This is a genomic window from Marinomonas sp. S3726 (genome assembly GCF_000967665.1).
Classification (GTDB): Bacteria; Pseudomonadota; Gammaproteobacteria; order Pseudomonadales; family Marinomonadaceae; genus Marinomonas.
Genome location: NZ_JXYC01000031.1, coordinates 1 through 57,671, shown reverse-complemented (window position 1 = coordinate 57,671; position 57,671 = coordinate 1). Strand labels below are relative to the sequence as shown.

Annotated in this window: 57 protein-coding genes, 1 tRNA gene and 1 other RNA gene (1 of these 59 running past the window's edge); 19 read left to right on the top strand and 40 right to left on the bottom strand. The window is 40.8% G+C overall.

From position 1 onward, the window contains the following. The 30 genes from ftsZ to orn all read right to left on the bottom strand — a co-directional run. On the bottom strand, positions 1 to 155 hold the 5' portion of the coding sequence (ftsZ, locus tag TW85_RS20780) for a cell division protein FtsZ (protein WP_046019072.1). Its footprint begins 1,099 nt before the window's first position; only the first 155 of its 1,254 coding nucleotides appear in the window; the start codon lies at positions 153 to 155; its stop codon lies beyond the left edge, outside the window. A 41-nt stretch (positions 156 to 196) separates the two neighbouring features. Next, entirely contained in the window at positions 197 to 1,459 is a 1,263-nt protein-coding gene (gene ftsA / locus TW85_RS20775) for a cell division protein FtsA (RefSeq protein ID WP_046019071.1), read from the bottom strand. A gap of 71 nt (positions 1,460 to 1,530) precedes the next feature. Continuing rightward, positions 1,531 to 2,214: a cell division protein FtsQ/DivIB gene (locus TW85_RS20770; protein ID WP_046019070.1), complete on the bottom strand. Its 684-nt coding sequence runs from the start codon at positions 2,212 to 2,214 to the stop codon at positions 1,531 to 1,533. A gap of 3 nt (positions 2,215 to 2,217) precedes the next feature. After that, positions 2,218 to 3,180 carry a D-alanine--D-alanine ligase gene (locus TW85_RS20765; RefSeq protein ID WP_046019069.1) on the bottom strand — a complete coding sequence of 321 codons (963 nt, stop codon included), beginning with the start codon at positions 3,178 to 3,180 and terminating at the stop codon, positions 2,218 to 2,220. Further along, positions 3,177 to 4,613: a UDP-N-acetylmuramate--L-alanine ligase gene (murC, locus tag TW85_RS20760; protein ID WP_046019068.1), complete on the bottom strand. Its 1,437-nt coding sequence runs from the start codon at positions 4,611 to 4,613 to the stop codon at positions 3,177 to 3,179. Before murC ends, TW85_RS20765 begins: the two co-directional genes overlap by 4 nt. Continuing rightward, positions 4,606 to 5,679: an undecaprenyldiphospho-muramoylpentapeptide beta-N-acetylglucosaminyltransferase gene (murG, locus tag TW85_RS20755; protein WP_046019067.1), complete on the bottom strand. Its 1,074-nt coding sequence runs from the start codon at positions 5,677 to 5,679 to the stop codon at positions 4,606 to 4,608. Before murG ends, murC begins: the two co-directional genes overlap by 8 nt. Next, positions 5,669 to 6,886: a putative lipid II flippase FtsW gene (gene ftsW / locus TW85_RS20750; protein ID WP_046019066.1), complete on the bottom strand. Its 1,218-nt coding sequence runs from the start codon at positions 6,884 to 6,886 to the stop codon at positions 5,669 to 5,671. The genes murG and ftsW overlap by 11 nt, the downstream gene beginning before the upstream one ends. Continuing rightward, complete coding sequence (gene murD / locus TW85_RS20745; protein ID WP_046019065.1) at positions 6,883 to 8,226, bottom strand: UDP-N-acetylmuramoyl-L-alanine--D-glutamate ligase; 1,344 nt, start codon at positions 8,224 to 8,226, stop codon at positions 6,883 to 6,885. Before murD ends, ftsW begins: the two co-directional genes overlap by 4 nt. Positions 8,227 to 8,239: 13 nt before the next feature. Next, positions 8,240 to 9,322 (bottom strand): phospho-N-acetylmuramoyl-pentapeptide-transferase, encoded by a 1,083-nt coding sequence (gene mraY / locus TW85_RS20740; RefSeq protein WP_046019064.1) that lies wholly within the window; start codon positions 9,320 to 9,322, stop codon positions 8,240 to 8,242. 14 nt (positions 9,323 to 9,336) lie between these two features. Then, positions 9,337 to 10,686: a UDP-N-acetylmuramoyl-tripeptide--D-alanyl-D-alanine ligase gene (gene murF / locus TW85_RS20735; RefSeq protein WP_046019063.1), complete on the bottom strand. Its 1,350-nt coding sequence runs from the start codon at positions 10,684 to 10,686 to the stop codon at positions 9,337 to 9,339. Next, entirely contained in the window at positions 10,671 to 12,170 is a 1,500-nt protein-coding gene (locus TW85_RS20730) for a UDP-N-acetylmuramoyl-L-alanyl-D-glutamate--2,6-diaminopimelate ligase (protein ID WP_084616453.1), read from the bottom strand. The genes murF and TW85_RS20730 overlap by 16 nt, the downstream gene beginning before the upstream one ends. Further along, positions 12,170 to 13,924, bottom strand: coding sequence for a penicillin-binding protein 2 (locus TW85_RS20725; protein WP_046019062.1), 1,755 nt, complete (start codon positions 13,922 to 13,924; stop codon positions 12,170 to 12,172). Before TW85_RS20725 ends, TW85_RS20730 begins: the two co-directional genes overlap by 1 nt. After that, positions 13,921 to 14,196 carry a cell division protein FtsL gene (gene ftsL, locus TW85_RS20720; RefSeq protein WP_046019061.1) on the bottom strand — a complete coding sequence of 92 codons (276 nt, stop codon included), beginning with the start codon at positions 14,194 to 14,196 and terminating at the stop codon, positions 13,921 to 13,923. Before ftsL ends, TW85_RS20725 begins: the two co-directional genes overlap by 4 nt. Beyond that, positions 14,189 to 15,130 carry a 16S rRNA (cytosine(1402)-N(4))-methyltransferase RsmH gene (gene rsmH, locus TW85_RS20715; RefSeq protein WP_046019060.1) on the bottom strand — a complete coding sequence of 314 codons (942 nt, stop codon included), beginning with the start codon at positions 15,128 to 15,130 and terminating at the stop codon, positions 14,189 to 14,191. Before rsmH ends, ftsL begins: the two co-directional genes overlap by 8 nt. Continuing rightward, positions 15,127 to 15,582 carry a division/cell wall cluster transcriptional repressor MraZ gene (mraZ, locus tag TW85_RS20710; protein ID WP_046019059.1) on the bottom strand — a complete coding sequence of 152 codons (456 nt, stop codon included), beginning with the start codon at positions 15,580 to 15,582 and terminating at the stop codon, positions 15,127 to 15,129. The genes rsmH and mraZ overlap by 4 nt, the downstream gene beginning before the upstream one ends. A gap of 254 nt (positions 15,583 to 15,836) precedes the next feature. After that, an RNA gene (gene rnpB / locus TW85_RS25695) (RNase P RNA component class A) lies at positions 15,837 to 16,187 on the bottom strand. A gap of 117 nt (positions 16,188 to 16,304) precedes the next feature. Next, positions 16,305 to 17,597, bottom strand: a complete 1,293-nt coding sequence (locus TW85_RS20705; RefSeq protein WP_231870429.1) for an ATP-binding protein — start codon at positions 17,595 to 17,597, stop codon at positions 16,305 to 16,307. Between the two features lie 35 nt (positions 17,598 to 17,632). Beyond that, positions 17,633 to 18,331, bottom strand: coding sequence for a response regulator transcription factor (locus TW85_RS20700; protein ID WP_046019057.1), 699 nt, complete (start codon positions 18,329 to 18,331; stop codon positions 17,633 to 17,635). A gap of 186 nt (positions 18,332 to 18,517) precedes the next feature. Further along, a complete protein-coding gene (locus tag TW85_RS20695; protein ID WP_046019056.1) occupies positions 18,518 to 19,816 on the bottom strand; it encodes an adenylosuccinate synthase in 1,299 nt (432 codons plus the stop codon). A gap of 37 nt (positions 19,817 to 19,853) precedes the next feature. After that, positions 19,854 to 21,026 (bottom strand): ATP phosphoribosyltransferase regulatory subunit, encoded by a 1,173-nt coding sequence (locus TW85_RS20690; protein ID WP_046019083.1) that lies wholly within the window; start codon positions 21,024 to 21,026, stop codon positions 19,854 to 19,856. 14 nt (positions 21,027 to 21,040) lie between these two features. Beyond that, positions 21,041 to 21,238 (bottom strand): DUF2065 domain-containing protein, encoded by a 198-nt coding sequence (locus TW85_RS20685; protein WP_046019055.1) that lies wholly within the window; start codon positions 21,236 to 21,238, stop codon positions 21,041 to 21,043. Between the two features lie 120 nt (positions 21,239 to 21,358). Further along, the gene (gene hflC, locus TW85_RS20680) at positions 21,359 to 22,228 is read right to left on the bottom strand and encodes a protease modulator HflC (protein ID WP_046019054.1); all 870 of its coding nucleotides are present in this window, start codon (positions 22,226 to 22,228) and stop codon (positions 21,359 to 21,361) included. Then, on the bottom strand, positions 22,228 to 23,463 hold the full coding sequence (gene hflK / locus TW85_RS20675) for an FtsH protease activity modulator HflK (protein WP_046019053.1): 1,236 nt from the start codon (positions 23,461 to 23,463) through the stop codon (positions 22,228 to 22,230). The genes hflC and hflK overlap by 1 nt, the downstream gene beginning before the upstream one ends. A 21-nt stretch (positions 23,464 to 23,484) precedes the next feature. Then, positions 23,485 to 24,819, bottom strand: coding sequence for a ribosome rescue GTPase HflX (gene hflX / locus TW85_RS20670; RefSeq protein ID WP_046019052.1), 1,335 nt, complete (start codon positions 24,817 to 24,819; stop codon positions 23,485 to 23,487). Between the two features lie 36 nt (positions 24,820 to 24,855). Next, complete coding sequence (hfq, locus tag TW85_RS20665) at positions 24,856 to 25,101, bottom strand: RNA chaperone Hfq (RefSeq protein ID WP_036179762.1); 246 nt, start codon at positions 25,099 to 25,101, stop codon at positions 24,856 to 24,858. A 106-nt stretch (positions 25,102 to 25,207) separates the two neighbouring features. Further along, positions 25,208 to 26,131 carry a tRNA (adenosine(37)-N6)-dimethylallyltransferase MiaA gene (gene miaA / locus TW85_RS20660; RefSeq protein ID WP_272947177.1) on the bottom strand — a complete coding sequence of 308 codons (924 nt, stop codon included), beginning with the start codon at positions 26,129 to 26,131 and terminating at the stop codon, positions 25,208 to 25,210. A 2-nt stretch (positions 26,132 to 26,133) separates the two neighbouring features. Then, positions 26,134 to 28,047, bottom strand: coding sequence for a DNA mismatch repair endonuclease MutL (mutL, locus tag TW85_RS20655; RefSeq protein WP_046019051.1), 1,914 nt, complete (start codon positions 28,045 to 28,047; stop codon positions 26,134 to 26,136). A gap of 61 nt (positions 28,048 to 28,108) precedes the next feature. Beyond that, a complete protein-coding gene (locus TW85_RS20650) occupies positions 28,109 to 29,440 on the bottom strand; it encodes an N-acetylmuramoyl-L-alanine amidase (protein WP_046019050.1) in 1,332 nt (443 codons plus the stop codon). 80 nt (positions 29,441 to 29,520) lie between these two features. Further along, the gene (tsaE, locus tag TW85_RS20645) at positions 29,521 to 29,994 is read right to left on the bottom strand and encodes a tRNA (adenosine(37)-N6)-threonylcarbamoyltransferase complex ATPase subunit type 1 TsaE (RefSeq protein WP_046019049.1); all 474 of its coding nucleotides are present in this window, start codon (positions 29,992 to 29,994) and stop codon (positions 29,521 to 29,523) included. A 668-nt stretch (positions 29,995 to 30,662) separates the two neighbouring features. Beyond that, entirely contained in the window at positions 30,663 to 31,229 is a 567-nt protein-coding gene (orn, locus tag TW85_RS20640) for an oligoribonuclease (RefSeq protein WP_046019048.1), read from the bottom strand. A gap of 74 nt (positions 31,230 to 31,303) precedes the next feature. Here orn and rsgA point away from each other — a divergent pair, with 74 nt between their 5' ends. Further along, complete coding sequence (gene rsgA, locus TW85_RS20635; RefSeq protein WP_046019047.1) at positions 31,304 to 32,332, top strand: small ribosomal subunit biogenesis GTPase RsgA; 1,029 nt, start codon at positions 31,304 to 31,306, stop codon at positions 32,330 to 32,332. 72 nt (positions 32,333 to 32,404) lie between these two features. On the opposite strand, the gene TW85_RS20630 is transcribed toward rsgA, so the two are convergent. Both TW85_RS20630 and motA read right to left on the bottom strand, forming a co-directional pair. Beyond that, on the bottom strand, positions 32,405 to 33,316 hold the full coding sequence (locus TW85_RS20630) for a flagellar motor protein MotB (protein WP_046019046.1): 912 nt from the start codon (positions 33,314 to 33,316) through the stop codon (positions 32,405 to 32,407). Positions 33,317 to 33,363: 47 nt separating this feature from the next. After that, positions 33,364 to 34,218, bottom strand: a complete 855-nt coding sequence (gene motA, locus TW85_RS20625; RefSeq protein WP_046019045.1) for a flagellar motor stator protein MotA — start codon at positions 34,216 to 34,218, stop codon at positions 33,364 to 33,366. 123 nt (positions 34,219 to 34,341) lie between these two features. On the opposite strand from motA, the gene TW85_RS20620 reads away from it, so the two are divergent. From TW85_RS20620 to TW85_RS20610, 3 genes are all read left to right on the top strand, one after another. Continuing rightward, positions 34,342 to 35,814, top strand: a complete 1,473-nt coding sequence (locus TW85_RS20620; protein ID WP_046019044.1) for an HDOD domain-containing protein — start codon at positions 34,342 to 34,344, stop codon at positions 35,812 to 35,814. 43 nt (positions 35,815 to 35,857) lie between these two features. Then, the gene (gene asd, locus TW85_RS20615) at positions 35,858 to 36,715 is read left to right on the top strand and encodes an archaetidylserine decarboxylase (protein ID WP_046019043.1); all 858 of its coding nucleotides are present in this window, start codon (positions 35,858 to 35,860) and stop codon (positions 36,713 to 36,715) included. 198 nt (positions 36,716 to 36,913) lie between these two features. Further along, entirely contained in the window at positions 36,914 to 39,685 is a 2,772-nt protein-coding gene (locus TW85_RS20610) for a methyl-accepting chemotaxis protein (RefSeq protein ID WP_046019042.1), read from the top strand. Between the two features lie 94 nt (positions 39,686 to 39,779). Here TW85_RS20610 and secF read toward each other — a convergent pair whose 3' ends face one another. The 5 genes from secF to queA all read right to left on the bottom strand — a co-directional run bounded on the left by secF (position 39,780) and on the right by queA (position 45,265). Continuing rightward, complete coding sequence (gene secF, locus TW85_RS20605) at positions 39,780 to 40,691, bottom strand: protein translocase subunit SecF (RefSeq protein WP_046019041.1); 912 nt, start codon at positions 40,689 to 40,691, stop codon at positions 39,780 to 39,782. 11 nt (positions 40,692 to 40,702) lie between these two features. Then, positions 40,703 to 42,550: a protein translocase subunit SecD gene (gene secD / locus TW85_RS20600; RefSeq protein WP_046019040.1), complete on the bottom strand. Its 1,848-nt coding sequence runs from the start codon at positions 42,548 to 42,550 to the stop codon at positions 40,703 to 40,705. Between the two features lie 83 nt (positions 42,551 to 42,633). Then, entirely contained in the window at positions 42,634 to 42,963 is a 330-nt protein-coding gene (yajC, locus tag TW85_RS20595) for a preprotein translocase subunit YajC (protein ID WP_046019039.1), read from the bottom strand. Between the two features lie 71 nt (positions 42,964 to 43,034). Next, entirely contained in the window at positions 43,035 to 44,198 is a 1,164-nt protein-coding gene (tgt, locus tag TW85_RS20590; protein WP_071210298.1) for a tRNA guanosine(34) transglycosylase Tgt, read from the bottom strand. Continuing rightward, positions 44,198 to 45,265: a tRNA preQ1(34) S-adenosylmethionine ribosyltransferase-isomerase QueA gene (gene queA / locus TW85_RS20585; protein WP_046019038.1), complete on the bottom strand. Its 1,068-nt coding sequence runs from the start codon at positions 45,263 to 45,265 to the stop codon at positions 44,198 to 44,200. The genes tgt and queA overlap by 1 nt, the downstream gene beginning before the upstream one ends. A gap of 232 nt (positions 45,266 to 45,497) precedes the next feature. On the opposite strand from queA, the gene TW85_RS20580 reads away from it, so the two are divergent. Both TW85_RS20580 and TW85_RS20575 read left to right on the top strand, forming a co-directional pair. After that, a tRNA-Leu gene (locus tag TW85_RS20580) sits at positions 45,498 to 45,582 on the top strand. A 395-nt stretch (positions 45,583 to 45,977) separates the two neighbouring features. Then, a complete protein-coding gene (locus tag TW85_RS20575; RefSeq protein WP_046019037.1) occupies positions 45,978 to 46,178 on the top strand; it encodes a DUF2986 domain-containing protein in 201 nt (66 codons plus the stop codon). A gap of 164 nt (positions 46,179 to 46,342) precedes the next feature. Here TW85_RS20575 and TW85_RS20570 read toward each other — a convergent pair whose 3' ends face one another. Further along, positions 46,343 to 47,302 (bottom strand): EamA family transporter, encoded by a 960-nt coding sequence (locus tag TW85_RS20570; protein ID WP_046019036.1) that lies wholly within the window; start codon positions 47,300 to 47,302, stop codon positions 46,343 to 46,345. A 191-nt stretch (positions 47,303 to 47,493) separates the two neighbouring features. Between TW85_RS20570 and TW85_RS20565 the strand changes: the two genes are divergently transcribed. The 3 genes from TW85_RS20565 to TW85_RS20555 all read left to right on the top strand — a co-directional run bounded on the left by TW85_RS20565 (position 47,494) and on the right by TW85_RS20555 (position 51,011). Then, entirely contained in the window at positions 47,494 to 48,003 is a 510-nt protein-coding gene (locus tag TW85_RS20565) for a MarR family transcriptional regulator (protein ID WP_046019035.1), read from the top strand. A 164-nt stretch (positions 48,004 to 48,167) separates the two neighbouring features. Continuing rightward, on the top strand, positions 48,168 to 49,820 hold the full coding sequence (locus TW85_RS20560; RefSeq protein WP_046019034.1) for an NAD(P)/FAD-dependent oxidoreductase: 1,653 nt from the start codon (positions 48,168 to 48,170) through the stop codon (positions 49,818 to 49,820). A 147-nt stretch (positions 49,821 to 49,967) separates the two neighbouring features. Next, positions 49,968 to 51,011, top strand: a complete 1,044-nt coding sequence (locus tag TW85_RS20555; RefSeq protein WP_046019033.1) for a lipid A deacylase LpxR family protein — start codon at positions 49,968 to 49,970, stop codon at positions 51,009 to 51,011. Positions 51,012 to 51,046: 35 nt separating this feature from the next. On the opposite strand, the gene TW85_RS20550 is transcribed toward TW85_RS20555, so the two are convergent. After that, on the bottom strand, positions 51,047 to 51,262 hold the full coding sequence (locus tag TW85_RS20550) for a VF530 family protein (protein ID WP_046019032.1): 216 nt from the start codon (positions 51,260 to 51,262) through the stop codon (positions 51,047 to 51,049). A gap of 499 nt (positions 51,263 to 51,761) precedes the next feature. On the opposite strand from TW85_RS20550, the gene TW85_RS20545 reads away from it, so the two are divergent. From TW85_RS20545 to TW85_RS20500, 10 genes are all read left to right on the top strand, one after another. Next, positions 51,762 to 53,183: a sigma 54-interacting transcriptional regulator gene (locus TW85_RS20545; protein WP_046019031.1), complete on the top strand. Its 1,422-nt coding sequence runs from the start codon at positions 51,762 to 51,764 to the stop codon at positions 53,181 to 53,183. Between the two features lie 78 nt (positions 53,184 to 53,261). Beyond that, on the top strand, positions 53,262 to 53,513 hold the full coding sequence (locus TW85_RS20540; protein ID WP_046019030.1) for a RebB family R body protein: 252 nt from the start codon (positions 53,262 to 53,264) through the stop codon (positions 53,511 to 53,513). Positions 53,514 to 53,541: 28 nt separating this feature from the next. Continuing rightward, positions 53,542 to 53,808 carry a RebB family R body protein gene (locus tag TW85_RS20535; protein ID WP_046019029.1) on the top strand — a complete coding sequence of 89 codons (267 nt, stop codon included), beginning with the start codon at positions 53,542 to 53,544 and terminating at the stop codon, positions 53,806 to 53,808. A 54-nt stretch (positions 53,809 to 53,862) separates the two neighbouring features. Further along, positions 53,863 to 54,129 (top strand): RebB family R body protein, encoded by a 267-nt coding sequence (locus TW85_RS20530; protein ID WP_009833203.1) that lies wholly within the window; start codon positions 53,863 to 53,865, stop codon positions 54,127 to 54,129. A gap of 42 nt (positions 54,130 to 54,171) precedes the next feature. Beyond that, positions 54,172 to 54,438 (top strand): RebB family R body protein, encoded by a 267-nt coding sequence (locus TW85_RS20525; RefSeq protein ID WP_046019028.1) that lies wholly within the window; start codon positions 54,172 to 54,174, stop codon positions 54,436 to 54,438. A 29-nt stretch (positions 54,439 to 54,467) separates the two neighbouring features. After that, positions 54,468 to 54,734, top strand: coding sequence for a RebB family R body protein (locus TW85_RS20520; protein ID WP_046019027.1), 267 nt, complete (start codon positions 54,468 to 54,470; stop codon positions 54,732 to 54,734). Positions 54,735 to 54,802: 68 nt separating this feature from the next. Beyond that, positions 54,803 to 55,084, top strand: coding sequence for a RebB family R body protein (locus TW85_RS20515; protein ID WP_046019026.1), 282 nt, complete (start codon positions 54,803 to 54,805; stop codon positions 55,082 to 55,084). A 151-nt stretch (positions 55,085 to 55,235) separates the two neighbouring features. After that, positions 55,236 to 55,502: a hypothetical protein gene (locus TW85_RS20510; RefSeq protein ID WP_046019025.1), complete on the top strand. Its 267-nt coding sequence runs from the start codon at positions 55,236 to 55,238 to the stop codon at positions 55,500 to 55,502. A gap of 46 nt (positions 55,503 to 55,548) precedes the next feature. Beyond that, the gene (locus TW85_RS20505; RefSeq protein WP_046019024.1) at positions 55,549 to 56,088 is read left to right on the top strand and encodes a RebB family R body protein; all 540 of its coding nucleotides are present in this window, start codon (positions 55,549 to 55,551) and stop codon (positions 56,086 to 56,088) included. Between the two features lie 99 nt (positions 56,089 to 56,187). Next, positions 56,188 to 56,526 carry a hypothetical protein gene (locus TW85_RS20500; protein WP_046019023.1) on the top strand — a complete coding sequence of 113 codons (339 nt, stop codon included), beginning with the start codon at positions 56,188 to 56,190 and terminating at the stop codon, positions 56,524 to 56,526. A 74-nt stretch (positions 56,527 to 56,600) separates the two neighbouring features. On the opposite strand, the gene TW85_RS20495 is transcribed toward TW85_RS20500, so the two are convergent. Beyond that, positions 56,601 to 57,569, bottom strand: a complete 969-nt coding sequence (locus TW85_RS20495) for an acyltransferase (protein ID WP_272947178.1) — start codon at positions 57,567 to 57,569, stop codon at positions 56,601 to 56,603. Between the last annotated feature and the right edge of the window lie 102 nt (positions 57,570 to 57,671).

The following is a 57,671-nucleotide window of genomic DNA, read 5'->3' as shown; positions in this document are numbered from 1 at the left end:
GCTTTAGAGTCAGTATTAGCACAAATAAACTCAACACCTTCAAGTTGGTTTTCAAGCATGTAACGCACTGCATTACCGCCACCACCACCAACACCGACAACTTTAATCATTGCATTATCGGATAAATTTTCTTCTGCCAAATCAAAGACATTCATGGGCTTATCGCTCCTCAATTCTAATCGATGTCAACCCTTGACTAAAAATTACTTTTAACCCAACTTTTCATATTCCGCCACATCTTATTTGCGACATCAGCTGTTGATTCAGTTACAACACTCTGCCTAGACTCCTCAACTTTGAGAGAGCTAGCATGCTGCTGGGCCATCCCTAAATCTGATTCATCTATGCCATACATAATTAAACCAACACCTGTTGAAAAAATTGGATTATCTACAATATCAGACATCCCTTTCACACTTACTGGGACCGACATACGAACCGGCATATCAAATACACGCTCCGCTAACTCTGTCGCCCCTTCCATTAAAGAGGTACCACCTGTCACAACAATGCCAGCTGGAATACGCTCCGCATATCCACTTCGGCGCAATTCATCTAGCACCAAACTAAAAATTTCTTCATATCTTGCCTCAACAACCTCTGCCAATGCATGTCGAGATATCGACCTTGATTGCCTATCCCCAACACTTGGTACTTCTATATTTTGATCCGCACCAGCCAAGGAGGACAAAGCACACGCATATTGTATTTTAATGCTTTCAGCATGCTGAGTAGGCGTTCTCAACGCCATTGAAATATCATTCGTTACTTGATCACCTGCAACAGGAACAACCGAAGTATGATGAATAGATCCATCTATCCAAACTGCCATATCCGCTGTACCTGCTCCAATATCAACCAAGCAAACACCTAATTCTTTTTCGTCATCACTAAGAGATGAGTGACTTGATGCCAATTGAGACAAAATAACGCCATCAACCCCCAAACCACATCGCTTTATACATTTTTCGATATTCATCACGGCATTAGCCGCACCAGATATCAAATGTACATTCGCCTCAAGCCTGACTCCAGACATTCCAGAAGGATCTTTTATACCTTCTTGCGAATCAATACTATATTCTTGCGGCAGTATATGAAGCACCCTTTGATCGGAAGGGATAGGAACCGCTTGAGCAGCATCAATTACACGCTCTATATCTGCTTCCTGAACTTCACCATCCTTTACAGCAACAATACCATGAGAGTTAAGGCTACGAATGTGACTACCAGCAACACTGACATAAACAGAATGTATGTTACATCCAGCCATCAACTCAGCCTCTTCAACGGCACGTTGAATTGATTGCACTGTTGACTCAATATTTATAACGGCACCACGCTTCATACCTTTAGCGGCATGAGACCCAATACCAACAATTTCAAGACGTCCATCAGCCATCATTTCACCAACAAGGCAAACTACTTTTGATGTACCAACGTCAAGTCCAACTATCATTTATTCATCCAGTTAAAAAAAGGGAGCGCTTAACACGCTAATTTAGGCATAAAGCAATAATTAAGCCAAAACTATTCAGCTATTTTTTTCCATATAACAGCAATGCCATGAGGATACCTCGCATCAATGGCATGGATACGTGCCATTCTACCCGATAAATCAGATTTATACACGGCAATAAAACGCTGCAGCCTAGATAGAATCTCATCTCGCCCCAACTTTACGAGCAACCCATTACTAAAATAAACATTCCAAGCACCACGCTCTTCTAGCTCTAACTTATCAACTTTTAAATCAGAATTAGTTAGCACCTGACTCACCAAGCGAAATTGTTCTAGTACAGTCTGGCTAGTCCCCTTTGGACCTTGCAAAGAAGGAAGCGGCAATTCATGGAGAACAGACGGCGAAATAACCCCACCCTGCGCGGTAATAACCTGCCCTTCTCGCCAGTTTGCCACCGGCACCTCTTCACCCACTACAAATCTTAGTTTATTCGGCCAAATTTTTCGCACACTAACAGAATTCACCCAAGCCGGCTCACTTGCCTTTCTAGACAAGTCGGAAACCGAGGAAAAGAGCAGGCTTTGACCAAGAAAACCGTCATATATGAGATTAAGCTCATGCTCTGTTATATAGCTTAAGCTACCTTCCAACTCTATTTCTTTAATACTAAACCACCCACGTGATTCAGCCTCACCTTGCAAAAAAGCCAATAAAAAAAGCGAAAACGCACCAAATAACGCAGCAATTCTCACAGACTAACGCGCCTCACCAGCACTAAATTCAGACCATGCAATTGTCGCAATCCTTTCAACTAAAGCAGCATACGAAATATCAACATGAGCAGCAGACATTGGAACAAGACTATGAGAAGTCATACCAGGTGATGTATTTACTTCTAACACCCAAAACTCACCGACAGCGTCCTGCATAACATCAACACGCCCCCAGCCAGTACAACCTAATGATTGATAAGCATCCAGTGCAATTTTTTGCACATACAACTCATCATCTTCATCTAAACCAGATGGCAATAAATACTGGGTATCGTTTGCGATGTACTTCGCCTCATAATCATATAGCTCATGCTCATCTGATGCTTTGAGACCAATAACAGGATAAGCAACATCATCTATGATAGTGACAGTGAATTCAGGACCAGCAATATATTGCTCCACTAACACCTCTGAATCATAAACGCTTGCACTTGCAAGAGCTGACTCCAACTGCTCTCTATTCTCTGCCTTATTAATACCAATTGTGGAGCCTTCTCTTGAAGGTTTAACTATCACGGGATAAGGTAACTCAGACTCAATAACATCTAAGTCTGACAATTGCGGAGATGAAAACGCCAAATATGCAGGGGTTGGTATCCCTATACCTAACCAATATTTCTTGGATAACACTTTATCCATAGCAAAACCACACGCCAGAGGGGAGCTTCCTGTATAAGGCTTACCCATCAACTCCAATAGAGCCTGAATCCTTCCATCTTCACCTTCACCACCATGCAGAGCAATAAAAGCAAGGTCAAAATTTTCAGCTTGCAGCTGCTCCACAGGATTAAGAGACAAATCCGTCCCATATAAATCCAAACCAGTAGCCTGATAACCTCTTTCTTTTAAAGCAGCTAACACAAGAGAGCCACTTTGCAATGACACCTCCCTTTCAGCACAACGCCCACCATAAATAACGAGTATTTTTGCCGTTTTCAAACTCATTCTCGAGATCCCTTTAAACCATGCGTAGAAAGCGACTTAGAGATCAAACCTATATCACCCGCACCTTGAGTAATCATCAAGTCACCATCTCGTAGCACGTTTGATAAAATTGAAGATAAATCTTCATCTTTACCAACATGTATAGGGTCAACTGCGCCACGCTGCCTAATACTTGCACACAAAGCACGACTATCAGCACCATTTACAGGCGCCTCACCAGCCGCATATACGTCTAAAAGTAAAAGTACATCCACTTTAGAAAGCACTTTTACAAAGTCTTCGTAAAGGTCGCGAGTTCGTGAAAACCTATGTGGCTGATAAATCATAACCAAACGCTTATCTGGCCAACCATCACGTATAGCATCAATAGTTACTTCAACCTCTCTTGGGTGATGTCCATAGTCATCAATAAACATAGCCTGGCCAGACTTAGGCAAATCTAAAGGATGCTGCTCTTGGAAGCGCCTTCCAACCCCCTCAAACCCCATGAGACCTGCTTGTATAGCAACCGCCTCAACACCCAAATCTGTCGCCACAGCAATAGTTGCAAGAGCATTCAAAACATTATGCTTACCCGGCATAGGCAAACGAATTTTAATCGAATCTAAATTTGGTCTATGGGCTACAAACTCACAATAGCGGCCAGATTGAACAATATCAGTCGCATAGAAATCCGCTTCATGCTCAATACCATAAGTCAAAATTGGGCGACTCACTTGCGGTAAAATTTCTCTTACATTTTCATCATCAACACATAGCACCGCCATTCCATAAAAAGGCAGATTGTGTAGAAACTCAACAAAAGTGTGCTTCACTTTTTCAAAGTCACCACCATAGGTATCCATATGATCTTCATCGATATTGGTTACTATGGCTGAATGCGGCTGTAAATGTAGAAAAGAAGCATCACTTTCATCTGCCTCAGCTACGAGATACTGACTACTACCTAGCTGAGCATTTGTCCCAGCACTAGTTAGTCGCCCACCAATTACGAAAGTCGGTGCATCACCAGTAGCAGCCAAAACCGATGCCATCAAACTAGTGGTTGTAGTCTTACCATGAGTACCTGCAACAGCGATACCATGGCGATAACGCATTAATTCAGCTAACATTTCAGCACGGCGCACAATGGGAATACGGTTTTCTTTACCCCATTTAATTTCTGGATTTTCGATATTAATTGCAGTTGAAACAACAATAACATGAGCATCTTTTACATTTTCTTCAGCATGCCCATAAAAAACATTAATACCTAGATCACTAAGACGCTTGGTAGTGACAGACTCATTTAAATCTGACCCTGAAACAGTATATCCCTGGTTATGCAGCACTTCTGCAATGCCACACATACCTACTCCACCAATGCCAATAAAATGTATATTTTGAATGCGACGCATAGTTGGTAATACTTGCTGACCTTGATTTCTAATCATGTTTTATAAACCTTTTACACTCTGCCACAACATGTTCGGTGGCATTCGGATAAGCAACTTTTTTAGCAGCCGCCCCCATATTATTTAATAAATTATCATCACTGATATACTCACTTAACAGCGACGTCAAAGATTCTTCTGTAAATTCAGTTTGAGGCACTAAATGAGCAGCCCCAGCAAGAACTAGGCTTTCAGCATTTTTGGTTTGATGATCATCAATTGCATAGGGAAACGGCACTAAAATAGAAGGTAATCCAGCAATTGCCAATTCACTAATAGTCATCGCACCAGAGCGACACAAAACAATATCAGCCCAGTAATATGCATCATTCATATTCTCAATATAGGCATCCACTCTAGCTTCAACCCCAGCAGCTTGATACCAATCAGATACCTCTTCAATATTTCGCTTACCTGTTTGATGCCAAACATCTAATCGGACACTCTGATCCCAGTTTGATAATACTTTTGGCATTAACTTATTAATTGCTTGTGCACCTAGACTGCCACCGACCACCAATAGCTTCAGCGGCCTACCCGAACGATAGCCATCGGGTTTAGCTTTCAAATTAAGAATATCGGACCTTACCGGGTTCCCGACAGTCAATCCCTTAGGCAAAGCCCCTGTGAACGCCTGCAAAACCCTATCTGCAACTTTAGATAAAAGCTTGTTTGTTGTGCCAGCAATCGCATTTTGCTCATGCACAACCAAAGGAACAGAACACAACTTGGCAGCCACACCACCAGGACCAGCAACAAATCCCCCCATCCCTAAAACCACATTTGGTCGAAAGCGCCTTACTATTGCTAAAGCTTGACCTAAAGCGTATAAAATTCTAAATGGTGACAATAGTAGGCCTTTTATACCATTACCACGAACACCTTTAATAGAAATGGCGTCGATAGGAATATCATGCTGTGGGACTAAATCAAGCTCCATACCACCTTTAGAGCCTAACCATCTAACCTCATAGCCCTGTGACTCAAACTCTTTAGCACAAGCCAAAGCAGGATAGATATGCCCTCCTGTCCCTCCGGCCATAATTAATACACGTTTATTCTTCATTAAGTACCATATCCGTATCTTCGTGAGGCTTTTCTTTTTTGTTTTTACTGTTTGACGCAGTGGTATAATTAAGTCGCTGGTTTTCGATATTAACTCGCGCCACAACAAATAAACTACTTAAGGTAATAATCAAACTACTTCCCCCATAACTAATTAATGGAAGCGTCAAACCTTTAGTTGGCAAAAAGCCAGTATTAACCCCTACATTAATCACCACTTGGGCAACAATCAGAATAGAAAACCCATAACACATATAACCTGAAAATGGACGCCCTAAGGATAGCGCCTGATTACCAATTCGAAATATTCTACTCACTAAAACGGCAAATAATAAAATAAGTAGCAAACCACCCAACATACCCGTTTCTTCAACCCAGATAGAAAACACGAAGTCAGTGTGTGCCTCAGGTAAGTAAGATAACTTTTGAACACTATTCCCTAACCCCAATCCAAACCACTCGCCACGCCCATAGGCAATTAAGGCCTGACTTAACTGGTAACCCTCATTGAAAGGGTCTGCCCAAGGGTCGATAAAATTCATTAGACGCTTCATACGATAGCTTTCAGATACAGCTACAACCGCTAAAGCACAGCAGGCAATCACTAACACAAGTATGAATTGATAAACTCTGGCCCCGCCAAGAAATAACATAGCCATAACAGTACCAAGCAAAACGACAGAAGCACCAAAGTCAGGCTCAAGCAATAACAAAACAAGAAAACCGAACGTTAAGCCTAGCGGTATAATAAAGCCACTCCACTGCTCCCTTACCTGATCAGCACGACGCACCAAATAGCCAGACATATATACGACCATACAGACTTTAGCGACCTCAGATGCCTGCAGATTAAATACAAATAAATTAATCCAGCGCTGACTACCATTAACGCTTTTACCTATACCGGGCACTAGCACTAGCACTAGTAAAAATAGAGACAATAGCATCATAACTATCCCCCACTTATGCATAGTATCTGTTGAGATATTAATTAGGACGCCGCCAGCAATGAGCGCGAGCACCAAATAAAGAATTTGACGCTGCATAAAATGAAAGGGATGACCAAAAAGATCATCAGACACAGAAACAGAAGCACTAGTCACCATGACCAACCCCATTACTAGGATTGCAAACAAGGAGCACACAAAAACAAAATCAACTGACAAAAGCTCTTTAAAAGACACTCTATCTATTAGCTTCGAGGTCATAGAGCCTTAACCAAAGAGGTAAAATATTCCCCTCGAGCCACATAACTCTTAAACTGATCGAAGCTTGCACACGCAGGTGAGAATAGAACAATGTCACCTGGCTCTGCGGTTTCAGTTGCCGCCAGCAAAGCTTGGTCTAAAGTTGAGTAATTCGATAAGTTAGAATAAGTGGATAAAGCAGAAGCAATTTTCGCAGCATCTTCACCATAAAGATGAGCCTCTTTCACATACTTATTCAATCCAGTTAACAAAGGAGAAAAATCAGCATCTTTACCCTGCCCACCTAAAAGTAGGTGTATATTTTTATGATGTGACCCTAAACCTTCTAAGGCCGCAAGCGTTGCACCTACGTTTGTCCCTTTAGAGTCATTTATATACACCACACCTTGATGCTCTAAGACAAATTCACATCTATGAGGTAAACCTGGAAACTCTCCAAGGTAGTTTTCAATCGCCTCGTTCTCAAGTTCTAAATTCAATAGATTTAAAATAGCGAAAGAAGCTAATATGTTTGCGTAATTATGTTTACCCTTCAATTTAATTTGAGAAGAGTGGTAAAGCCTTTTTACCCCATGACATAACCAGAAACCTTCGTCTTCAATAAGCCCAAATTCTTTAAGGTCTGCCAGCCCAGTCGTAAAGGCATTAACAGGCGTTCCAACAGGCAATAAAGGTGCCGTTAAAATATCCTGCTTATTACACACAGCAGACTTACAGTTACGATAGACTTTTTGTTTTACTCTTTGATAGTCATAAAACGAATCATACCTATCCATATGATCTTCACTTACATTAAGAACGCAAGCGACTTCAGCATTAAGCGCTTCTGTTGTTTCTAACTGAAAGCTAGAAACCTCCAACACATAATAGTCAGGCGCTTCACAGAGTAAATCAAGAGCAGGTCGACCTAAGTTACCACCGACTGATACCTTTTTCCCCAGAGCAGACAACATGTCAGCCACCATGGTAGTCACAGTACTTTTTGCATTGGAGCCAGTTATGGCAATCAATGGAGCATCGACATATTCACAGAATAAATCAACATCTCCTCGCATTGTGACCCCTTGTTGCGCCAAACGGGCAAGGACAGGTTCAGACAATGCAACACCAGGACTCACAAAAAGCTCAGTAACAGGCAACTCAAGCAACTTTTCCAAACTACCAGTAAAGATTCGATCTTCCGGAAGAAGAGATTTAACATCATCCAAACCAGGTGGTGCTTCTCGTGAATCAACAACATAAAAGTCCTGACCTTTTGCCGCTAGAAACTGAGCACAAGACAATCCAGTTATACCTAGACCAACTACGGCACGCACTCTATCAGAGCCTATTAAAGACATTTACTCTTTCCTATTAACGAACTTTCAAGGTTGCAAAACCAACTAACACTAAACACACAGTAATAATCCAGAAACGAACAATTACTTTAGGCTCAGCCCAACCCTTAAGTTCAAAGTGGTGGTGTATTGGTGCCATTCTAAATATTCTGCGCTTTGTTAATTTATATGAGCCGACCTGCAAGATAACAGAGACAGTTTCCATAACGAAAACCCCACCCATAATAAATAACACTATTTCTTGACGAACAATAACAGCAATAACACCCAATGCAGCACCTAAGGCAAGCGAACCGACGTCCCCCATAAAGACTTGAGCTGGATATGTGTTAAACCACAGAAAACCTAAACCAGCACCAACCAGCGCAGCACAAAATACAATAATTTCACCAACACCACCCACATATGGAATCAACAAATATTCCGCAAAACGGATATTACCCGTCAAATAAGCAAATACACCAAGCGCTCCACCCACCAAAACAGTTGGCAGAATTGCCAAACCATCAAGACCATCAGTTAAGTTAACCGCATTACTCGTACCAACAATCACGAAATAAGTAAGGACTATGTAGAAGATTCCCAGAGGTATAACAACATCTTTAAAGATTGGCACAATTAAAGAGGTTTCAGCAGGTGTTGACGCATTAGCATACAAATACACTGCCGCAATTAAACCAAACACACTTTGCCAAAAATATTTCCATTTACCAGGCAAACCTCTCGGATTTTTTTCGACAACTTTACGATAATCGTCGACCCAACCGATAGCGCCAAACGCAAGCATGACTAATAAAACAACCCAAACATATTGATTTGTAAGGTCACCCCATAGCAAAGTACTCACCGCAATAGAAAATATAATCATGGCACCACCCATTGTCGGCGTGCCGGCCTTACTCAAATGAGATTGCGGCCCATCATCACGAACAGCTTGACCAATTTGCAAGCTCTGCAACATTCGAATAACAGGACCACCAATAATCAAAGCAATAATAAATGCAGTAAGAACACCTAAAATCGCTCTTAAAGAGAGGTAATTAAAGACAGTAAAAAACGTAAAATATTGACTAAGATAGTCAGTTAACAACAATAACATGGGTAGGTTTTATCCTAATTTTCTATTTCTTTTATAATTTGTTCCATCTGAGCCGAGCGAGACCCTTTAACTAAGATGGCATTCTCTTTTCCAAGCGGTTTAATAAACTCAGCAGTCTGCGTATTATCATCGCAATAAACTGCTCGCCCCCCTCTTTTTTCATATGCTTTAGCTGCGATGGCAGCAATCGGCCCAACGCTAACCAATCCGGTCACACCTGCTGAAAATGCATAATCACCAAGCTGTTCATGAATCTCAAATTCTAACTCACCTAACTCACCCAAAGCCCCAAGTACCAACCACTTTTGGTCTTGCTCTTGGCTCATTAAAACATCAATAGCGGCTTCAACAGATTTTGGGCTTGCATTATAACAGTCATTTAAAACAAGAGCTTGGCTATTTGAGTGTTGAAACTGCAATCGTTTATCAATAACTAATGGTTGTGATAAACGTTGGCAAGCATCTTCCACATCAACCCCTAACTCCAACATCACCAACAAAACAGCCATTGCATTCGCAATTTGATGCCTCCCAGGAACAGATAAGCGCAACTCATATTCAGCCCCTTTGTAACTTAATACTGATATTGATGATTGACTCGCCAAAGTCACCGACTTAGCAAATACATCTGCCCCCTGATTAAAGCCAAAACTCACAACACGCTTATCACCCACTAGTGAGGACCAATAGCCAAACCAAGGATCGTCAAAATTAAGCACAGCCAACCCTTTCGACTTAAGACCATCTAAAAGAGCGCCTTTTTCTTTCGCTATCCCTTCAATTGACCCGAAACCAGTAAAGTGACTACCACTAGCATTCGTAATAACGGCAATGTCTGGCGTAGTAATTTGAGCTAACTTAGGTATTTCACCTACAAAACTTGTGCCAGTTTCAATTACAGCAAAGTCATGAGATTGGTCCAATCCTAACAAAGTAAGAGGCACACCAATCTGATTATTATTATTCTTTTCTGTTTTCAATACCTTATGACTAGCCTCTAAACATTGAGCCAGCCACTCTTTAACACTGGTTTTTCCGTTACTACCCGTAATAGCAATGAGCTTTCCTAAAAACTCACATCTTAAGTGATGAGCAATATCGGCATAGGCTTGCCGGGTATCTTGCACTAATATCATAGGAGAAACATCTGAGCGAACTTCTGATAACACAGCTAATGCACCATTCGCCAAGGCCTGCTCTAAATAAGCATGCCCGTCGAAACTATCACCCTTAATAGCCACAAACAATGCGCCCTCTAATACATCACGTGTATCTGTTTTAACACCATTAAAAGGGAGATCTTGACCAAGCAGCTGTCCGCCACAAATTCTTGCTACATCACTAAGGGTTAATTCAACCAACATGTATTTAATCCTTCTAATGCAATTTCAGCATCATCAAAATGATGCTTAACACCCATGATTTCTTGATAGTCCTCATGACCTTTACCCGCAATCAGAATCACGTCATTCGCATCAGCATTTTCAATTACACTCAAAATAGCGCGCCTTCTATCTGGTTCAACTCTAAGTTTCCCCTCTGCAATTAGATCGTCTTTATCCGTTTGATCAGCCAAAGCATCTTGAATAATTTGTTGTACCGATTCAGTCCTAGGGTTATCCGAGGTCAAACAAGAAATATCCGCATTATTCAGGGAAGCAGCCGTCATAAGAGGCCTTTTACCTCTATCTCTATCGCCACCACAACCATAGATACAGGTAAGACGACCGCGGTTATGCAACCTTAAAGCTTGTAGTGCCACCTCAAGAGCGTCGGGAGTATGAGCATAATCCACCACAACCAAAGGCCCATTCGCAACCCTTATCATTTGCATCCGACCAGGAGCACCTAAAAGAGAGCCCAAAGCATGAAGTAAAGAAGACTTATCAGTGTATCGATCCCAATTGGCTGCTAAAGAGGCAACAGCATTCGCAGCATTAAACTCACCTAACAAAGGCAGGTTAATGGTGAAAATTTCACCCATAACATGAAGATCAAACTTAACACCCGATGCTAAGTAGGTAAGATTTTCACAATAAAAATCAGCATTTTTATGCTTGAGACTATAGGTATAAACTGGGCATACAGCTGATTGCAGCATTAATTCAGAATAATCATCATCAATACAAATCACAGCCCGCTGCAAAGAAGGAAATGCAAAAAGTTTTGCTTTCGCCTGTGCATAAGCCGACATACTGCCATGATAATCCAGATGATCTCGACTCAAGTTAGAATAGATTGCAGTATCAATTGGCAAACCTAAAATCCTACCTTGATCAAGCGCATGAGAAGACGCTTCAAAAGTCAGGTGCTTTACTTTTTCATTAGCAAAACCAATAGCTAAAGTGTGCATAGATAACAGGTCTGGTGTGGTTTGCTTAGACTCTTTTAAATTATCAAGCGTACCTAAACCAAAGGTCCCCACAATGACAGATTTTGATCCCAGAAAATTAGCTATCTGAGCGTTATAATAACTAATTGAGGATTTGCCATTTGTACCGGTAACCGCACAAATACTATCGGGATAGCTCCCTGCAAATTGACTAATAAACTGAATTAAACTTAACCTAGCATCCTCAACATAGACATAAGATAAATTGAGGCTTTCATCACACTTTACACCTTCAGGTAAAACAACTAATCGATGCCCTTGAGCGGCAACACCTTCAAGGTAATCCCAACCATTTGAGCTAACACCAGGTAAAGCAAAAAACACGTCACGCTCAGTAACATCGCGACTATCCGTTGTCACATTTTCAAACACATCGAAAGCAGATAGTTGCCCCGTCTTTAAACCAAAAAAAGCCTCAACTAGGTGAGACTTTATTGGCATGGGAAAAATAGACACTATTTTAACACCACTCTATAGGGTACCTTTTTACCTAGCCGGACTTCTCTCAGCCCCTCTGGTAAATCAGGTGAAACATTTAAAATTGCCATGGCACCATCCATCACACGAGAAAACACTGGAGCAGACACTTCGCCACCATAGTATTCTCGCCCCTTAGGATCGTTCACCATAACCACCATAGCTAACCTTGGATTGGTAGCAGGAGCCACACCTGCAAATAAAGAAATATACTGGTCATACTCATAACCTTTGGTACCCACTTTATGCACAGTACCTGTTTTACCTGCAACAACATAACCAGGCACTTTAGCCGCCTTTGCCGACTTATCGACAACTTGTCGCATCATTTTTAATACATCTTTAGCGACTCTATTAGAGATGACTTGCTCACCTTCTGGTAAAACATCTTGTTTAAACATAGTAACAGGGACTTTATAGCCTCTATTTGCCAAAGTGGCATAGGCATGAGCCAGCTGTAAAGTAGACACAGAAAGGCCATAACCATAGGATAAGGTTGCTATCTCAGCTGGGTGCCATTTTGGGTGCGTAGGCAAAGAGCCTGTAGATTCACCAGGAAAACCAATGCCAACTAGCGACCCTATACCTAACTGATAATAGAGGTTCCAGACAGCATCTTGTGGTAATGACAAAGCAATTTTAGAAGTCGCCACATTACTTGATTTAACCATGACCGTTTCCAAATCAATTTTGCCATAACTACCTAAATCACGAATAGTTTGCTTACCAAATCGAATATAACCAGGAGCAGTATCAATCTTAGACTCTGTCGTATACTGCCCACTTTCTAAAGCCGCACTGACAGTAAATGGCTTCATAGTTGAACCAGGTTCAAACAAATCGATCACGGCACGGTTTCGCATCTGATCATAATTCAACTTGGACCTATCATTCGGGTTATAAGAAGGCTGGTTCACCATAGCTAAAACCTCTCCAGTTTTAACATCTAGAATAACCGCAGAGGCAGATGTTGCTCTATGTTCGGTAACAGCAGCCTTTAACTCCCTATAAGCTAAGTACTGCAATCTAAGATCCAAACTCAGTTCAATATTTTGACCAGGTTGCGCATGCGTTTCCTGACCAATTTGACGAATAATATTACCCGTTAGATCTTTTACATATTGTCTTTTACCTGGCTTACCAACCAAAGCCTTTTCATAGGATAGCTCCATCCCTTCTTGGCCTTGATCATCTATTCCTGTAAACCCAACGACATGCGAAGCCACCTCACCAGCTGGGTAAAAGCGCTTATACTCTTTGGTACGACTCACACCAACCACTTTCGCTGCCATAATTTCATCAGCAATATGAGGTGGAATTTGACGCTTTAGGTACATAAATGAGCTATTACGCTTTTGCTCAAACCTCTTAGTTAAAGAGGCACGACCTTCACCTAACACTTTAGCTAGACGTGCAATTTCAGCTTCTGGCCCTGTGCCTTTTTCCTCATTTACAGGCATAGCCCATAATCGTTTAGGGTTTGCAACAAGCGTCCAAGTTGGCGTACTCACTGCTAAAGGCTCACCTCGACGATCTAAAATCATGCCACGTGTTGCAGGAATAACCTCAGTACGGACAGCCCTCTTTTCACCCTGATTCTGTAAAAAGTCTTTTTCAACAACGGTTAAATAAAATAAGCGACCAGCAACAACCGCAAAAAGTGTAATTGCGATGCCATATACAAAATAAAAACGCCATTGAGCAGGCTTTAAGAATTGATCCAATACGCTCATGGTTTAACAATAACCATTTCAGTAGAATCTGGGGCGTGCATATTTAGTTCCTTCACTGCGGCCTGTTCCAATCGACTAGGTTGAGTAAGTGCACTCTGCTCAAGTAGCAATTGCCCCCACACAACCTCAAAATTCACTTCATCACGCTTAAGTGACTGTAAGTAAGAAAACTCTTTTCTAAATTGATAAACCTGAATTACCAGCGCCATAGCAAGGCAGCCAACTAAAGCCAGCCAAAACATAAACAGCAAAGGTGACACAGGTTTAATCACTCACTCGCTCCAACACACGCATTACGGCACTACGAGAACGTACATTGTCATCAACTTCTTGCTTAGAAGGCTTGATAGCCTTGCCTATTGTCTTAAACTTAATGGAGAGTTCAGTATTTCTGATCGGCAAATGCCTAGGTAAATCAGGCCCTTTCGACATAGTCTTCATAAAACGCTTAACAATACGATCTTCAAGTGAGTGGAAGCTAATTACAACAAGTCTGCCACCCACTTTTAATGCTTTAGCAGCTACTTCTAAGCCAGTTTCTAAATCACCTAATTCATTATTGATAAAGATACGTATCCCCTGAAACGCTCGAGTCGCTGGGTTCTTACCTTTCTCCCATGCAGGATTTGCATCTTTTACAATGTTTGCCAACTGCAGAGTGGTTAAAATTTCGGTATGTGCACGATACTCACAAATAGCCTTAGCAATACGTCGAGAAAAACGCTCTTCACCATATTGATACATAACATCGGCTATTTCTTTTTCTTTCGCTTGGGCAATCCACTGAGCTGCACTTAAACCCACAGCAGGGTTCATTCGCATATCTAGTGGTCCATCATTCATAAAACTAAAGCCGCGCTCAGCATCATCCAATTGCGGAGATGAGACCCCTAAGTCCATTAACACACCATCTAAGCGCCCACTTTCATCAAGATGACTTGCGATATATTGATCCATAGTGGCAAATGAATCCTGAACTATTTGAAAGCGCTCATCTTCATTAGCTAAAGCTTCTCCATACTCAATTGCAACAGGGTCTTTATCAAAACCAAGTAATTTACCCTTACCTAATTGAGCTAATACAAGACGAGAGTGTCCGCCACGACCAAAAGTGCCATCAATGTAACAACCATCTGGGTCAGTAATTAAATCTTTCACCGACTCATTTAGCATTACACTAATATGTACGGGAGTTGACTCTGTCATAATGAAATATCCGTTAAATTCTCTAATGTCATGGGCTCTTGTAAATCAAGAGCTAAATATTCTTCTCTTTGGGCCTGCCATTGATCTTGGCTCCAAATTTCAATTTTTTTACCCTGCCCCAGTAACGCGACTTTTTTATCTAATCCAGCAAACTCTCTAAGGGGAGCTGGCAATAAAATGCGTCCAGCCTTATCTATCTCTAAGTCTGTGGCATGGCCGACTAATAATCGCTGCAAGCGTCGAGCTTGTGGCTGAAAACTAGGTAACTTATCAAGTTTTGCCTGTATTACTTCCCATTCAGGTAAAGGGTACATAAGTAAACATCGTGCCGATGGATCTATGGTCACCACTACACTTGGATCCTCAAATTGTAGCAATTCATCACGCAGACGTGCAGGCAGAGACATTCTCCCCTTAGCATCTACACTCACCTGATGAATCCCACGAAACATTCCCATACCCACTTATCGACACATTTACCCACAATTTAACACTTTTTCAAAAATAAATATGATTTATTGTTAATAAACACAAAAAAAGTGGCAAAAAAGCGCCTCAACCTAAGTTATTTTCGGCACAAAAGCGCCTAAACCAAATTTTCATGGGATAAAAACACACAATGAGAGTCAAACAAGGGAGAAGTTATATACAAGGCAACAAGGTGGTTTTCTAACTATGTGAATTATTTCAAACAACAAGGAAGGGATATGCAAGTTGGCCGATAAGCCGGGTTCTGTCGTGGACAGTCATTCCTCTCGAACATGCATCGCTACATGCCTCTAGCAACCTACCCGAATCCAGCACGGGTCACGCCAATGGATTCCTATTTGGTCTTGCTTCAGATGGGGTTTACCTTGCCGCAAACTGTTACCAGTTGCGCGGTGCGCTCTTACCGCACCATTTCAACCTTACCGGTAGAAAACTACTTAGGCGGTTTATTTTCTGCTGCACTTTCCGTAGGCTCACGCCCCCCAGGCGTTACCTGGCATCTTACCCTGCGAAGCCCGGACTTTCCTCCATAATGCAAAAACATTACAGCGACTGCCTGGCCAACTTGCGACGCGCATCATACTTATACATACAACAAATGACAAGAAAAACTCGTTTACAAGCAAAATTAATATTTATAAATTGAATAGATAAAAATTAAGCCAGAAGAGAAGACAAAAACAAACTAAGCAAGTGGCAAACTTAGACATACCTCCAAGCCACCTTGCTCATGATTTCTCGCCTTAATTTGCCCCTTATGAGCAGCAAGAATACGCTGTGCGATTGTTAATCCAACACCAAAACCGCCACTATTAGCTTCACGAGCATCAGAGGATCGATAAAAAGCATGGAAAATTTTATCCAATTGCACCTCATCAACTCCAGCACCACTATCCCTAACTAAAATAATCACCTCAGTTTCATTTTCGGTCAAACTTACAGAAACAAGGGAATCATTACCTGAATAAAAACACGCATTACGCAATACATTTTCCAACGCATGACGTAGTTGTACAGGGTCAATAAGCAGTTTTTTGGTTACCTGACCCGACTGTATGATATCAATATTTTTAAATTGAGACTCAAACAGCACATCATCAACAATAGAAGCAAGCCACAGATTAATATCAACCTCCTGCTTATCTAACGCCCCTTCCTCAAGCCGACTCAGCAAAAGCACATTACCTATCAAGGCATCTAACTCATGCAACTCATCGCGGATTCGATCTAAATACTTATGCTGAACATCTTGACCATGCTTATCTTCCGCCAATACAAGCGCAACCTCTATTCGAGCCAATGGCGTCCTTAACTCATGTGACACATCCCTCATCAGACGCTCTTTCGACAACAACACACCCTCGACTCTAGAAGCCATCTCATTAAACTCTAAAGCAAGCTTACCAATAGCATCCGATCTCTCTGCTAACTTATAATCTAGCCGTGCATCCATATTACCTTGACCAAATGCACGCGCCATCCTCTGCAAACTAACCAAAGGGCCTAACAACCAATAAGCCAACACAGCACTCGAAAATAACAAGCCAAATAAAGACATCACCATCAATACATTTGCATTAGGTGGACGCATATCAGCATTAGGACGGAAAATTAACATGTAACCACGATCTGAATCACTGCGGATTTGAGAAAACTGACTACGATGAAAGTCAGGTGCTGGATAAGAGGATAGCTCTCCAGTGTCATCCTCTAACAGTTCTTCCATGCCAAAATCTTTTGGCAAGGGCAACAACAAAGCACGCCCATTTTCTTCGTACAAAAACAAACGGCCATTTAGTTTCTTTTCTTGCTCTTCAGCCAAGCGCCTCAACACTCTCATGCCAGCACTTTCATATTGAGAAACAAGCAAATGACCAGTTTCATCCAACTCTTGACGAGAAAGGTCACCTCGTTTTTGCGTCAACTTAATTATGCCAGCCCCTATGGTGACAACTAATAAGTTAGACAACAAAATCACCAAAAATACTTTTAGGAAAGTACTTCTCATTCTAGTTACTTACGCATTTCTTGATCAACAAAAATATAACCGACCCCACGTACAGTCTTAATTCTCGGCTCACCACTCAAAAGCACACCAACTTTTTTCCGTAAATTACTAATATGCATATCTAGGCTGCGATCATACATAGTTAATTTTCGCCCAAGAGCCTTCTCAGACAACTCTTGCTTAGTTAATACTTGCCCAGGCAGACTTAACATACATTCAAGCAAGGTATATTCAGAAGTAGTCAGCTCTATTAACTCACCATCCAAATAAACACTTCTATCTTTTCTTTGCAGTAATAAATTTCCAGACACTAGATCAGCAGCTAAATCCTCTTCCTTATCATTAATTGCTCTTCTCAAGATTGCCTTAATTCTCGCCAAAAGCTCCCTAGGATTAAATGGCTTAGACAAGTAATCATCCGCCCCCATCTCTAACCCTAAGATACGATCAATATCATCACCCTTAGCCGTTAACATAATCACTGGCACTTTACTTTTTGCCCTAACCATTTTAAGTGTTTCAAAGCCATCGAGTTCAGGCATCATGACATCAAGAATAATCAAGTCAGGCGACTGCTTTGCTAAAATATCCAAAGCCTCAACACCGTTCCAAGCATGCAGCACCTCATACCCTTCTCCTGAAAAATACTCCTTAATTAAGTCAGAAAGACGAGCATCATCATCCGCCAAAAGAAGCTTAACCATTCACTACCCCTTAAATATCAATAATCAACCAGCATCACATATAAACAAGCAACGACATAAGTGACAAAATTTTACCCTACCCGTTGCATAATACCTGTGCCATTTTCGATTTATTTACAATACATCAAGGTAAATTTTAGACAATAAAAAAGCCGACAAGTCGGCTTTTCTATTACGAAGCTTAAATTAAGCTTTAAAAGGGTCACGTAAAACAATCGTTTCTTTACGATCAGGACCAGTTGAAATGATATCAATTGGCACCCCAACTTGTTCTTCAACAAATCGGATATAAGCTTGCGCATTTGCAGGCAAAGAGCCAAAGTCAGGTGCACCAACTGTTGACTCAGTCCAACCTGGTAGCTCTACGTAAACAGGCTTAGCTTTTTCATAACCTTCACTGTCTACTAAAGAGCCAGCAACAGCCTGACCATTTTCATCTGCATAAGAAACACAAACCTTAATAGTTTCTGAACCATCAAGCACATCAAGCTTAGTTAAACAAATACCAGAAACTGAGTTGATCTGAACCGCATGGCGTAAAGCAACAGCATCAAACCAACCACAACGACGCGCACGCCCTGTTGTCGCACCAAACTCATGGCCACGCTCAGCAAGCCTAGCGCCATCTTCACAGAAAAGTTCAGTTGGGAAAGGGCCAGAGCCAACACGAGTTGTATAAGCCTTAGTAATACCCAATACATAATCCAAGTACAGAGGACCAAAACCTGTTCCTGCTGGAGCACCACCTGCTGTTGTATTAGAAGAGGTTACATAAGGGTATGTACCGTGATCGATATCAAGCAAAGAACCTTGCGCACCTTCGAACATAATATTTGCACCAGAACGACGCAAGTCATGTAAAAGAGAAATCGTATCAGCAACCATTGGACGTAAGAATTCAGCCATTTTCAGACCTTCTTCATAAACCTCATCAAATGAGATCGCATCAGCCTTGTAGTAGTTAACTAAAACAAAGTTATAATAATCTAGAACTTCTTTTAACTTCTCAGCAAAACGCTCGCTGTCAAGCAAGTCAGCTACACGAATTGCACGACGAGCAACTTTATCTTCATAAGCTGGCCCAATACCACGACCTGTAGTACCAATTTTCTTAGCACCCTTAGCCACTTCACGTGCTTGGTCCATTGCAATATGGTAAGACAAGATAAGCGGGCAAGCTTCACTGATTTTCAAACGCTCAACCGCAGGAATTGATTGCTCTTCCAGCTCCTTTACTTCTTTCAGCAATGCAGCAGGCGATAAAACAACACCATTACCAATTACACACTGAACACCATCACGCAAAATGCCCGATGGAATCAAATGAAGCACGGTTTTCTTTCCGTCGATAACTAGGGTATGACCTGCGTTATGTCCACCTTGAAAGCGAACAACCGCTGCCACATCTTCAGTAAGTAGGTCAACGACCTTCCCTTTACCCTCATCACCCCATTGGGTGCCTAGAATTACTACGTTTTTACCCATAATTTCAGGTCTCATATAGATAGTTCAACAAAAAGTGTTATTTAGTTGCAGCCACAAGCTGCCATTCACCCTGGACTTGATCCAAGGTATAATCATAGTCAACTAGGCTATCCAGATCGGTTAACTGTTCAACTACTTGATAATTCTGTGCACGCAAATCTTGAATTGCCTGCCACAAAGACAAATCTTGTGCCACTGGCACCAATACTCTCTTCGCCTTTTCAACCTTAATATCTGCTAGCGATACCAAAGTTTTTAAATCTGTGCTAAAGCCAGTTGCAGGTCTTGAGCGCCCAAAAACCTCGCCTATATTGTTATAACGACCACCGCGAGCGATAGCATTACCAAACCCAGGCACATAAGCGGCAAAAACAAGCCCTGTGTGATAGCTGTAAGACACCAAGTCACTCAAATCAAAATGCAGGCCTACATTTGGAAAGCGTGCTTGAATCTGTGTTTTTATCGCCGCCAAACTTGTCAATGCATCAGCAACCTTTTCACCTGCATCAGCCAAAATAGCTTGCGCTTTATCTAACACCTCTACACCACCACATAAGCGCGGCAAGGCGACCAGCCAAACTTTCTGCTGCTGATTTAGATTCAATGAATTTACAAAGCTTTCTAATTCAGGCAAAGCCTTAGAACGGTAGAAATCAGCAAGCTTTTCTTTGTCATTGTCAGTTAGTGAAACAGCTTCAATTACGCCACGAACGATATCAACATGCCCCAAATCTAAAACTGGAGACTGAATACCTGCCACTTCAAGTGTTTCAAGCATTAAAGATAAAATCTCAATATCACTCTCAACACCACCATGACCATACAATTCTGCACCCATTTGAATCGGGCTACGACTGCCATCTAGACCTGCCGGAATTGTTCTCAACACACTGCCACAGTAACTCAAACGCTGGACACCCTGCTCTTTAATACCGCGCGCATCAATTCTTGCGACCTGCGATGTAAAATCAGCACGAATACCCATGAGTCGACCAGACAACTGATCAATTACTTTAAAGGTCTCAAGCTCTAAGTCAGAACCAGCACCAGTTAATAAAGAATCTAAATATTCAAGTAAAGGTGGGATTACTAAATCATACCCCCAACGACCATGAAGATTAAGCAACACTCTTCTAAGCTGTTCAATTTTTTCAGCCTGTTCAGGTAAAGCCTCATCAACTCCCTCAGGAAGCAACCAACGGTCTGTCATTAACATAATTCCTCTTAGCTACGGATAAAATAAAGCATCACTAGACCAAGAAACATACTAACAGCACCTAAAATTCGTAGATTCAAATCTGAACTTGCGATTGCTTTTGTCATTATATCTCGCCACATTTTTGGCGCTAGAAAAGGCAAAACACCCTCTGCGATTAACAACAAACTGGCTCCCACGAGTAGCGACTGCAACAATTCCTGCATAGATTCTCTTTATTACAACCATTAAAAAACCGGGTTAGCCCCGGTTTTTGTAATCATACCATGTTTCCCATTTGAACAAACAGACCTTCAAACAGGAAACTCAGCAATAAGCGCTTTCTTTTATTGCGCCGCCTGATTTAGGTATTTAAAGAATTCGCTATCTGGTTTCAAGACAAAAATGTCACCTTGACTACCTAAGCTTTCACGGTAAGCCTGTAAGCTACGATAGAACTCGTAAAATTCAGGATCCTGTGTATAAACATTAGAATAGATACCAGCAGCAGTCGCATCACCATCACCACGAATCATCTCTGAATCACGGAAGGCTTCAGCTTCTAATACCACTTTCTGTCTATCTGCATCAGCACGAATACCTTCTGCAAGCTCCAAACCTTTCGATCTGTGTTCGCGGGCTTCACGCTCACGTTCTGTTCTCATACGCTGATATACAGACTCAGACACATCTGGCGGTAAATCAATTCGCTTAACACGAATATCAATCACAGCAATACCTAACTGCGCTTTAGCAACTTCATTTAGGTTATCACGCAACTCTGTCATCAAGCTGTCACGTTGACCAGAAACAACCTCATGCATAGTACGCTCACCAAACTGGTTACGCAGACCAGTATCAACCAAAGAGGTTAATACGCGGTTAGCATTAATTTCATCACCAGAAGTCGCTGTATAGAACTTATCAACTGACTCAATACGCCACTTAACATAAGAGTCTACGATTACAGCCTTCTTCTCCAGCGTTAAATAACGCTGAGGACGTGAGTCAAGTGTCAAAATACGCGCATCGAACTTTTTAATTTCGTTCATTACAGGTATTTTAAAGTGAATACCTGGCGGTACGTCATTGTCAACAATTTCACCAAACTTTAATACGACAGCACGCTCAGTTTCTTTAACAACATAAAGTGTTTGCGAGGCAACAAAGATACCTAGCACCACCACAAATAAAGCGATAAATGATATACCTTTCATTAGTTGCGGCCCTCTCTACGTGTCACACCTTGACGCTTTCTAATCTCATCCAACACTTGATCAGTCAGATCACTAATATTTGAGGTGTCATAACTAGCAACACCAGATGAAGTTACGTTTTTACGCTCAGAAATAATCTTATCAAGAGGTAGATACATCATGTTATTCCCCCCCTCAACATCAACAACAACTTTATTTGCGCTACCGTAAACATCTTCAACGGTTTCAATATACAAACGACGACGAGTTACTTCAGGCGCTTTGACATACTCTTGATACAAGCGATCGAAACGATCCGCTTGACCTTCCGCTCGACTAACAACTTCCGAACGGTATGCTTCAGCTTCTTCACGAATACGCTGAGCACGACCACGAGCTTCAGGAATTACACCATTAGCGTAAGCTTCAGCTTCATTTCGAACACGCTGCTCATCTTCTTTCGCCTTGATAACATCATCAAATGCTGCCTGAACCTGCTGAGGCGCCTGCACATTTTCCACGTTAACTTGGGAAATCAATAAACCCGTTCCATAGTCGTCAATATAACGTTGCAATCTCGCCTTCACATCCTGAGCCAATAGCTCACGACCTTCAGTCAAGATTTGATCCATTTCAGAACTACCTACAACATGACGAAGAGCACTCTCAGTTGCCTGAGATAAACTGCTTTCTGGATCACGTACGTTAAGCAAGAAATCTTTTGGGTTCTGAACTAAATATTGCACAGACAAGCCAACTTCAACAATCGCCTCATCCTCTGTCAACATTAAAGCCTTGTGGTCATGGGAACGTACTTTAGTAACATTCTCACTTTGAACACTATCAATTAGTGGCGGATTCCAATGTAGACCTGGCATCACAGTTTCATGATACTTACCCAAGCGAAGCACAACACCACGCTCTTGCTGATCCACCTGGTAAATGCCAGAAGCCCCCCAAAGCGCAGTAACAGCAACAACACCAACAGCAAGTAATCCGCCGCTCATCTTACCACCTAAACCGCCGCCACCGGAGCCGCCAGAACCACCACCTTTATTACCCTTCACGCCTATCATATCCATAAGCTTACGAAAGGCTTCATCTAAATCAGGTGGTCCTTGGTCATTTCGGCCCTTACGACCCCAAGGATCATTATCACCTTGACCATTATCATCAGGTCGACCATTTCCAGAGTTTTTGTTCTTATCTGGATTCCATGGGTCATTGTCGTTATTACCCGGTTCATTCCAGGCCATACTAAATCTCCACTACAAAAATTAATCTAAAAGCCAAGGGTCAAGCTCTTGCCTATCCTGCATAAAAGCAGAAAGACCACTTTCGGGCTTAACACCGGCGTTCGCCAAAATTGTTAAATAATCATCTTTAGGGATGCAGATTTTTAATACAGAGGACCCAGCATCATCATATGTCTCAGACAAAACCGCTCCTTGTTCAAATAGCATCGCCCTTAACCGCCCTGCACTAGCAGGTAATACCAAGGTTTCACGAATAACATCTATAGCCAACACTTCAGCTATAGCTTGACGCAACAAATCAATTCCAGTGCCATCTTTTGCTGATAACCAAACTCGATATGGGAGACCATCCTCATTTCGATCAATTCTAGGCTCAACATTTGACAAAGCATCAATCTTATTAAAGATCAATAACGTAGGAATTTCATCTGCATCTATCTCTTTTAGTACTGCATTAACATGACCAACATTTTCATCTCGGTTCACATCACTTGCATCCACAACATGCAAAAGCAGGTCAGCTTCCGAAGATTCTTTCAATGTTGCTTGGAATGCTTTAATCAATTTATGCGGTAACTGCCTGATAAAACCAACCGTATCAGCTAAAACAACAGCCCCAACTTGCGCAAGATCTAAGCGACGTAATGTTGGGTCAAGCGTAGCAAACAGCTGATCAGCAGCAAAAACTTCAGCACCAGTAATAAAGTTAAATAAAGTCGATTTACCCGCATTTGTATACCCAACCAGAGAAACAGTTGGTACAGCAGACCTATCACGCGCTCTACGATTCTGATCTCGTTGAGAGCTTACTTTATCTAGGCGCTTCTGGATTGACGTAATTCTTTCACGTAATTGACGTCTATCACTTTCTAATTGAGTTTCACCTGGACCACCACGGACACCGATACCACCCTTCTGCCTTTCAAGGTGAGTCCAACCTCTTACAAGGCGAGTAGCCATATGCTGTAACTGAGCTAACTCAACCTGCAACTTACCCTCATGAGTACGCGCACGTTGAGCAAAAATATCCAGTATTAAACCAGTACGATCTAATACTCGACACTGTAAAGATTCTTCCAAGTTTCTCTCTTGGGAAGGAGAAAGTGCATGATCAAAAAGAACAACTTGCGCTTCTTCTCTCTCAACAATTTCACGCACTTCATCAAGCTTACCTTTACCGATAAAATATTTCGGATCAGGTTTTTGACGAGTACCAGTAACCACTGCAACAGGAGCGATACCAGCCGAGGTTGCAAGCTCAACAAACTCTTCTGGGCCATATTGAGTTTCACCATTATGAAACTCAATATGAACTAAAACAGAAACATCGCCACTTTCAGGACGTTCAAAAAACAAATTTATTTACCTCAGTTTATCTTTTAACAAGACAAACTATTCAGCAGCATCTTCTGGCTGATCAGGAGATGGAATACGAATTGTACGAGAAGGAACAACAGTTGAAATCGCATGCTTGTAAACCATTTGACTCACTGTGTTCTTTAGCAAGATAACAAACTGGTCAAATGACTCAATTTGACCTTGCAACTTAATACCGTTTACTAAAAAGATAGAGACAGGCACTCTCTCTTTACGTAAAACATTCAGATAAGGGTCTTGTAGTGATTGCCCTTTTGACATTGTCATCTCCTTAAAAAAATTGACTTGAGATTCAAATTAAACCTCATTAAAACAATATTGTAGATACTACATTATTTCTTTCTTGTTTACCCTATATAATCCTGCTTCAAAGGTATTTCAAGGCCTTCGACAAAAGATCTTTATCAAAAGTATCAAAAACCTGAAGATTCTCCCAACTTCTCAACCAAGTAACCTGCCTTTTAGCTAATTGACGAGTTGCGACAACCCCCCGATAAACAGCCTCATCTAGATCACATTCACCCGCAAGGTGCGCCCACATTTGTCGATAACCAACACATCGAATAGATGGCATATCAACATTAAGATCACCTCGCTGAAACAATCGCTCCACTTCTGATAAAAAGCCTTGCTCCACCATCATCTGAAAACGCTGCTCAATTCTTTCATGCAGAACAGCACGCTCATTTGGCATCACAGCAATACTGACATAATTATAATCATTAGCATTTTCTGCCTGCTCTGCCCATAAAGACGTCATTGAACGCCCAGAAAGCCTACAAACCTCAATCGCCCTCTGCAACCTTTGAGGGTCATTTGGATGAATTCGCTTAGCAGATTCAGGATCTAGCCTTTGTAATTCTTCATGCAGATGCGGCCAACCACATTTAGCCGCCTCAGCTTCAATTTTCGCTCTCATTTCGGCATCAGCCTGAGGCATTTTAGCAAGCCCTTTCATCAAGGCGTTAAAATACATCATGGTGCCACCAACAAGCAGTGGCTTTTTTCCTTTTGCTAAAATATCAGCAATTTCTTTTTTTGCATCAAGCACAAAGTCAGCGGCAGAATATGCTTGATCAGGCTCTAAAATATCAATCAATCTATGAGGCGCTTTGGCTAACATTTGTGCATCAGGCTTTGCTGTACCTATATCCATTCCTCGATAAACCAACGCAGAATCAACACTGATAATTTCATACCCATGGGAATCCGCCATTTCAACAGCTAAACCTGTCTTACCTGCCGCTGTCGGCCCCATCAAACAAACAACTTGAGCCTTATCTTCAACCAAGACTAACGACCTCTTAAAAACAATTTATCTAATTCTGACATTGTCATTTGCGTCCAAGTAGGACGCCCATGATTGCACTGACCACTGCGCTCTGTAATCTCCATATCTCTAAGCAGACTATTCATCTCTGCAATAGTTAGCCTTCTATTTGCTCTAACTGAACCATGACACGCCATAGTTGCCATCAATTCGTTTGACCTAGCTTCTAAAATATCTGTGGCGCCATGCACAATAAGATCACTTACTACATCTCTCACCAAATTCTCTACATGACCCTGACTTAAAATTACGGGCACTTCTCGCACCATAATACTTTCTGGTCCAGATCGCTCAACTCGCAGCCCAAAGGAGTTAAAGACATCATCAGTTTCTTCAACCAAGTCTGCTTCACTTTGAGAAACAGCGATATTAATAGGCACTAACAATGGTTGAGATACAATCTGCTTAGCATAGAAAGCATTTTTCATTTTTTCATACAAAATACGCTCATGAGCTGCATGCATATCAACAACAATTAACCCTTGCTGATTCTCAGACAAAATATAAATGCCATGTAATTGCGCGATAGCAAAGCCTAATGGCGGCATACCACTTCTTTCGGCTTCCTCAACACCCTCTTTATAAAGTTCGGGGCGTGAAATAATTTCACCTGTCAGCGGATTAACATTCCCCGCTGGCGCACTTGAAGATACCTCATTGGCAAAATTAGACATTTGCGACATTACACCCAACTGACCGCTTATTTGACCAGATTGAGATTGGCTCCCAGGCGCAGCACTCATCCAAGCATTAGAATTAGCCCCAAACCCTCCTTCAGAAGGCGATGTTGGCCTGTTCGCAAGCGCTAAACTATTTTGATGAGTAATTTCTTCAACTTGAGCCGCTTCAACAGCTTCATCTGCAACCGCTTCAGGCCTAACGTCCGCAAGTACCTTATGAATTTTACTAAATAAAAAATCATGCACTAAGCGCCCATCACGAAACCTAACTTCATGCTTAGTCGGATGAACATTTACATCCACAGTCGCTGGATCCAACTCTAAATATAAAACAAACGTGGGATGACGGCCGTTATACAAAACATCTCTATATGCTTGACGAACAGCATGGGCCACAAGCTTATCTTTAACGACACGTCCATTAACAAAAAAGTACTGCAAGTCAGCTTGAGAACGAGAAAAGGTTGGCAAGCCTATCCATCCCCATAAACGCAACCCAGCCGCCTCAACATCTATAGCTAAAGCATTTTGTACAAAGCTTTTTCCAAGCAAAGATGCCAATCTATGCTCAGCATGCATTTGATCAGTAACTGCGCGTAAGTCATATATTTGTTTACCATCATGACTTAAACGAAATGCAACATCATATCGACTCAAAGCAAGGCGTTTCACCACCTCACTTAAATGATTAAATTCTGTTTTATCCGTGCGTAGAAACTTTCGTCTTGCTGGCGTATTAAAAAATAAATCCCTAACTTCAATACAAGTACCATCTGGGTGAGACGCGGGTCGCACATTAGCACCCATATCCTTACCTTCTGCCTCGACTCGCCAAGCATCCTGCTCACCTTTAGCTTTAGAAGTTAAAAGTAATCGAGAAACCGAGCTAATACTGGCTAAAGCCTCACCTCGAAAACCCAAAGACTGCACGGCTTCTAAATCATCAAGTGTATGAATCTTGCTAGTAGCATGACGACTTAGAGCCAAAGCCAAGTCGTCCTTTACTATGCCCGATCCATTATCTCGAATCTTTATTTGCCTTACACCGCCTTGCTCAACTTCCACATCAAGTTGAGTTGCACCTGCATCCAAACTATTCTCGAGCAACTCTTTAACAACAGAGGCTGGTCGCTCAACAACTTCACCTGCTGCTATTTGGTTAGCTAAGCGAGGGGATAACAAATTAATTCTTTGCATGATTTAATCAAAAACTCTTGATGAGGAATATTTATGGCGTTTGACAATTTTTAATGGTCGCTCAACCAGCAGGTATAACTAACTTTTGGCCAATCCAGATCACATCATTTTTTAATGTGTTCGCCTTTCTAAGTGCAGTAATTGAAACACGATTTTTTCGAGCTATTTCAGATAAAGTATCACCCTTAGAAACAACATAGGAAGATACTCTACCTTTATTTTGTTGCTGCCAAGACAAAAGCGAGCCTTCAGGAGGATTAGCGGTAAATGCCTGAACAATACCTTTAGACATAGCTGTCGCTAGCTTTTTTCGATAGCCAGCACTTCCTAAATTTTTTGCTTCTGTTGAATTAGAAACAAATCCAGTTTCAACTAAAATAGAAGGGATATCAGGCGACTTAAGTACAACAAAGCCAGCTTGCTGCACAGTATTCTTATGCATGTGCGCAACCTTATCCATTTGAGTTAGCACTTTAGAACCAATATCAAGACTAAACTGAATTTTAGAGTTCATAGACATGTCTAATAAAACCTCAGCCAACAACTGATCTTTGTCATCTAAAGAAATGCCACCCACTAGCTCTGCAGACTGCTCCTGTTGCGCCAACCAGCGCCCCATTTCACTCGTTTTACCACTCAAAGACAAGGCCCAAACAGAAGCCCCCCTCGCTTTAGGGTTTGTAAAGGCATCAGCATGAATTGAAACTAATAAATCAGCATTTGCCTCACGAGCAATTTTCGACCTTTCACGCAACTTAAGATAAATATCACTTGAACGCGTTAAGACGGCCTTAAAACCATCGACTCTATTAAGTTTTCGGGCTAACTCTTTAGCAATAGATAGCACAATATCTTTTTCTCGCACTTTATATTGCCCTAGCGCACCAGGATCTTTACCCCCATGCCCTGCATCTACAACGATAACAATGTCTCGCTTAACATTTGCTATATTCTTAGTCGTTTTTACAGGCACACTTAAATTAACTTTTTTGCCATAACTAAGCTCGACCATAACTCTTGGCCCATACTTAGCATTTGCTCCAAGCACGCTACTTTTCGCTTTAACCTTTTGATTTAAGTCTAAAACAAATCGAGTACCATCATCACGCTTACCCGCACGTAATTTGCGTAACACCCCAGAGGAGATACTAGCTAATTTGTTTTGCAACTTAGTAGCTAATTCAGCATCTTGAAGGTCTAATACCACACGATCTGGATTTGAAAGGGGAAACAACCTATGTGAAACAGGAGAGGACAAATCAAAAATAAGTCTTGTTAAGCCATTTTCTTGAGCAATACGCACATCTTTTACTGTTGCACCAACAGCACTAACAGTAAAAAAGAAACTGAAAATAAAGAATAAATTAAGCGTAAATTGGTAGATTTTTTTCATACATATCAGACAGCTGCAAGCGTTAAGAGCACACTATAACGCTTGCCTTTGACGATCTCAATGCAGGTCTTGATTTTATCTTAGCAGGCTAGAGCTTGATCAAATCCTAATAGTGCAGCAGCACCCTTCTCACTGACAGCCTCTAAACTCACTTTACGACCATTTCTAATGAGGTCAATATGAATATTCACATCAACTTCAGGCAAACAACCTTGCCCCATTTCAGGCCACTCAACCAAACACAAACTATCTTGTTCGAAATAATCTCTAATTCCCATAAACTCAAGCTCTTCGGGATCAGCAACACGATACAAATCAAAATGATAAATGTTTTTTTCTTCTAATTCATAAGGCTCGACTATGGTATATGTTGGACTCTTAACTGGCCCCACATAGCCTAACCCTTTCAACAACCCTCTCACTAGGGTTGTTTTTCCCATTCCCAAATTACCATTCAAATTTACTAAATTCACATTCACTAATATTTTTGCTAATTCTTCGCCAAACATTTCCATGGCATCTTCGCCAAACAGTTCGTAATCTAACTTTGTCATTTCGACCTCTTTCTGTGCAATTCTATATTTATATCTTCGACTATTACGTTTTTTGTAAAGCTATTATCAACTTTCTAACGCCGCTTTCTTGGGCTAAACCACTTTTATTTCATTCGGTATTCAAATTAACTTTAGGCAAAAAACACTTTATATACTTAAGCCTAATCAAAACCCCGCCAATATTTATCACTCTTAGCATTAGTTAAGAGTATAAAGCCTATGACGTTAAATTAAACATATGACAGAAATATGACAAAAGCATTTATTACAAGCAGGCAAATTGCCTTAAGGGGAAACTCGATCTACCAGAGAGGGAGAAAACCAATTATGTGAAATACCGATTTTCGATTCTATCTTGTCTCTAATAAATTTACTACTTAGCAAACAGATAAAACACACAACTTGACGCTGACCTCTAAATAGTAGTCAGCATCAAACTGGGAGCAAAGGAAACAGTGATTAAACTACCCTTTATCAGCCTTATCAGAAAAAGTATCACACAAGTCGTTACTTTTTCTGGAATGCCACCTAGGCATTATTCAAAGACCCGAAGGGCGTGGCCTAAAAGCTCTGCCTTGACGCTGAAAACCTATCAATAGAATAACTATTAAGTCGCGTTCCTCGCTACAAATCTAGAGACTTTGATCCACACACTGAGGCAGGAGAAGTTATTCGCAAGCATCCTGAGAATCAAAATTAAAAACATTCGCCTTATAATAAGCAAGTTCAGCAATAGACTCTTTTATATCATCCATTGCTAAATGAGAGCCCTTTTTACTAAAGCCTGTTAAAACATCAGGTTGCCAGCGCTTAGTTAATTCTTTAATTGTACTCACATCAATATAACGATAATGGAAAAAAGCCTCTAACTCTGGCATGTAGCGATAAAGAAAACGACGGTCTTGACCAACGCTATTACCGCATATGGGTGAAGCCCCTTTAGGTACATACTTTTCCAAAAACTGAATCGTCTCAAGCTCAGCTTGCGCCATTGTCATGCTTGTTTCTATAACACGTTGAGTTAAACCTGACTGTCCATGATGAGTTGTGCACCACTCATCCATAGCATCCATAATTTCACGGGACTGATGAATTGCAACATTAGGCCCTTCAGCAAGCACATTTAAATGCTTGTCTGTCACTATTGTTGCAATTTCAATAATAGTGTTTTTATCTGGGTCTAAGCCTGTCATCTCAAGGTCAATCCAGACCAAATTCTCTTTATCTAAACTCATGATGCATTCAAACCTTTATTCTCAATGCTAGGCATTATACTCTATGCGCCTTAATAAAGGACCCACTTGAGATAATGTCTAAAAGAAAACTCACGAAACAACAAACTTGGCGCATTGAAAAAATTCAAGCTGAGCGCAGTAAACGCGTTAGCAAGCGCAACACCAAAGCGGAAGAAGCACTTTTATCTTCAGACCTAGGCCCTGAAACTGAAGGCCTAATCCTTTCGCACTTTGGCACTCAAGTGGAAGTAGAAAGCATTAACGAAAGTGATGTAAAGGTTGCGACCCGTTGCAATTTAAGAGCAAACCTCGGTCAGTTGGTGACAGGCGATAAAGTTGTTTGGCGAGCTAATCAACAAGAAGGCGGCGTTGTTGTTGCACGGTTAGACAGAGACAATGATCTATGTCGTCCAGATATGCATGGCCGTTTAAAACCTATCGCAGCCAACATTAACCACATCATTGTTGTAGTCGCTGCTGAACCTCTTGCTCATGCAAACCTGATTGATCGCTATCTAGTTGCAGCAGAAACAGCAGGTATTCCACCTGTTATCCTTTTAAACAAAATTGACTTGATTGATGACAGTAATAGAGACAACTTAGATAGCTTACTCAAAACTTATGAAGACCTTGGTTATCAGGTGCTAAGAACATCCACTAAACAAAAAGACAGCATGGATGAGCTATATGACTTTTTAGGTGATAAGACTAGCGTTTTTGTAGGACAGTCTGGTGTCGGTAAATCATCTTTAGTCAATACACTTTTACCCGGTGTTGATTTATCGGTTGGCGAATTGTCCCAAAAACGTAAAAAAGGCACTCACACAACCACCACAGCGAGACTTTTTCACATGCCTAAAGGCGGTGACTTAATTGACTCCCCAGGAATTCGTGAATTTGGTCTATGGCATATCAGCATTGAAGAACTGTTAGAAGGCTTTATCGAATTTCGAGAACACATTGGCTATTGCCGATTCAGAGATTGTGCCCATGAAGAAGAACCAGGCTGTGCACTTCAACAGGCACGAGAAGAAAATAAAATCTCAGACATTCGCTATCAAAGCTTCCTGAGAATCAAAAACTCCATTCTAGAAAACCTTTAACATAAAAGGGCTTTTTGAACAGCTACACCTAACTCAAAAAGCCCTAGAATATAAAAGTCACATCAAAGCAGGCTAAAAAACAGCTTCAGGTGCGATCTCAATACCCTCTTCCCTTGCAGCACCATAAATTAAGCGATTACGTTCCTGCATTCTTTTATAGGCCGCACTGGTTAACAACAATATACTTACCCTTCTATTAATGCCCGCTTCTGGCTCATCCTCATTGTACGGAACTGTATCAGATAGCCCCATCACCTGAACAAAGCGCTCATCAACAGTGCCACCCTCCCTTAACAATCTACGAGCTTCATTCGCACGCATTGAAGATAGCTCCCAGTTACCAAGACCAGCAAAAGAGTATGCAGATGAGTCCGTATGGCCAGAAACCACCAATCTATTTTTCAAACCAGATAATACCTGGCCAATATTTAATAAAGCGATCTCGAAGTCTGGCGTAAGACGACCACTCCCTGCAGCAAACATGGGCTTATGGATTTTATCCAGCAAGGTGACTCGAATACCATCTGGCGTAATCTCGATTTGCAAATTCTCTTTTAGTGCCTCAAAAGCCTCATTACCAGATAACTTTTGCCCTAGCATTGCAGCAAGGTCAGCCTGCTCTTGCTCAGCAACAAGGTCATGGTGAGAGTTTGCCCTTTCTTCAACCGAATCAGGTTTTTGCACACTGCCAGGGTCAGGTAAATTTAGATCAATTTTTTTCTCAGTACTCTTAGCAGGACTACCCCCCAAATCAATAGGATGATTACTAAAGCCTGCCGTTGATGCACCTTGCGGGTCATTAAAGTACCCCTGAATTGCCGATAGCTCTTCAGGTGAAGCCACATTAATAATCCACATGACAAGAAAAAAAGCCATCATAGCTAAAGCAAAATCTGCCAAAGCAATTTTCCAGGCACCGCCATGATGCCCACCCTTTTTAACTTTTTTAACTCGACGTATTATCGGTCCTGATGTTTCAGCCATACACCCTCTCCAAGCAGCATAATTCCCTAAACAAACATAGCAATAAGTTAGCGGTAAGTTCGAACATATTCAGCTAACTCTGCAAATGAAGGTCGCTCTTCGGATGGTAATAACTTACGTCCAGTTTCTACTGCAGCGCCCGGCGAAAAACCAGAGACAGTGGAAACCAAGCAAGCCTTAACCGCGTTATAAGCTTTTAATTCATGCTCCCCTAATCCTTCAAGATGAGAGGCAAGCGGACCAACAAAACCATAGGCAAAAAACACACCTAAGAAAGTCCCCACCAAGGCAGCCGCAACGTGTGCGCCAATTAGCTCCATGGCACCACCAATCGACCCCATGGTAATAACAATACCCAATACCGCTGCAACAATACCAAACCCAGGTAGAGCTTCAGCCACTTTATTAACAGCGTGGCCAGGTGCAACTAAGTCTTCCGCGATTTTTTCAATTTCAGCATCAATAATCGCCTCAAATTCATGAGCAGGTAAGCCAGTTAAAATAAAAATCCGATAGTTATCTGTAATAAATTCAACCATTTCATGATCCCTTAATAGGTCAGGAAATGATTGAAAGAGCTCACTTTCATAAGGCGCTTCAATATGATCCTCAATCGCTAAAAAGCCTTCTTGCCGACTCCTAAAAAACAATGTGTACATCAACGCCATTAAACCAAGGTAATAACGTTCATTATGACGACTACCTAAAAATGCTTGAGGCATGAGTTTAAAAATACGTTTTTGAAGGTGCCAAGGGTTTGCAACCATGAAAGCGCCTAAAGCTGAGCCACAAATGATTAAGACTTCAAAGGGCTGCCATAACGCAATCATTTCTCCATGGGAAGCCATATAACCAGTCACAACACTGACAATGACGATAACCATCCCTACTATCACAAACATATTTTTCTTCCTACGATCTACGATGTATGCACATTGCACATTATAAAGTATGATAAATCACAATACTGATTTATCATTTTATCGAATAGAGCAACAACTTACAGAGCTTTAATGTAAACACCTATGAGCGACAAGTCCCCCTCAAGCCTAGAAGAATGGCTAATATACCTTAAGGATAAGAAGTTTCCTGTTGGCTCAGACAACCTAACTAAACTTCAAAACCAGCTTAAGTCGCCACAAGGCGCTATTGACGGGCTTCAACACAGTATTTTAGCCGAGCCTTTTATTGGCTTCATGTCAATATCTGTGGCCAATCAAATTGCAAAAAATAACAATAATCAAATTAAGACCCCAACTCATGCTGTGTCTATGGTCGGGATTGATGGCCTAGAAAAGATCACAAAACAGCTTTATCCATGCCAGTTTTCAAACAACAATCGCGCTCACTGTGAATTTCTTAGGCAAGTTCAGATTAGCTATGAAGCGGCATCTATTGCAAAGTTTTGGTCTATCGAAAAACGTCACGCAAATAATGAAGAGATTTTTTGGATAACTTTTTTTAGAGATGCTGTGAAATGGCTACTTTGGTTTTATTGTTATGAAACCATGCATAAATTAACCCAGAATTTAAAGCAAGGAATGAAACCCAAAGAAGCAGAAGAAGCTATTTTTGGATGCCGAATAGATCAACTCACAGTCAAGCTATTTCAATACTGGGAAATTCCTAGCATCATAATTGACTCCTTCAAAACAGAAAACACACCAACAGGCAGAGAGCTTAAAGCACTTGCTGACCTGACTCGTGATCCAGAAAACGTTCCTGTTGACCCGGATGACAGACGCTTAAACTTTCTTGCAAATCATTCTCTTCTTTTTGCCGTATGCGCAAGTAAAACAGCACATATTGCTAACCAATTAGGCTGGGACAGCAAAGGCTTAGAGAATTATTATAAAGTTATCTCAGCAGCACTGCATTGCAAGCAAGCTAAAAGCATTAGAGCAGCACATGCAGCCTGTGTAGAGTCTGCCAAACTCTTTCCTAGCCCATATAAAGTACCACTAGCCAAGTTTCTGCTTTCTCCAGATCTATATCAAAAAGCAAAAAAACCTGTAAAGTCGCAAAAAGAAACACCCCTTTCTGCATTACAAAAATTAGCTAAGTCAGATCAGGCAACAGATAAAGAATGCTTAATTATGAGCATTAAAGTTATTAAAAAATTAATAGCACCAGCGAGTCAAATCCTTATCCTTAATTTTGATAACGAGCAAAATAAACTCAAAGTCAGCCTACAGTATGGTTTTGATTTAGCCCGCTTAAAACAGACTAAATGGGACCATACAAATAAGGTTTTTGAGAAACTATTAAAAACACCAAGTGCTGTTTTATTTGACGAAAAGAAATTAAACCAAATCATTAGATATCTACCTAACACTTTAACGCCAGAATTAACGGAAAATCAAAATCTAATATTAACCTCTTTCAAAAGCGGACCGTCTAACTGGAAGATTATTTGGATAGGAAGCAACACATCTTTTTCTGAAAATGACTTTATAAATACTAAACGAATTTCAAGTATTCTAAGCAAACGCTTTTAACAACTTAAACTATTAAATACCCTGAAAGTAAAAGGATAAACCAGTGAACAGAGATCAACTCTTTGCCTTAGCACAACACCTAACCCCTCAAAAGACATTATCTCGCCTAGCTGGTCGTCTTGCTGAATGCGAAAACACTTGGGTTAAAGATACATTCATTCAAAATTTCATTAAAAAATATCAAGTAGATATGAATGAAGCAATTGAACCAAACCCTCAATCCTATAAAAACTTTAATGCATTTTTTACCCGTGCAATCAAACCAGAGCTAAGACCAATAGCATCAGACGACAAGGCTATTGCATGCCCTGCAGATGGAGCAATCAGCCAACTTGGAGATATTGAGTACGGCACCCTTCTACAAGCAAAAGGCCACACCTATAGCCTAACCAGCCTACTCGGCGGCGATGCAGAATTATCAAACCGCTTTATTGGAGGGAAATTTGCGACTGTTTACCTCTCCCCTAAAGATTATCACAGGGTTCATATGCCAATTGACGGTAAGCTAACCAAGATGATTCATATTCCTGGCAAGCTATTCTCAGTAAACAAGGTAACAGCTGAACAAATACCAAATGTTTTTGCTAGAAATGAGCGCACTGTCTGCATATTTGAAACGGCTGTCGGACCTATGGCTGTGATTTTAGTTGGCGCCATGATAGTCGCAAGCATTGAAACCATTTGGGCAGGACAAGTTACGCCTTTCAATAAAAATGTGGTCACTTGGGATTACGATAAGCTTAATCAAGTAGAGTTGAAAAAAGGCGAGGAAATGGGTCGCTTTAAACTTGGCTCAACTGCAATTGTATTATTTGGAGCAGACGCAAACAACTGGGAAGACCATTTAGAAGCAACTACCCCAACTCGCATGGGCATGCCATTTGGGTCTATCAATATTTAAAACACCCTGAGCGCCTATTACCTTAATACCCAAGCATAATAGGCGCCCATTCATCAAAAAAAACATCCCGCAACAATTTTATACTCGTTTTTTACACTGCCTATATGTACAAGCAAAGGTTTCGTTACTATTTATTAATCATTGATTTAAACTCTTTTTTGAGTGAAATAGTTTCCGAATTTTTTTTGCGAGGCTTGTATGCACCTACTTAAATCGCTTAATTTAAAAGCGAAATTTACTCTCATATTTGTTTTTATTGGCTTGTTGCCTATCATCATAATTAGCTTTATATCGACGCAAAACAGCACAAAAGACGTTCAAGATAAAGTCTACAACCAGTTAAGCTCAATTAACCAAATAAAAAAAGAAACCATTGAAACCTATTTCCATGAACGCGAAAGTGACATGGGAGTCCTGGTTAACATTGCTGACACCCTACGCAACCAAGCGTTTCAAAAACTTGATGCCGTTCAGGATTTAAAAAAATCTGAACTAACAAATTATTTGCATAACAATTATGCCCAATTAAATCTACTAGCCTCACAAGAGCATGTGAAACACGCACTTGAAGAAATGATAACTACCTTCAAGTTTAAGAGCATGTGGACCCCTTTACTTAACGCCCACGATACTGAATTTAAACAACTTCTCACTTACTTTGGTTGGTATGATTTCTTTTTAGTCAGCCTGAAGGGGGACATAGTATATTCCGTGACTCGAGAAGGAGATCTGAGAAAAAACCTCGAAAAAGATCTAAGTGATAGCTCTTTCTATAAAGCCTACAAAAAAGCTAAAGACTCAGCCGATAACGAGATTCATTTGGCTGACTTCTTGCCTTACGCACCCAGCAATGGAGACCCTGCCGCCTTTGCAATTCAAGCCGTCGAAAAAAATGGCGAGCGTATAGGCTATATCGCCTACCAACAACCTCTTGAACACATAAACGAAATACTTGGACACAGAACCGGAATGGGCGAAACCGGAGAGTCTTATCTTGTTGGCCAAGATAACCTAATGCGGTCGGACTCCTACCTCAATCCCAACCAATTTTCTGTAAAAGCCTCATTCAAAGATAACAACAAGGTAACAACGAGGGCTGCGCTAGAAGCTCTTGAAGGTAAGAAAAACACCGCAGTTATTATGGATTACAACAATAACCCCGTTATCAGTAGCTGGGATTTTATTGATGTTGGTGAGGGAATAAGATGGGCAATAATTTCAGAAGTTGATGTCACCGAAGCCTTTAACCCAAAAACATCTGATGGTGTCGATTTTTATAAGAGCTATATCGAAAAATATGGCTATTACGACCTATTCCTAATCAATCCAGATGGCTACATCTTTTACACAGTAACCAAAGAGGCCGACTATCATACCAACATAATTAATGGGAAATATTCAGATAGCGGCCTAGGGCAGCTGATTCGAAATGTAAGTCAAAGCAAACGCTATAGCATGGCAGACCTCTCCCCTTACGCACCAAGCAACGGAGACCCTGCCGCATTCATTGCACAACCACTACTGAATAATAGCAAAGAAGTATCACTTTATATCGCCCTACAACTTCCATTAGAAGGCATAGGTAATATTATGAAAACCCGTGTCGGCATGGGGGAAACAGGTGAAAGTTACCTTGTTGGTGAAGACTATAGAATGCGAAGTGACTCATACCTAGACCCAGAAGGACACAGTGTTAAGCAAAGTTTTGCAGGCACTGTAGAAGAAAATGGTGTAAACACCCTCGCGAGTAAAAGAGCCTTAGATGGCATACAGGGCACAGATATCATCATTGATTACAATGGACACCCTGTACTGTCGTCTTATGACCATATCGACTTTAAAGAATTTAAATGGGCAATTCTGTCAGAGATAGATGAAGCTGAAGCCTTTATGTCTATCAGGCAAAACTCCTTCTTCATGATCATCATGATGATAATTACCGCCATCATCATCGCAGGTATCGGGATAATAGTTGCTAAGCGAATCGCGCAGCCAATTTCAGATATTTCAAATGTGGCAAACTTAATTGCAAATGGTGATCTGAGATCAAAAATAGAAATCAGCACCTCTGACGAAGTCGGCAAACTGCAAAATTCGATGCAACAAATGATCAGTAATTTACGCACCATGGTTAACAACATATCTAATGTAGCCAAAGAAGAAACCACTACATCAGAACAATTGGAAGAAATAACCAAGGAAACTAACACCACAGTCCAAGAACAAAAAGATATCGCAGAGCAATTTACAAGTTCAATGAGCCAAATGGGTGCCACTGTAAACGAAGTAGCCGAGAATACATCCAATACCTCAAGCGCCCTAAATGAAATACAAACTAAAGTCCTTGAGGGCAGTTCAGCCTTAGATAAAACCTATCATTCAATCCTATCTATGACAGAGCAAATTCAGCTTTCTGAAAAAACTGTACAACAAGTAAGAAGCGACTTTGATCAAGTAAGCAGTGTTTTAGATGTGATCAAAGAAATTGCCGAACAAACCAACCTACTCGCTTTAAATGCTGCGATTGAAGCAGCACGAGCAGGTGAGCAAGGCAGAGGCTTTGCAGTTGTTGCCGACGAAGTAAGACAACTCGCTCAAAGAACCCAAGATTCAACAAAACAAATAGACGACATGATCAAAAACATCATCTCTGGCGCCAATTCCTCTGTTGAGGTCATGGCGAAAAGTGTTGCCAGAGCCAATGAAGTTCAAGATCATGCCAAAGAGGCAACAGAGATAAATGAGGTAATTACCGAGCAAATCAGCCAAATAAATACTCTCAGCCTACAAATTGCCACCTCAACAAAAGAGCAAACACAGATGATAGACGTGATCTTAAATAATGTCGAAAACCTAAATGATGGCGTTCATAAAACAGGTGATGCTACCAATGTAATTGCAGAGTCCAGTAGCGAACTCAATAAATTGGTCATAAAACTCGATAAGGAGACCAGCTTCTTTAAAATTTGAAGCTCATTACAATCAAACATCACCTGACCTTGCTACAAACAAAAAAGCCACATCAAATGATGTGGCTTTTTATTAAGAATGAATTCCTTATAAGCTAAGGCATTTCATCCTCAAACTCTTCTTTCGGTGTTGGAACCAAATCTTCTCTTTCAATTTTTTGTGCAAGCAATAGGTTAGCCGCAACAAAAACCGATGAGTAAGTACCAATAATCACACCAATCAACAATGCAAAAGCAAAGTTATGGATAGCCTCTCCACCAAAGAAGAAAAGCACTAACAACACAAAAATAGTTGTTAAAGAGGTAATTAAAGTACGGCCTAAGGTCTGATTAATAGACTCATTAATCAAATCCACTGGTTCAATCTCACGCATTATGCGGAAATTTTCTCGAATTCGGTCACATACTACAATCGTATCATTCAATGAATAACCAATCACAGCAAGTAATGCAGCTAGCACAGTTAAGTCAAACTCAAACCCTAGAACCGAAAAGATACCTAAGGTAATAATCACATCATGCGCAAGTGCGGCCACAGAGGCAACAGAGAACTTGAACTGGAAGCGAACAGCAACATAAAGCATAACAATAGCCAAAGCTAATAGCATACCTAAGCCACCCTGCTCTCTTAACTCTTCACCAACTTGAGCACCTACAAACTCAGACCTTAGCAACTCAACACTGGCTGTATCTGAGCGCAATACCGCAAGAACCTCATCTCCTAACGTTGGTGTATAGACATTTGCCATACGCACAACGATATCTGTATTGGCTCCAAAAGTTTGAACCACAACATCATCGTATTGATTTTCAGCCAACAAAGCTCTTATCTGATCAAGCTCAGGAGCAACTTGATAACCAACCTCAATCAAGGTTCCGCCAGTAAAGTCCAGACCAAATTCAAGACCCTTAACAGCTAACGAGATCAAAGAAATGACTACCAATACAATAGATAGCAAGGCAACTGGTTTTCGCATTCCCATAAAAGGGATATTAGATGTTTTCATTGTCTTGTTTCCTATATCGATAAACGGGCGTCTTTACGACCACCATAGACCAAGTTTGCCTGAGCTCGGGTCACAACAATCGCAGTAAACATGGAAGTGATTATCCCCAAAGAAAGCGTCACAGCGAAACCTTTCACCGAGCCAGTACCAACAGCAAACAAGATAACCGCCACTAACAAGGTAGTGATATTGGCATCAAGGATGGTTGTAAATGCACGGTTAAAGCCAGAGTAGATAGCTTGTTGCGTTGGCAGGCCAGATGCCAGCTCCTCTTTTATCCGCGAAAATATCAAGACATTCGCATCAACAGCCATACCCATGGTCAATACTATCCCTGCAATACCAGGCAAAGTAAGTGTCGCACCCAACAAAGACATACACGCCATAAGTAGAACAATGTTTATCGCTAGTGAAACATTCGCAAACAAGCCAAATACGCGGTAGTAAACCAACATAAACAGCATAACAACTAACAAACCGATTTGAGCAGAAACAACCCCTAGACGAATGTTTTCAGCACCAAGACTAGGCCCTACCGTTCTTTCTTCAACAAAGTAAATTGGAGCGGCAAGCGCACCAGCACGAAGTAATAGCGCTAACTCAGATGATTCACGGGAGCTATCCAAACCAGTAATACGAAAAGCATTACCCAGAGTAGTTTGAATCGTCGCTAAGGAAATGATCCCCTTTTCACTATATGACTGACGAATTTCTTGAGCTTTACCGTTTTCATCTTCTACGAAACGAGAGCGAGATTTGTGCTCAATAAAAACAACCGCCATGTTACGACCAACAGCTGTACGAGTAACTTTCGCCATCTGTTTTCCGCCCTTAGTATCAAGGCTGATATTTACTTGCGGCATGCCGTTTTCATCAAAAGACGAGTTAGCGTCAGAAACACTATCACCAGTAATAATCAAATCACGCTCTAAGCGAGCAGTACGACCACTACCATCTCTAAAGGTTAAAACTTCAACATCATCGGCATCAAGCGGTGCTTCCAAATGGAATTCAAGGTTAGCGGTTGCACCAATGATACGCTTAGCAGCTGCAGTATCTTGCACACCTGGCAATTCAACCACAATACGATTACTACCTTGACGCTGTACTAACGGCTCAGCAACACCTAGCTCGTTAACACGATTTCTTAGGGTCGTTAAGTTCTGCTGCAAGGCATAAGCTTCAATCTCAGCTTTAGCTGATTCTGAATAACTTGCTGTTAGATAAAACTCGCCATCTTGAGATTGAGTTGAATAAATATATTCAGGAAATTCATCACTTAATAAGGTCTCAGCACGCGTTAAAAAAGCTTCCTGTAAGAAACGAATTTTAAGTACACCAGCATCAACATTTACCTTGCGATATCTCACTTTTTGTTGACGAAGTAGCGTTTTCATTTCAGCAGAAGCCACTTCCATACGCTGAGCTAACGCGGCCGGCGTATCAACTTCTAGTAAGAAATGGACACCACCACGAAGGTCTAGACCTAATTTAGCAGGTCCAGCACCAAAGGCTGCAAGCCAATCAGGTGTTGTCGGAACTAGGTTTAACGCAGTGACATAATTATCGCCCAAAGCAGCAGCTACAACGGGTTTTGCAGCTAACTGATCAATACCACTATTGAAACGTAGAGTTACACCATTAGAGGTTAACTCTGACGCTTTAAATTCTATATTAGCTTTAGTTAAAGCTCGCTCTGCTTTTTTGATAACACTTTCATCAATGCTAACAGTCGCTTTTTGTGTTGAAAGCTGAAGAGCTGGATCATCAGGGTAAAGGTTTGGCAAGGCATACAGTAGCCCAAGCGCTAATACAAAAAGAATCAGCAAATACTTCCACAAGGGATACTTGTTAAGCATGAAACATCCTTTGGTTCATAGTGTTAATAAACACTTGTAGTTAACAGAAATAAGAAAAGCGCCTTTCGGCGCTTTTCAAGTTATTAAATTGACTTCAGTGTACCTTTAGGTAGCACAGCCGCAACAGAGGCTTTTTGGAAGTTCAATTCAACACCTTCAGCTACTTCAAGAACAACATAGTTGTCATTTACTTTAGTAACTTTACCTAGCATGCCGCCATTGGTTAACACTTCAGAGCCTTTCGCTAGGGATGACATCAAGTTTTTATGTTCTTTTTGACGTTTTGCCTGTGGACGCCACATTAAAAAGTAAAAAATTAGTACAAAACCAACTAGTAGTACTAGGTTTAAAATACCTGCATCCGCTGGTGCACCAGCACCTTCTGCATGGGCAGCTGAGATCAATGAGATCATTCTTTCTGTCTCCAATGGTTATAAAATTATTATTGCATTTCTTATCTGTACATTTTCTTTAACAGCGTCAATTAAGACTCAGCTGTTTTTTCCGCGACCAAAGGCGGCGTTTCTACACCACGCTTGGCATAAAACTCATCTACAAAGGCGTCAAATCTACCTTCTTCTAACGCTAGACGCAAACCAGCCATAAGTGTTTGATAATAACGAAGATTATGAATGGTATTAAGTTGAGCACCTACCATCTCTTGGCACTTATCTAAATGATGTAGATATGACCGAGAAAAGTTTTTACAAGTGTAACAGTCACATTCTTTATCTAAAGGTGACACATCATGCCTATGTTTTGCGTTACGAATCTTGACTACACCTTCAGATGTAAACAAATGGCCATTTCGAGCATTACGAGTTGGCATCACACAGTCAAACATATCAACACCGCGACGCACACCTTCAACTAAATCTTCTGGCTTACCCACACCCATAAGGTATCTTGGCTTATCATCAGGCATTTTCGGCGTAATATAATCCAGCACCTTGGTCATTTCATGCTTAGGTTCACCAACAGATAATCCTCCAATGGCATAACCATCAAAACCTATATCAACTAGTCCCTCTAGGGACTCATCACGTAGGCTTTCATACATAGAACCTTGGATAATACCAAACAAAGCAGATGGACTGTCACCATGCTCAGTTTTAGAACGCTTGGCCCAACGTAAGCTCATACGCATAGATTCTGCAGCACGTTCTGGGGTTGCTGGATAAGGCGTACATTCATCAAAAATCATGACGATGTCGGAACCAAGATCACGCTGAACCTGCATAGAGATTTCTGGGCTCATAAATACTTTTGAGCCATTTACAGGTGATTGAAAGCTCACGCCTTCCTCTGTAATTTTACGCATAGCGCCCAAAGAGAAGACTTGGAAACCACCTGAATCCGTCAGGATTGGTTTTTTCCATTGGGTGAAATCATGTAAGTCACCGTGTGCTTTAATCACTTCAGTACCAGGACGAAGCCAAAGGTGGAATGTATTACCTAAAATAATATCTGCGCCAATTTCTTCAATATCTTTTGTCAGCATGCCTTTTACTGTGCCGTAAGTACCTACAGGCATGAAGGCAGGTGTTTCCACTTTACCTCGTGGGAAGGTTAAGGTAGCACGACGTGCTTTCCCTGAAGTAGTGGCTACTTCAAAGTCCATAAAACACTCTGGACGTTTATCTGTCATTACACATTTTCCTCATTCGCTGGCCCAGTTGCATCTGGGTTGCGGCTTATAAACATGGCATCGCCATAACTGAAAAATCGGTATTCATTATCAATTGCGCACTGATAGGCATTCATTACATGCTCATATCCAGCAAAAGCGCTAATTAACATAATGAGAGTTGACTCAGGTAAATGAAAATTCGTCACCATGGCATCAACTGTTTTAAATTCGTATCCAGGGTAAATAAAGATGCTGGTATCACCCTTCATCATCTCCAATTCACCCGATTGGCTAGCTGACTCTAGGCTTCGCATGCTGGTACTACCAACCGCAATAACTCGTCCGCCATTTGCTTTAGTTTGAGCAACCTTATCAACCACACTTTGCTCAACTTCAACATATTCAGCATGCATTTCATGCTCTTCCAGCGTTTCTACTCTTACTGGCTGAAATGTTCCCGCCCCAACATGCAAGGTAACAAAAGCTGTCTCTACCCCTTTATCTCTTAACGCATCCAGTAAAGCTTCATCAAAGTGCAAACCGGCAGTTGGAGCGGCTACAGCACCTGGCTTTTCATTATAAACAGTTTGATAACGCTCTTTATCTGAACTTTCGTCTGGACGTTCAATGTAAGGTGGCAAGGGCATATGCCCAGCTTCTTCTAATACATCCAATACAAAGTCATCAAAGCGTAATTCAAACAAGGTATCATGACGTTTGACCATCTCAGCTTGGTAGGTTTTATCTTGATCTGTCCCTAAGATAATTTTGCTACCTGGCTTAGGTGATTTGCTGCACTTAACATGTGCTAATACCTTGTGTTCATCTAAAAGGCGCTCAACTAAGATCTCTAATTTACCGCCAGACTCCTTCTGACCAAACATACGAGCCTGTATAACTCGAGTGTTATTAAAGACCATCAGGTCGCCAGGATTAACTAAACCAAGCACATCACTAAAGTCCAAATGCGACAAAGCACCTGTTGGTCCATCAAGAGAAAGCAAACGGCTAGCAGTTCGCTCAGGCATAGGATAAGTAGCAATTAAAGAGTCAGGTAAATCAAAGTGGTAGTCAGAAACACGCATTCGCAACAAGCCTAGGGAAAGTCATTTATAGAGTAAGTCAAAAAGACTCGGCATTTTATCGAAATTTGCGTTAAAAAGGTATGTTCTTAAAAGGGATTATTCGATTTTTTATTTTTGAAGTGCACATAAAAAGCCATCAAAAACAGTCTAAAACAGATATTTATTAAAAAAGCAGGTAAAAAAGGTTGACGCCCTCTTAAAAATCAACATAATACGCAGCCACAGTTTCCATGCCAGTGTGGTGGAATTGGTAGACACGACGGATTCAAAATCCGTTGCCGAAAGGCGTGGCGGTTCGAGTCCGCCTACTGGTACCATTTTATTTTTAGTGTTACGGCATTAAAAATGCATGGTTTAAAAAAGCCCTGATAACCTATCAGGGCTTTTTTTTCGTCTTGTTTTTGCTAAGGAACCTGCGAATAAGTCACCTCTTCTCAGTCTTTACAGAAAAAGCATCACACAAGGTGTTACTTTGATATAATTTAGGTACCTTATGAGAAGTGACAACACAGGATGTTACTTTTTCTGAAAGACCCGAAGGGCATGGCCTAAAAGCCCTATCTTTATGTTGAAGAGCTTATCAATAGAATAACTATTAAGTTACGCTCCTCACCATAAATCTAACGGCTTTTAACCACACGCTGAGGCGGGAAGACATATTCACAGGTTCCCTAGTGTCAGCTTTGTCATACATTTAACTAAAGGCTTTATCATGAATCGTCGTAAAAAGATTAAAAGCATCTTAACGAAGAAAGAAAAAATGGCGAACCGCCATAACAATCTAAACAAAAAGCCTAAGTACATAAGCAAAGCAGATAGAGCAAAATTAGAAGCAGAAGAAAGTTTGGCAACATCTGAATCAAGTGAAGAGTCTGTATCACCAGTTCAAGAAACAACTCAATCTGATCGCTAGCGGCTCCGCTACTGATTAAGTTCAGCTAACAGCTAAAACCTGCTTTTCTTGAATTGCAGGTTTCAGACAAGATCTAAGCTCACCTCAAAACACAATCACACCCCAAACCTCATATAAAACAACACCTTACATAATAAAGAATAAGTATACACTTTCCCCTAATTCTAAATACTCGCTTTTTGGTGTGAGCTATTAGCGTGTGAAATACTAGAAATAGCTTCCTGAGTGGCGTTAGGCTTATTTTGTTTTTGTATTGCTGGATTCAACCAACGTTGCAGCATCAATACAGAACCTAATACGATAAGAATAGCGATACTCTCACGCATAGTTAGAGCTTGTTCTAGAACGGCCCATCCAACTAAGATAGCCGTTACTGGGCTAAGCAAACTTAAAGATGAAACAGAAACAGATGACAGTTTAGCTATCCCTCTAAACCAGAGACTATAAGCTAATAAGGCGCCAAAAATAGATAGGTAACCATAACCTAGGTAGTTATTCAGAGTTAAACTTGGTAATGCCCCTTCAAAAGCAAATGCTAAAGGAAGCAGAATCAAACCACCTAGACCAAGCTGCCATCCTGTAAAGCTCAACACAGACATACCATTATTCCAACGCCTTGCTAAGTAAGTCCCAAAACCAAGGCAGACAGTACCTGCAAACGCCGCCATCAAACCAATACTATCCCACTGTGTTTGAGGCGATACAAAAAGCAAGCTCATTCCAAGTACCGAAAATACTGCCATTAGAACCACTTTAAGCTGAGGTTTTTTATGCTCAAAAAACCAAACTATTAACATCATTAACAGCGGTTGTATTGCACCTACTACTGCTGCTATTCCACCCGGCAATCGATAAGCAGCGACAAATAGTAAGGCTTGAAAAATACCGATATTAAGTCCAGATAAAAGAGTAAGCTGCAGCCATTGTTTAATGCTCAACCTCACGCGTGGAAGAAAGAAGTAGCTCCACAGAATAAGAATGATGCCGGCCGGTAGAGCCCTAATTAACGCCGCACTAAAAGGCCTATCCTGGGGTAGAAACTCACTTGCCACTAAATAGGTTGTCCCCCACATAATAGGCGCTAGTGCGGTCAACGCGATATTACCAAAAGCCTGATCCTTCATTGTTTTAATCCTCATCTATTAAAGTTATTTAAGTGTCAAAAGTATCTTGAACTTAAGATATATTTAGATTGGCAGTATTTTATCTTGACTTCAAGGTAAATTTTAGAGAAATTAGACATCAATGAATATTGCTAAATTGGACGTCTTTTTAGCCAAAAAGCTCTTCACATCTATTAAGGATTGGCACAGAAATGAATGATAAAGATACAAATAAAGGCGATGCAGTAGATGCAATTAAACGTCAATGGCAAACAGAGCGACCTGACTTAAGCCTTGATGCAATGGGGATTTTTGGCCGTTTAAAACGTTGTTCAATGTTAATGACGGATAGACTAGATAACACCTTTGCCAAGTTTGATTTAAATTATTGGGAGTTTGATGTTTTAGCGACCCTAAGGCGTTCCGGTGCACCCTATACTCTTGCACCAACTGAGCTTTTCTCAATCATGATGATAACCTCAGGCACCATGACTCACAGGATGAAACGATTAGAAGCAAGAGGCTTAATTGAAAGATTGCCAAATCCGGACGATGCTCGTAGCCAGCTTGTAAAATTGAGTCAAACTGGCTTTGACATTATCAATAAAACGGCTACTGCCCATGTTGATAATATGGAGAATATGCTCTCAGGCATGAGTGATACTCAGAAAAAAGAACTAGACTCCAAGCTCACTGAGTTACTGGCTATTTTTGAGAAATAAGCAAAGCGTCTTAATTAAAGAAACTGCGATTAATTAAGCAAGCGTTTTTTAATATGAGTCAGCTTTCCCCCATGTTAAACTCGCCCACAATTTCCATTGATCCCTTGTTTGGTTAATTTTTAAGTTAATCAAACAAACTACTACATAAGATACTCTAATCCCCTATGTTACGAATTACAGAACTTAAGCTGCCCCTAAATCACACTCAAGAAGAGTTATCTAAAGCCATTGCCTCATTCTTATCCATTGAAGAATCACAATTGGATGACTTTAGTATTTTCAAACGAGGTTATGATGCCCGCAAAAAAAAGGACATTCAGCTCGTATACCAACTGGATGTGAGCCTTGATAACAAGCTTGAATCAAATGTACTGGCTCAATTCAGTGATTCTAACGCGGTAAAAGAAACACCTGATACAAATTACTATTTTGTTGGCCAAGCAGACAGTAGCTTCCCAAGTAAAACACAACAAAGACCTATCATTATTGGTTTTGGGCCTTGCGGTATGTTATCTGCTTTATTACTTGCTCAAATGGGCCTTAAGCCTATTGTTATTGAACGTGGGCAAGATGTTAGGCAAAGAACAAAAGATACTTGGGGCCTGTGGCGTAAAGAAAAACTTAATACTGAATCTAATGTTCAATTTGGCGAAGGCGGTGCTGGAACCTTCTCTGATGGTAAGCTTTATAGTCAAGTCAAAGACAAGCGATTCTTAAGTCGAAAAGTGCTGACTGAATTTGTCAAAGCCGGTGCACCAGAAGAAATAATGTATGTTAGTAAACCCCATATTGGTACTTTTAAGCTAGTTACCATGGTGGAAAAAATGCGTGCTGAAATTAGAGAGTTAGGCGGCGAAATTCGCTTCGGTGAAAAAGTAGAGTCATTAATTCGTGAAAATACTCAGGATGGGGAAAAAGGTAAAGTAACAGGTATTAAACTCGCTTCTGGAGAAACCCTTTATTCTAGCCATATTGTTTTAGCAATTGGCCACAGTGCGAGAGATACCTTTAGTATGCTAGAAAAAGAAGGCATCTATATGGAAGCCAAGCCTTTTTCTATAGGTTATCGCATCGAGCACCCTCAATCTGTGATTGATGACGCACGATTTGGTGATAATGCAGGGCACCCTATTCTTGGTGCGGCTGACTATAAACTGGTTCATCACTGTAAGAATGGCCGAAGTGTATATAGCTTTTGTATGTGCCCAGGTGGTACAGTAGTCGCCGCAACATCAGAAGAAAACCGCGTAGTCACAAACGGCATGTCTCAATATTCGCGTAATGAGCGCAATGCGAACTCAGCCATTGTAGTCGGCATAGACCCAGAAAAAGATTATCCAGAAAGTGTTTTAGCGGGTATAGATCTACAAAGAAAATTAGAGTCTTTAGCTTATACACTAGGTGGTGAAAGTTACCATGCACCAGCACAATTAGTGGGTGATTTCTTAAAAGATACACCCTCTACAGAGTTAAGAAGTGTCGTACCTTCCTATAAACCAGGTATTAAATTAGGTGATTTAAGTAAGGCTTTACCTGATTTTGCCGTTGAAGCAATTAGAGAAGCGATCCCAGCATTTGAGCGCAAGATAAAAGGCTTCTCTATGTCTGATGCTATCTTAACCGGAGTAGAAACACGTACTTCTTCTCCCGTTTGTATCCGTCGTGATGCTAGTTATCAAAGCATGAATACCTTAGGCCTATATCCAGCGGGTGAAGGCGCAGGCTATGCAGGTGGTATTCTTTCTGCAGCAATTGACGGTATCAAGGTGGCTGAAGCAGTTGCTAAAGACTTGTTAGAATTAGAAAAAGACGCATAAATAGACTTTTATTGGGGAGGTCAATAGCGCTCTCCCCAATCAGCTAGGTTAAATTACGAGTTTCTGATATAAGTTTAGACAGGATAGCCAAGATACTGATATTCTAAAATTTAAACTGATTCAGAAAGAGCCTGCTAAGTATTATTTATGCAAGAATTTTTAACTCACTTACATAAGCAAGTTAAAGGCCTGAAGGTCAAACTCTCACTGCAAAAGTACTGTTTAATTTTATTAATTAGTAGCTTTACTCAAATCTCATCTGCCGCTGATGGCATGGTCACATTAACCTGGGAAAACGACATGTTTTCCAACAGTGACGGCCAATACACCAATGGTATTGGATTTAACTACGCCGCCCCCTTAGGTAGCCGATTCAAGCGAGAGGATACACCCGCTCCGATATTTTGGTTTATTGAAGGCAGTGATTTTGCGACTCAATCAGGTAAGCGTAGAGGCATTTCTTACCGCTTTGGCCAAGCCATGTTTACCCCTGAAGATATTACTCAAGAAAATTTAATTACAGATGATAGACCCTATGCAGGCCTTCTTATTTGGGATGCAACGCTTATCTCATTTGACGACACCGTTTCTGACCGCTGGGCTTTTAGCCTAGGTTTAGTAGGCCCTGCAACCTTTGCCGAAGATGTCCAAGCAGGTATTCATGGTGCAACAGGGTCGGATGAGCCTCTAGGCTGGGACAATCAATTAAGTAACGAACCTGTTTTTCGTATTGAAAGAGAAATCTTATTCAGAGCCTTTGAATTTGAGCTTAATCCGAGCTTCGGTATGGACTTTTTAACCTTTGCATCACTTGGTGCGGGGAATCTGAGTAGTAGTGCAGAAGCAGGAATATCAGTACGTATTGGCCATAGTTTAGATCAAACCTACCCTAATTTTTCATCATTCCCAGTACGAAGCCCCAATTATCTTGCAGGCAGATCTGCCCATTGGCAGATATTTGCTAGTCGAGCTAAATCCTACGTATTTAACGATGTCACCTTAGATGGCAATACTTTTACTGATAGCCACTCAGTTGACATTATTAATGACAGACTATTTAGCGTATTAGGTATTACTGTTGGTTTTCAATCTTGGAGCATTATGCTGTCTTATCAAGAATCCAGTAAAACGTTCAGAACTCAAGCAGAAGATTCTAGCTATGGGGCACTTAGTATTTCTGCTCTTTGGTAAAGCTCCATCAAGAATTAGGTGTGTCTATGGCTAAGCTATTGGCCAACTATTATTTCAAGGTAAAGCGCTTCAACTTTTTCTCTTGCCCAAGGCGTGCGTCTTAAAAATTTCAAACTTGATTTCACACTTGGATCCACTCTAAAACAATTAATAGGAATCCGAATCCCCATTTCGCGCCAGCCAATACTCTCTTCTAACGCAATAATCATCTGCTCTAATTTAATTCCATGAAGGGGATTATTTTGCTGCATTTTCAAACTCTTTTAAAAAAGCCAATCATACGCACTTTCCAACCTGAATACCCCATCTATTCACCCTATGTTTACTTTCTTTTGCTTACCCTTAGACAAATCATATACCTAGAGTACCGGCGAATAAGTCCCTCTCCTCAGCATGCGGACTTAATCGCAAATTCCCTAGACCTATTTAATGATCTCCAGCAAACCATCCCACTTAAAATCAGAGTTTTACTTTATTTTTCCAAAATATATAGAAAATAACTTTGCTTTTCCTCCTTATAGGATAATGTGAGTCAGGCTCACTTTTATATGATCTACTAATAAAAACTATATAAACCAAATATAACAAAAATCGATTTCAACCAGTTTTTCACTGATTCCGCCAATTTAACCGCAGCGCATATTTATACGCTGTATTAAAAATACATACCGGATAGATTTTAGCGAATTATTTTAAAACATTGATTAATTTTTTATTGATATCCGGAACTGATATCAAATGGAGTATGAGATGGACCGATTAAATATCCAAGAGTTAATAGGAAAAAATGAAAGACAAATTTTAGAGTCAATAATATATAAGAAACTTGGTGAGTCAGAGCTTAAAAAAGCAACCGTACATTTTGGTCAGGATAACTGCAATATAAATGACAACTTTGAAAACAAACATTCTTTTTATTACAACAAAAAACCAATTGGCTATATTGACTTTCATGAAACTTATTTAGAAAGCTCAAGGCTAAATGAGGTTTTTGAAAAAGTTGATTTGCTTGTAAGCCGACACATTACTAACCAAGTTTCTCGCTTTCATCTGGGTAAAGGGCAAGCTCTAATTGGCTCTAGCGATCATATTTTAGATATCGAAAACTTCATCAAACATGCTTCAAAATCTAAGCATCCAGTCATTGTTGAAGGTTATTCTGGCTGTGAAAAGCAAGCCGTCGCTAGTGCAATTCATTACAGTAGTGAAAGGCGTGAAAATGGCTTTTATGAGTTAAATTGCAGTTCTCTTAACCCTGAAAATTTTGAAGCTCAATTACTTAAATTATTAGGTAAGTTAAGTGGTGGTACGCTTTTCATCAGTGAAATTGAAAGGTTGCCACTTGCACAGCAAGGACAATTAATTCAATTACTTAGTGCAAAAAGTCAGATAGACCACTCAGCTAAAAGTCTTAATAAGACGGACATAAGGTATATTATTTCTAGTAGTCAAAATTTGGCTAACGAAGTAAAAAAAGATAGATTTTTAGAAAGTTTATTAAGGGAATTTAACTACTTAAAAATCAAGATGCCTTCTCTGAAAGATAGACGAAATGACATCCCCTATATCCTGAGCTTTCTTCTTGCTGAAAACAGTGATGGCAATAAGCATTTTACAGATCAAGCCATCTCTATTCTGAAAAATCATCACTGGCCAGAAAACTATTCTGAGTTAGAAAGAATTGGCATACGTTTAATTGTACTTAGTAAAGGTCACCATATAAGGCCTGAAGACATTAAAAACCTGGCACCGGAAGTTTTTAGTGAAGACATTGAGACAATTAACCATAAAATTCTAATTGAGAATTTATTTAATTCAGATTTCAGTCAAATTAAGAACCTTCATCAAGGTCTGTCTAAGTCTTTGGTTTATTTATCAGAAAACTATCATAAAGAGATCACTCTACAGCATCTTTCTGATTTTTCTTTCGTCAGTCCATCTCATCTATCTTATTTATTTCGTTCAAACTTAGGAAAGACTTTCAAACAGATTCTAGCCGAACTAAGAATTGAAAAAATTAAAAAGTCTTTTGCTGAAAACCCTAATAAAAAAATCACTACAAGCTCTTTGGAAGTTGGATTTGGTGATCTAAGTCATTTCGAAAAAATATTTAAAAAATACACAAAGATGACGCCTAGGGAATATAAAAAAAAATTAAAAGAGAGTTTATAACGAATATTTAGTCCGTTTACCCAAGTCTCATTTAGTTATTCAAAATATCATAGCCTTATTAAATAAAAGGACGTCACCATGAGCCAAGATGCCATTGAAGATGCAGTTGCACAGACCACCCTACTCACCATAGGGCTGACCTCATCAAATGCAGCTGCAAACTTAATCACAGCAACAAGCCAGTCCCTTGCGATTGCTGCACACAATGCTGTTGCCAACCAACAGCAGGGCAATATTACGCGACAAGCGTCTGGTACCCAGGGTCGTACTGGTATGTACACGACAAGCACAGCCGTAAATGGTGCCGTTGTAGATAATCTAACCGACTAGAAAAGTCGTCATTTCAAGGAGCAAACAAATGCCGAATCAAGTAAATGAAAACATTACAGACTCAGTTACTCAGGTAAATACCAATACCCTAGGTATGACACCTGCCACATCCATGGGCAATCTAATGCTTTCCACTAGTCAGTCTCTTGCGGTTGCCGCAATGAATCTGACAACAGGTCAGCAACAAGCGAACGTTATGTGGCAAGCAGCGACAGTTCAGGGCATCAACGCCCTTATGAATACTGGTAACGCAGTTACCGGCACAGTATCCGGTCAAATTATTGACCGTGGGTAAGCAAAACCGTCTATTCATTTCGTTTAGACACATCATTTAAAAAAGGAAATTACTATGCCAGATACAGTAAATGGAGCAATCACAGACTCAGTCACTCAGGTAAATACCAAGGTATTGGGTGATACGCCAGCAACCGCTATGGGCAATCTGATGATGCCAACAAGCCAAGCCTTGGCTGCGTCAGCGCAGAACTTAACTGCAGGACAGCAACAAGCCAATGTGATGTACCAAGCTGCAACAGTGCAAGGTATCAACGCCTTGATGAACACAGGTAATGCTGTAACAGGTGCTGTTACAGGCAACATCATCGACAAAGGTTAATTTTAACTATTTGTAAACCACTGATAAATAAGGAAATAAGTTATGCCTAGATATGTAAATGAAGCCATCACAGACTCTGTCACTCAAGTGAACACCAAGGTGTTAGGTGACACACCTGCAACTGCTATGGGCAACCTTATGCTAGCGACAAGCCAAGCATTAGGTGTTTCTGCACAGAACCTAACAACAGGTCAACAGCAAGCTAATGTGATGTGGCAAGCAGCAACTGTTCAGGGCATCAATGCTCTGATGAACACAGGTAATGCAGTGACAGGGACAGTATCAGGTCAAATTATTGACCGCGGTTAATTCACATTTTTTAAATTAAGGAGCATTCCATGCCAAATTCAGTAGATGGATCAATTACAGATTCAGTCACTCAGGTAAACACCAAGGTATTAGGTGATACCCCAGCAACCGCTATGGGTAACCTAATGATGCCAACTAGCCAAGCATTAGCCGCTGGTGCTCAAAACCTAGTGTCAGGCCAACAGCAAGCCAATGTTATGTACCAGGCAGCCACTGTTCAAGGCATTAACGCCCTAATGAACACTGGCAACGCTGTAACAGGCACAGTGACAGGCAACATTATTGACCGAGGTTAAGCTTGGTCTCGCGAATACCCTAATCAGGGTATTCGCTTTATTTTAAATCAGTTTTTAAGGATAAAACCATGCCAAATTATGTGAACGAAGCCATTACAGATTCAGTTACTCAAGTAAATACTAAAGTACTTGGTGACACCCCTGCGACAGCGATGGGCAACCTAATGCTAGCAACTAGCCAAGCACTTGCAGCTGGTGCACAAAACCTAACAACAGGGCAACAACAAGCAAATGTTATGTGGCAAGCGGCGACTGTTCAAGGCATTAACGCCTTGATGAATACAGGTAATGCCGTCACAGGTACTGTATCTGGCCAAATCATAGATAAAGGTGCTGCGCCGCGTCGCTAGACTGGCACAATAAATACACGCTGGGTTTAGCACAGCAGCTTACTTAGCGTGTATTTATCTAGCTTTGACCAGGTTGAGCTCAAACAAACAGCCAGCAAAAAATTAAATTAATAAACCGCTATTTCTTACTATTAATGACAAGGAAAACACCATGTCTAATGAAGCAACTCAAGATAAAACCCAGTCTATTGCAAGTAAATCGCTCGCTCAATCAGGTGCTTTAGCGGTACAAGATGCGGCGAATACAATGCGAGATATGAATACCTTGTTATCCACTGCCGCCGGGGTTGCACTCGCAAACTTTATTGAGTCAGGTGACCCCAAATATCTAGAAGCGCTGGATAAATTAAACTCTCAAGCAAAAGACTCTAAGAGTAATTTTATCGACCTTTACTCCAGTGTCACTGAGTCGAAATAACAGACAACTCATACGGATAATATTGTTTAGATAACAGGATTTCATCATGGATTTGTTACACACAAAAGAGGCCAAAGATCAGGCCGAACCAATGACAAATGTCAGCCCAGCGAGCGAAGAATACTCAGTTGCCATGGTTGATACCATCTTTGCAGATACTCTGTCTCGGGGTATGCAAAATGCCATTACATCACAACAGAATGCACAAATGGCATCATCAACCTCTATCACGAATGCTTGTGCAAGAATATTACAGGCAAGAGCTAGCACGCCAATAAGTGCTCCGATCCCTGAATCAACGACGGTGTCAAAAAAAGCGGCTGAATCTGTACAAGCAGTGCATGAAAAGCTAACAGCCGTGGATAACACAAACCACTTTACAGCTAATCCAGCGCAAGAGTCACCCGCTCAAGCAAAGAGTGAAGCTGCGAATTTCAATGGAATCTCAAATCAAGTTGAGCCAAAAAACATAAAAGAGGCTTTACCTAAGTTCAATAAAAAAGCCCTATTTTGGTCTCTTGGTCTTTTAGTTGCGGGATTAATTGCTTCTGGATTGTATTTATCTCTGCACCCTAATATCACTTAATTTGCAATGATATGTAGAGCCCGTGACAAAAATAATATGCCGTAAATAACGTTGAAATTTAATACCCAATATTAATCTGACATCCTTCAGGAGAGAAGTATGAGTGAATCAAACGCAAGCCCAGCTCCAGCACAAAGCCAAACCACCCAATCTCAAGATGAAAGTGATCGTTACGCAGCTAAAGACACAGATAAAGACAGAGGACGTTATGCTGAATCAGCTACCGATAACCAAACAGATGCTAACTCAGATATGCCAGAGTTAGCAGCAGATCTTAGTGCCATGGTTGAAAATATTAATGCCGACTTAAGTAGCTTATACCAGGAAATTAACCAACATATTAACGAACAGTTAGATCAGGTTAAGGAATCACGCCAAGATATACAGGCCTTGATGGAAAACCTGAGTCAACAGTTAAAAAACACCCAAAAGAAATAATATGGCCCCTTGTATATATGACTCTGCCTAGCTCATGTTCATCTTATACAAGGGTCTGTCACCTTCCTTCCAAATCAACCTATAGTCATTGAGCGTACAAGCTCTGGAATCACTTCATCTGGTTTTCTAAATTGGTTAATCTTACCCAGCAATGTATTTTTTATCGTGTCATCTGACACACTTTTAGGCACTGAAACAACATAAGAAAGTCCTGTATTATTTGGCCCTTCAACAATGTTACTAATCCATGGAAATAATGCCGGCCCCATGGTGGCAAAGTAAAATGGTCTCTCAACACCAAAATCTATGTCATAGACCCCAAAGTTAGCCCAACTTGTTAATAATAAAGAGTTCCCATATGGGTTAAGCCAATCAGGAATAAACTGAGCTATTTTATCCCGCCCTCCATGCTTTTCGATATACTCTAAGCTGGCATAATAATCTAAATGTTCGTTTTCAAAATGCTCAACCTTATGACGAATACCTTGAGCTAGTTTTACTGCTGAGTCACCAGGAATGTGGCTTATTTTGACAGTCGAAACCATGTTGCCCATTAGACTTTTATCTAATCCGGCTCGACTGCGAAAATTAATCGCCATATCCATTTCTCTTGGATATAACTGGCCTTTATGTTCAAGAGTATCTGTGAATACAGATAAGATATGAGCAGACAATGCATCATTAACAGATAAAAAACGATCTGATCTTTGTCGATAGTTTTCATGCATAGTTTTGAGTTCATCCTCACTAAAATAAAACTGAACCCACCTTTGAGCCTTCCTTTTGCATTGCATGTAGTAAATTAGCTTTATGGCTTCTACGATTCCAATTTTACGCACTGCCGCTTCATCTTGGTTGTTATTTCTTGGTAAGTGCTGAGCCAGGTACTGATGTCTATCAGGTACAATCAGAGGCGTTACAAAATGACGCCCAGCAAATTGATCCGACCAGGCTCGCATAAAGCTCATAAAAGTCTGCATATCGCCTATCGCATGATGCCAAGTTAAAGCTAGGGAACCTGCGAATAAGTCCTCCCGCCTCAGCGTGTGGATAAAAGCCGCTAGATTTATGGCGAGGAGCGCAACTTAATAGTTATTCTATTGATAAGGTTCTCAACATAAAGCTAGGGCTTTTAGACCACGCCC

Coding starts and splice junctions, on each gene's coding strand:
- ftsA (WP_046019071.1), bottom strand. CDS start 1,459: ATGATAGTTGGACTTGACGTTGGTACATCAAAAGTAGTTTGCCTTGTT.
- TW85_RS20540 (WP_046019030.1), top strand. CDS start 53,262: ATGAGCCAAGATGCCATTGAAGATGCAGTTGCACAGACCACCCTACTC.
- queA (WP_046019038.1), bottom strand. CDS start 45,265: ATGCGTGTTTCTGACTACCACTTTGATTTACCTGACTCTTTAATTGCT.
- mraZ (WP_046019059.1), bottom strand. CDS start 15,582: ATGTTTCGTGGGATTCATCAGGTGAGTGTAGATGCTAAGGGGAGAATG.
- TW85_RS20535 (WP_046019029.1), top strand. CDS start 53,542: ATGCCGAATCAAGTAAATGAAAACATTACAGACTCAGTTACTCAGGTA.
- rsgA (WP_046019047.1), top strand. CDS start 31,304: ATGTCTAAAAGAAAACTCACGAAACAACAAACTTGGCGCATTGAAAAA.
- TW85_RS20515 (WP_046019026.1), top strand. CDS start 54,803: ATGCCAAATTATGTGAACGAAGCCATTACAGATTCAGTTACTCAAGTA.
- TW85_RS20565 (WP_046019035.1), top strand. CDS start 47,494: ATGAATGATAAAGATACAAATAAAGGCGATGCAGTAGATGCAATTAAA.
- TW85_RS20700 (WP_046019057.1), bottom strand. CDS start 18,331: ATGGTTAAGCTTCTTTTGGCGGATGATGATGCTCGTCTTTCTGACTTA.
- tsaE (WP_046019049.1), bottom strand. CDS start 29,994: ATGACAAAGTTAGATTACGAACTGTTTGGCGAAGATGCCATGGAAATG.
- secF (WP_046019041.1), bottom strand. CDS start 40,691: ATGAAAACATCTAATATCCCTTTTATGGGAATGCGAAAACCAGTTGCC.
- TW85_RS20545 (WP_046019031.1), top strand. CDS start 51,762: ATGGACCGATTAAATATCCAAGAGTTAATAGGAAAAAATGAAAGACAA.
- murC (WP_046019068.1), bottom strand. CDS start 4,613: ATGATTAGAAATCAAGGTCAGCAAGTATTACCAACTATGCGTCGCATT.
- TW85_RS20520 (WP_046019027.1), top strand. CDS start 54,468: ATGCCAAATTCAGTAGATGGATCAATTACAGATTCAGTCACTCAGGTA.
- TW85_RS20685 (WP_046019055.1), bottom strand. CDS start 21,238: ATGCAGGAATTGTTGCAGTCGCTACTCGTGGGAGCCAGTTTGTTGTTA.
- TW85_RS20570 (WP_046019036.1), bottom strand. CDS start 47,302: ATGAAGGATCAGGCTTTTGGTAATATCGCGTTGACCGCACTAGCGCCT.
- hfq (WP_036179762.1), bottom strand. CDS start 25,101: ATGTCAAAAGGGCAATCACTACAAGACCCTTATCTGAATGTTTTACGT.
- TW85_RS20500 (WP_046019023.1), top strand. CDS start 56,188: ATGAGTGAATCAAACGCAAGCCCAGCTCCAGCACAAAGCCAAACCACC.
- mutL (WP_046019051.1), bottom strand. CDS start 28,047: ATGCAAAGAATTAATTTGTTATCCCCTCGCTTAGCTAACCAAATAGCA.
- TW85_RS20525 (WP_046019028.1), top strand. CDS start 54,172: ATGCCTAGATATGTAAATGAAGCCATCACAGACTCTGTCACTCAAGTG.
- orn (WP_046019048.1), bottom strand. CDS start 31,229: ATGAGTTTAGATAAAGAGAATTTGGTCTGGATTGACCTTGAGATGACA.
- yajC (WP_046019039.1), bottom strand. CDS start 42,963: ATGATCTCATTGATCTCAGCTGCCCATGCAGAAGGTGCTGGTGCACCA.
- murF (WP_046019063.1), bottom strand. CDS start 10,686: ATGTTGGTTGAATTAACCCTTAGTGATGTAGCAAGAATTTGTGGCGGA.
- TW85_RS20695 (WP_046019056.1), bottom strand. CDS start 19,816: ATGGGTAAAAACGTAGTAATTCTAGGCACCCAATGGGGTGATGAGGGT.
- murD (WP_046019065.1), bottom strand. CDS start 8,226: ATGTCTTTAATAGGCTCTGATAGAGTGCGTGCCGTAGTTGGTCTAGGT.
- TW85_RS20510 (WP_046019025.1), top strand. CDS start 55,236: ATGTCTAATGAAGCAACTCAAGATAAAACCCAGTCTATTGCAAGTAAA.
- TW85_RS20765 (WP_046019069.1), bottom strand. CDS start 3,180: ATGAGTTTGAAAACGGCAAAAATACTCGTTATTTATGGTGGGCGTTGT.
- TW85_RS20575 (WP_046019037.1), top strand. CDS start 45,978: ATGAATCGTCGTAAAAAGATTAAAAGCATCTTAACGAAGAAAGAAAAA.
- TW85_RS20620 (WP_046019044.1), top strand. CDS start 34,342: ATGAGCGACAAGTCCCCCTCAAGCCTAGAAGAATGGCTAATATACCTT.
- motA (WP_046019045.1), bottom strand. CDS start 34,218: ATGTTTGTGATAGTAGGGATGGTTATCGTCATTGTCAGTGTTGTGACT.
- TW85_RS20610 (WP_046019042.1), top strand. CDS start 36,914: ATGCACCTACTTAAATCGCTTAATTTAAAAGCGAAATTTACTCTCATA.
- TW85_RS20550 (WP_046019032.1), bottom strand. CDS start 51,262: ATGCAGCAAAATAATCCCCTTCATGGAATTAAATTAGAGCAGATGATT.
- TW85_RS20725 (WP_046019062.1), bottom strand. CDS start 13,924: ATGAGCGTATTGGATCAATTCTTAAAGCCTGCTCAATGGCGTTTTTAT.
- TW85_RS20560 (WP_046019034.1), top strand. CDS start 48,168: ATGTTACGAATTACAGAACTTAAGCTGCCCCTAAATCACACTCAAGAA.
- secD (WP_046019040.1), bottom strand. CDS start 42,550: ATGCTTAACAAGTATCCCTTGTGGAAGTATTTGCTGATTCTTTTTGTA.
- TW85_RS20690 (WP_046019083.1), bottom strand. CDS start 21,026: ATGACAGACCGTTGGTTGCTTCCTGAGGGAGTTGATGAGGCTTTACCT.
- rsmH (WP_046019060.1), bottom strand. CDS start 15,130: ATGACAGAGTCAACTCCCGTACATATTAGTGTAATGCTAAATGAGTCG.
- murG (WP_046019067.1), bottom strand. CDS start 5,679: ATGAAGAATAAACGTGTATTAATTATGGCCGGAGGGACAGGAGGGCAT.
- hflK (WP_046019053.1), bottom strand. CDS start 23,463: ATGGCCTGGAATGAACCGGGTAATAACGACAATGACCCATGGAATCCA.
- TW85_RS20530 (WP_009833203.1), top strand. CDS start 53,863: ATGCCAGATACAGTAAATGGAGCAATCACAGACTCAGTCACTCAGGTA.
- TW85_RS20555 (WP_046019033.1), top strand. CDS start 49,968: ATGCAAGAATTTTTAACTCACTTACATAAGCAAGTTAAAGGCCTGAAG.
- TW85_RS20650 (WP_046019050.1), bottom strand. CDS start 29,440: ATGAAAAAAATCTACCAATTTACGCTTAATTTATTCTTTATTTTCAGT.
- mraY (WP_046019064.1), bottom strand. CDS start 9,322: ATGTTATTGTTGTTAACTGACTATCTTAGTCAATATTTTACGTTTTTT.
- hflC (WP_046019054.1), bottom strand. CDS start 22,228: ATGAAAGGTATATCATTTATCGCTTTATTTGTGGTGGTGCTAGGTATC.
- tgt (WP_071210298.1), bottom strand. CDS start 44,198: ATGACAGATAAACGTCCAGAGTGTTTTATGGACTTTGAAGTAGCCACT.
- TW85_RS20505 (WP_046019024.1), top strand. CDS start 55,549: ATGGATTTGTTACACACAAAAGAGGCCAAAGATCAGGCCGAACCAATG.
- TW85_RS20630 (WP_046019046.1), bottom strand. CDS start 33,316: ATGGCTGAAACATCAGGACCGATAATACGTCGAGTTAAAAAAGTTAAA.
- ftsW (WP_046019066.1), bottom strand. CDS start 6,886: ATGACCTCGAAGCTAATAGATAGAGTGTCTTTTAAAGAGCTTTTGTCA.